General features: G+C 46.3%; 48 protein-coding genes and 1 pseudogene (1 of these 49 only partly in view). 25 read left to right on the top strand and 24 right to left on the bottom strand.

From position 1 onward, the window contains the following. Positions 1 to 11: 11 nt before the first annotated feature. Positions 12 to 605 carry a DUF1134 domain-containing protein gene (locus tag BBC0178_RS08315; protein WP_077972221.1) on the bottom strand — a complete coding sequence of 198 codons (594 nt, stop codon included), beginning with the start codon at positions 603 to 605 and terminating at the stop codon, positions 12 to 14. A gap of 264 nt (positions 606 to 869) precedes the next feature. Between BBC0178_RS08315 and chpT the strand changes: the two genes are divergently transcribed. Further along, a complete protein-coding gene (chpT, locus tag BBC0178_RS08310; RefSeq protein WP_077972219.1) occupies positions 870 to 1499 on the top strand; it encodes a histidine phosphotransferase ChpT in 630 nt (209 codons plus the stop codon). A gap of 470 nt (positions 1500 to 1969) precedes the next feature. Here the strand turns inward: chpT and ctrA are convergent, their stop codons facing one another. Then, the gene (gene ctrA, locus BBC0178_RS08305) at positions 1970 to 2671 is read right to left on the bottom strand and encodes a response regulator transcription factor CtrA (RefSeq protein ID WP_077972217.1); all 702 of its coding nucleotides are present in this window, start codon (positions 2669 to 2671) and stop codon (positions 1970 to 1972) included. 586 nt (positions 2672 to 3257) lie between these two features. On the opposite strand from ctrA, the gene BBC0178_RS08300 reads away from it, so the two are divergent. Continuing rightward, positions 3258 to 3644 carry a flagellar export protein FliJ gene (locus BBC0178_RS08300; protein ID WP_077972215.1) on the top strand — a complete coding sequence of 129 codons (387 nt, stop codon included), beginning with the start codon at positions 3258 to 3260 and terminating at the stop codon, positions 3642 to 3644. A gap of 926 nt (positions 3645 to 4570) precedes the next feature. Here the strand turns inward: BBC0178_RS08300 and sciP are convergent. Further along, positions 4571 to 4846, bottom strand: coding sequence for a CtrA inhibitor SciP (gene sciP / locus BBC0178_RS08295; RefSeq protein WP_075868936.1), 276 nt, complete (start codon positions 4844 to 4846; stop codon positions 4571 to 4573). Between the two features lie 342 nt (positions 4847 to 5188). Here sciP and mnmA point away from each other — a divergent pair, with 342 nt between their 5' ends. Together mnmA and BBC0178_RS08285 are read left to right on the top strand one after the other, a co-directional pair. Further along, entirely contained in the window at positions 5189 to 6385 is a 1197-nt protein-coding gene (gene mnmA, locus BBC0178_RS08290) for a tRNA 2-thiouridine(34) synthase MnmA (RefSeq protein WP_078039803.1), read from the top strand. 161 nt (positions 6386 to 6546) lie between these two features. Further along, positions 6547 to 6984, top strand: coding sequence for a hypothetical protein (locus tag BBC0178_RS08285; RefSeq protein ID WP_078039802.1), 438 nt, complete (start codon positions 6547 to 6549; stop codon positions 6982 to 6984). Here BBC0178_RS08285 and BBC0178_RS08280 read toward each other — a convergent pair. The 4 genes and pseudogenes from BBC0178_RS08280 to choX all read right to left on the bottom strand — a co-directional run. Further along, positions 6981 to 7796, bottom strand: a complete 816-nt coding sequence (locus BBC0178_RS08280; RefSeq protein ID WP_078039801.1) for a TrmH family RNA methyltransferase — start codon at positions 7794 to 7796, stop codon at positions 6981 to 6983. The two genes, BBC0178_RS08285 and BBC0178_RS08280, sit on opposite strands and share 4 nt — an antisense overlap. Before the next feature lie 12 nt (positions 7797 to 7808). Next, positions 7809 to 8849 (bottom strand): quaternary amine ABC transporter ATP-binding protein, encoded by a 1041-nt coding sequence (locus tag BBC0178_RS08275; RefSeq protein WP_077972208.1) that lies wholly within the window; start codon positions 8847 to 8849, stop codon positions 7809 to 7811. Continuing rightward, a complete protein-coding gene (gene choW, locus BBC0178_RS12030; RefSeq protein ID WP_225868370.1) occupies positions 8849 to 9700 on the bottom strand; it encodes a choline ABC transporter permease subunit in 852 nt (283 codons plus the stop codon). The genes BBC0178_RS08275 and choW overlap by 1 nt, the downstream gene beginning before the upstream one ends. Before the next feature lie 9 nt (positions 9701 to 9709). Next, a pseudogene (gene choX, locus BBC0178_RS12025) lies at positions 9710 to 10606 on the bottom strand (choline ABC transporter substrate-binding protein); the annotation flags it as partial. 157 nt (positions 10607 to 10763) lie between these two features. Here choX and BBC0178_RS08265 point away from each other — a divergent pair. From BBC0178_RS08265 to leuA, 5 genes are all read left to right on the top strand, one after another. Further along, positions 10764 to 11825 carry a small ribosomal subunit Rsm22 family protein gene (locus BBC0178_RS08265; protein ID WP_078039800.1) on the top strand — a complete coding sequence of 354 codons (1062 nt, stop codon included), beginning with the start codon at positions 10764 to 10766 and terminating at the stop codon, positions 11823 to 11825. 917 nt (positions 11826 to 12742) lie between these two features. Further along, positions 12743 to 14923: an anthranilate synthase gene (locus BBC0178_RS08260; RefSeq protein ID WP_078039799.1), complete on the top strand. Its 2181-nt coding sequence runs from the start codon at positions 12743 to 12745 to the stop codon at positions 14921 to 14923. Beyond that, entirely contained in the window at positions 14923 to 15831 is a 909-nt protein-coding gene (locus tag BBC0178_RS08255) for a cation diffusion facilitator family transporter (RefSeq protein ID WP_418214918.1), read from the top strand. Before BBC0178_RS08260 ends, BBC0178_RS08255 begins: the two co-directional genes overlap by 1 nt. An 8-nt stretch (positions 15832 to 15839) precedes the next feature. Then, entirely contained in the window at positions 15840 to 16415 is a 576-nt protein-coding gene (locus tag BBC0178_RS08250) for an NUDIX domain-containing protein (RefSeq protein ID WP_078039798.1), read from the top strand. A 374-nt stretch (positions 16416 to 16789) separates the two neighbouring features. Then, a complete protein-coding gene (gene leuA / locus BBC0178_RS08245) occupies positions 16790 to 18487 on the top strand; it encodes a 2-isopropylmalate synthase (RefSeq protein WP_078039797.1) in 1698 nt (565 codons plus the stop codon). Between the two features lie 704 nt (positions 18488 to 19191). Here the strand turns inward: leuA and BBC0178_RS08240 are convergent. After that, positions 19192 to 20097, bottom strand: coding sequence for a metallophosphoesterase family protein (locus BBC0178_RS08240; protein ID WP_078039796.1), 906 nt, complete (start codon positions 20095 to 20097; stop codon positions 19192 to 19194). A gap of 1748 nt (positions 20098 to 21845) precedes the next feature. After that, a complete protein-coding gene (locus tag BBC0178_RS08225) occupies positions 21846 to 22565 on the bottom strand; it encodes an OmpW/AlkL family protein (RefSeq protein WP_149867454.1) in 720 nt (239 codons plus the stop codon). 671 nt (positions 22566 to 23236) lie between these two features. On the opposite strand from BBC0178_RS08225, the gene BBC0178_RS08215 reads away from it, so the two are divergent. Beyond that, on the top strand, positions 23237 to 23755 hold the full coding sequence (locus BBC0178_RS08215) for a GNAT family N-acetyltransferase (protein ID WP_418214917.1): 519 nt from the start codon (positions 23237 to 23239) through the stop codon (positions 23753 to 23755). A 1087-nt stretch (positions 23756 to 24842) separates the two neighbouring features. On the opposite strand, the gene BBC0178_RS08205 is transcribed toward BBC0178_RS08215, so the two are convergent. Genes BBC0178_RS08205 through BBC0178_RS08190 form a run of 4 tightly spaced genes read right to left on the bottom strand, consistent with a single transcriptional unit; the run spans position 24843 to position 31821 of the window. Then, a complete protein-coding gene (locus tag BBC0178_RS08205; protein ID WP_078039789.1) occupies positions 24843 to 26969 on the bottom strand; it encodes a hypothetical protein in 2127 nt (708 codons plus the stop codon). Next, the gene (locus BBC0178_RS08200; protein WP_078039788.1) at positions 26966 to 29800 is read right to left on the bottom strand and encodes a DUF4159 domain-containing protein; all 2835 of its coding nucleotides are present in this window, start codon (positions 29798 to 29800) and stop codon (positions 26966 to 26968) included. The genes BBC0178_RS08205 and BBC0178_RS08200 overlap by 4 nt, the downstream gene beginning before the upstream one ends. 3 nt (positions 29801 to 29803) lie before the next feature. Then, positions 29804 to 30709 (bottom strand): DUF58 domain-containing protein, encoded by a 906-nt coding sequence (locus BBC0178_RS08195; RefSeq protein WP_078039787.1) that lies wholly within the window; start codon positions 30707 to 30709, stop codon positions 29804 to 29806. A 29-nt stretch (positions 30710 to 30738) separates the two neighbouring features. Beyond that, positions 30739 to 31821, bottom strand: coding sequence for an AAA family ATPase (locus BBC0178_RS08190; RefSeq protein WP_078039786.1), 1083 nt, complete (start codon positions 31819 to 31821; stop codon positions 30739 to 30741). Positions 31822 to 31994: 173 nt separating this feature from the next. Between BBC0178_RS08190 and BBC0178_RS08185 the strand changes: the two genes are divergently transcribed. Both BBC0178_RS08185 and BBC0178_RS08180 read left to right on the top strand, forming a co-directional pair. Further along, positions 31995 to 32630: a CoA pyrophosphatase gene (locus BBC0178_RS08185; RefSeq protein WP_188317717.1), complete on the top strand. Its 636-nt coding sequence runs from the start codon at positions 31995 to 31997 to the stop codon at positions 32628 to 32630. After that, positions 32627 to 33880, top strand: a complete 1254-nt coding sequence (locus tag BBC0178_RS08180; protein ID WP_225868300.1) for a CCA tRNA nucleotidyltransferase — start codon at positions 32627 to 32629, stop codon at positions 33878 to 33880. Before BBC0178_RS08185 ends, BBC0178_RS08180 begins: the two co-directional genes overlap by 4 nt. 223 nt (positions 33881 to 34103) lie before the next feature. Here BBC0178_RS08180 and hemF read toward each other — a convergent pair whose 3' ends face one another. Then, positions 34104 to 35018, bottom strand: a complete 915-nt coding sequence (hemF, locus tag BBC0178_RS08175) for an oxygen-dependent coproporphyrinogen oxidase (protein WP_078039783.1) — start codon at positions 35016 to 35018, stop codon at positions 34104 to 34106. Between the two features lie 108 nt (positions 35019 to 35126). Next, on the bottom strand, positions 35127 to 35582 hold the full coding sequence (locus tag BBC0178_RS08170) for a tRNA (cytidine(34)-2'-O)-methyltransferase (RefSeq protein ID WP_077973598.1): 456 nt from the start codon (positions 35580 to 35582) through the stop codon (positions 35127 to 35129). Between the two features lie 626 nt (positions 35583 to 36208). Between BBC0178_RS08170 and BBC0178_RS08160 the strand changes: the two genes are divergently transcribed. The 7 genes from BBC0178_RS08160 to BBC0178_RS08130 all read left to right on the top strand — a co-directional run bounded on the left by BBC0178_RS08160 (position 36209) and on the right by BBC0178_RS08130 (position 42980). Beyond that, positions 36209 to 38047 carry an ABC transporter ATP-binding protein gene (locus BBC0178_RS08160; RefSeq protein ID WP_078039781.1) on the top strand — a complete coding sequence of 613 codons (1839 nt, stop codon included), beginning with the start codon at positions 36209 to 36211 and terminating at the stop codon, positions 38045 to 38047. Further along, on the top strand, positions 38044 to 38271 hold the full coding sequence (locus BBC0178_RS08155; protein WP_078039780.1) for a hypothetical protein: 228 nt from the start codon (positions 38044 to 38046) through the stop codon (positions 38269 to 38271). The genes BBC0178_RS08160 and BBC0178_RS08155 overlap by 4 nt, the downstream gene beginning before the upstream one ends. Before the next feature lie 380 nt (positions 38272 to 38651). Further along, positions 38652 to 39203: a ubiquinol-cytochrome c reductase iron-sulfur subunit gene (gene petA / locus BBC0178_RS08150; protein WP_078039779.1), complete on the top strand. Its 552-nt coding sequence runs from the start codon at positions 38652 to 38654 to the stop codon at positions 39201 to 39203. 5 nt (positions 39204 to 39208) lie between these two features. Beyond that, positions 39209 to 40483 (top strand): cytochrome b, encoded by a 1275-nt coding sequence (locus BBC0178_RS08145; RefSeq protein ID WP_078040424.1) that lies wholly within the window; start codon positions 39209 to 39211, stop codon positions 40481 to 40483. After that, positions 40477 to 41319, top strand: coding sequence for a cytochrome c1 (locus BBC0178_RS08140; RefSeq protein WP_078040421.1), 843 nt, complete (start codon positions 40477 to 40479; stop codon positions 41317 to 41319). Before BBC0178_RS08145 ends, BBC0178_RS08140 begins: the two co-directional genes overlap by 7 nt. Before the next feature lie 6 nt (positions 41320 to 41325). Further along, complete coding sequence (locus BBC0178_RS08135; RefSeq protein ID WP_075868915.1) at positions 41326 to 41874, top strand: adenine phosphoribosyltransferase; 549 nt, start codon at positions 41326 to 41328, stop codon at positions 41872 to 41874. A 665-nt stretch (positions 41875 to 42539) separates the two neighbouring features. Next, a complete protein-coding gene (locus BBC0178_RS08130; RefSeq protein WP_075868913.1) occupies positions 42540 to 42980 on the top strand; it encodes a PRC-barrel domain-containing protein in 441 nt (146 codons plus the stop codon). Positions 42981 to 43211: 231 nt separating this feature from the next. Here BBC0178_RS08130 and ychF read toward each other — a convergent pair whose 3' ends face one another. Then, positions 43212 to 44315 carry a redox-regulated ATPase YchF gene (gene ychF / locus BBC0178_RS08125; RefSeq protein WP_077972165.1) on the bottom strand — a complete coding sequence of 368 codons (1104 nt, stop codon included), beginning with the start codon at positions 44313 to 44315 and terminating at the stop codon, positions 43212 to 43214. Positions 44316 to 44534: 219 nt separating this feature from the next. On the opposite strand from ychF, the gene BBC0178_RS08120 reads away from it, so the two are divergent. Further along, entirely contained in the window at positions 44535 to 45203 is a 669-nt protein-coding gene (locus BBC0178_RS08120; protein ID WP_077972163.1) for a L,D-transpeptidase, read from the top strand. Positions 45204 to 46063: 860 nt separating this feature from the next. Here BBC0178_RS08120 and pth read toward each other — a convergent pair. After that, positions 46064 to 46777, bottom strand: coding sequence for an aminoacyl-tRNA hydrolase (gene pth / locus BBC0178_RS08115; protein WP_078039778.1), 714 nt, complete (start codon positions 46775 to 46777; stop codon positions 46064 to 46066). 60 nt (positions 46778 to 46837) lie between these two features. Further along, positions 46838 to 47497, bottom strand: coding sequence for a 50S ribosomal protein L25/general stress protein Ctc (locus BBC0178_RS08110; RefSeq protein ID WP_078039777.1), 660 nt, complete (start codon positions 47495 to 47497; stop codon positions 46838 to 46840). A gap of 304 nt (positions 47498 to 47801) precedes the next feature. Between BBC0178_RS08110 and BBC0178_RS08105 the strand changes: the two genes are divergently transcribed. Then, the gene (locus BBC0178_RS08105; protein WP_078039776.1) at positions 47802 to 49331 is read left to right on the top strand and encodes a helicase HerA domain-containing protein; all 1530 of its coding nucleotides are present in this window, start codon (positions 47802 to 47804) and stop codon (positions 49329 to 49331) included. Between the two features lie 188 nt (positions 49332 to 49519). On the opposite strand, the gene BBC0178_RS08100 is transcribed toward BBC0178_RS08105, so the two are convergent. The 4 genes from BBC0178_RS08100 to lgt form a co-directional block, all read right to left on the bottom strand. Next, entirely contained in the window at positions 49520 to 50452 is a 933-nt protein-coding gene (locus BBC0178_RS08100; RefSeq protein ID WP_077972152.1) for a ribose-phosphate pyrophosphokinase, read from the bottom strand. A 735-nt stretch (positions 50453 to 51187) separates the two neighbouring features. Continuing rightward, positions 51188 to 51970 carry a peptidoglycan editing factor PgeF gene (gene pgeF / locus BBC0178_RS08090; RefSeq protein ID WP_078040418.1) on the bottom strand — a complete coding sequence of 261 codons (783 nt, stop codon included), beginning with the start codon at positions 51968 to 51970 and terminating at the stop codon, positions 51188 to 51190. A gap of 53 nt (positions 51971 to 52023) precedes the next feature. Next, positions 52024 to 53127 carry a class I SAM-dependent methyltransferase gene (locus BBC0178_RS08085; RefSeq protein WP_078039774.1) on the bottom strand — a complete coding sequence of 368 codons (1104 nt, stop codon included), beginning with the start codon at positions 53125 to 53127 and terminating at the stop codon, positions 52024 to 52026. Then, positions 53120 to 54010, bottom strand: coding sequence for a prolipoprotein diacylglyceryl transferase (gene lgt / locus BBC0178_RS08080; RefSeq protein ID WP_078039773.1), 891 nt, complete (start codon positions 54008 to 54010; stop codon positions 53120 to 53122). The genes BBC0178_RS08085 and lgt overlap by 8 nt, the downstream gene beginning before the upstream one ends. A 366-nt stretch (positions 54011 to 54376) precedes the next feature. Between lgt and BBC0178_RS08075 the strand changes: the two genes are divergently transcribed. From BBC0178_RS08075 to BBC0178_RS11860, 4 genes are all read left to right on the top strand, one after another. Continuing rightward, positions 54377 to 54676 (top strand): accessory factor UbiK family protein, encoded by a 300-nt coding sequence (locus BBC0178_RS08075; RefSeq protein WP_078039772.1) that lies wholly within the window; start codon positions 54377 to 54379, stop codon positions 54674 to 54676. Positions 54677 to 55025: 349 nt separating this feature from the next. Then, on the top strand, positions 55026 to 55526 hold the full coding sequence (locus tag BBC0178_RS08070) for a type III secretion system chaperone family protein (RefSeq protein WP_077972145.1): 501 nt from the start codon (positions 55026 to 55028) through the stop codon (positions 55524 to 55526). A 92-nt stretch (positions 55527 to 55618) separates the two neighbouring features. Beyond that, positions 55619 to 55957 carry a tRNA-binding protein gene (locus BBC0178_RS08065; protein ID WP_077972142.1) on the top strand — a complete coding sequence of 113 codons (339 nt, stop codon included), beginning with the start codon at positions 55619 to 55621 and terminating at the stop codon, positions 55955 to 55957. Between the two features lie 150 nt (positions 55958 to 56107). Continuing rightward, on the top strand, positions 56108 to 56254 hold the full coding sequence (locus BBC0178_RS11860; RefSeq protein ID WP_188317716.1) for a hypothetical protein: 147 nt from the start codon (positions 56108 to 56110) through the stop codon (positions 56252 to 56254). A 347-nt stretch (positions 56255 to 56601) separates the two neighbouring features. Here the strand turns inward: BBC0178_RS11860 and BBC0178_RS08060 are convergent, their stop codons facing one another. Continuing rightward, positions 56602 to 56799, bottom strand: a complete 198-nt coding sequence (locus BBC0178_RS08060) for a DUF3008 family protein (RefSeq protein ID WP_077972141.1) — start codon at positions 56797 to 56799, stop codon at positions 56602 to 56604. Between the two features lie 117 nt (positions 56800 to 56916). Beyond that, on the bottom strand, positions 56917 to 57671 hold the 3' portion of the coding sequence (locus tag BBC0178_RS08055) for an ATP-binding protein (protein WP_078039771.1). It continues 586 nt past the right edge of the window; the window shows 755 of its 1341 coding nt (coding positions 587–1341); the start codon falls outside the window, past its right edge; it ends in the stop codon at positions 56917 to 56919.

The raw sequence follows: 57671 nt of genomic DNA, 5'->3' as shown, positions 1-57671 counted from the left end.
CGGACAAAAGTTTAAAACGGATTCCAGGTGGCAGCCGGTGTCAATTTCAGATAACCGATATTGACCCCCAAACGTGCGCCAACACCGGTTCTGACCGGTACCAAAAGGATGTTTCCTTTCTTAAGCACATGAAAGCCTACGCCTGCAACAAAATAAGCTGATCCCGAGATACCTGCATAGCGTCCCCAAAGATTATTGACGTTATCAAGCTCGTAAACCAGAATCATCAACCGCGACCCTTGACCACCAATATCCCAGCCGACTGTCGGGCCTTGCCAGAAAACCTTATGGTCACCGGCGTTTTTTGTGTAAAGCGTTCCCTCTCCATAGGTAAGGCCGCCGATAATGGCGCCGGAGCCTTCTTCACCCAGAATATAGCCATTCGGCAAACCGTATTTTGCAAATACTTTTTCAATTCCGGTTGCCATGCTACCTGCCGCATCACCAAAAAAACGGTGGCCGGAATCAATAATTTCCTGTGCCGAATAGCGCCCGTTTTGCTGCTGGGTTTGAGCCTGCGCCGGTATCAATCCGATATTTGTAAATAAAGCCAACGCAAAGAGAAGAACGACTTTACGCCACTGAATTTGGATGGAACGGAACATATTGTTTCACCTCTTCTGGTCACTCAATGGTTTGAATCTTGACGTAAGCAAAGATCCGGTTTCTTCTGATTCTAGCGGGCAAAGTTGTTTAAATTCTTAAAAACCATAAAAACACTGAAAAGAACCGGAAGATTTGGCCAAAAAGGCATGTTTTAAGAAATTTTGTGTGTTTTCCGGACAATCAAAAACGAAAAATTGTGCATGGAATCTTAAGGGTTTTGATTTATGGAACGGTCAAAAGAGTATTCTGGAGTTCCAATTATTATGCCACTAGCCGTTACATTAAGCCCTGCCGATCTTGCCGCATTGTTATGCAGCCGCATTTGTCATGATCTTATTTCGCCGGTCGGGGCAATCAATAATGGGATTGAACTTTATGACGAAGCCGATGCACAGGAAGACGCGATTGAACTTATCCGCATGTCGGCGGTCAATGCATCGTCCAAATTGCAATTTGCCCGTATTGCTTTCGGAGCCGCCGGTTCGGCAGGAAGCGAAATTGACAGTGGCGATGCCGAGACAGTGGCAAAAAATTACATGGAAAATGAAAAAGGCAATCTTGACTGGAAAGCGCCACGCCTGCTTTTGCCGAAGAACGAAGTCAAGCTTTTGCTCAATCTCGTTCTGATTGCAAATCTTTCCATTCCGCGCGGTGGTGATATTGTTGTCGAGATTGGCGAGAACAGCGGAAAACGCCTTTTCCAGTTGAAGGTAAGTGGAAAAATGTTGCGTGTGCCGCCAAAATTCCTCGAATTATATAATGGGCAGGTACCGGAAGAACCAATTGATGCCCATAGTGTCCAGTTCTATTACGCTCTGTTATTGTCGCAAATGTCGAATATGCAGATCAAAGTTCAGGTACAGCCAGAAATTATTACCATTATAGCAGGCTGAGCCGACCAAATTTCTGACCGGAAAATCAGTCCGGTCAAAGAAGCTGGAACTCGGCGATAAACCACACATAAAATACCGGTATTGACCGAAAAAGCGGTTATTGCCGGTTTTTAGTTGGAAAAAGCCGTCTGATCTTAAAAAAAATTTTGCCGCTTATAAAAATGGAGCAGAGATAAAAATAGAAGAGACGAAAATTTATCCGGTTAAAATTGCTTTTTAAGGTCGGAACAGTTTTTAAAGCTCAGGGGGCGAGCCGGAACCGGTTTTTAAAAATCGGGACGGCAATTTTCTTAAAGCACAAATAAAAAGACTGAAAATTCTGGCAAAAAGACAGAAATTACCGCCCAAAAAATGCCGCCTAAAAAATTGGTGCCAAAAAAATTACTGGCAAAAAAATGCCGGAACTTTTCCCGAATGGAAAAAACTCCGGCATGATGATTCAATTTTGAAGAGATGAAAGTGTTGAAAAATCAAGCAGTTTCGCGCATCGGTTCTTCATTTGGTTCACGCAGCACATAACCGCGTCCCCAAACCGTTTCGATATAATTGACACCGCCTGAAACGGCATCCAGCTTTTTGCGCAATTTGCAAATGAAAACGTCGATAATTTTGAGTTCCGGTTCGTCCATGCCGCCATAGAGGTGGTTCAAGAACATTTCCTTGGTTAAAGTGGTTCCTTTACGCAATGAAAGAAGTTCGAGCATCTGGTATTCTTTGCCGGTCAGATGAACCGGATGGCCGCCGATTTCAACTGTTTTGGCATCAAGATTGACAACCAGATCTCCGGTTGCAATTACCGATTGGGCGTGACCCTTCGAGCGGCGAACAATAGCATGAATACGAGCGACCAGTTCGTCTTTATGAAATGGCTTTGTCATATAATCGTCGGCACCGAAGCCCAAACCGCGTACCTTGTCTTCAATACCACCCATACCGGAAAGGATAAGGATTGGTGTTTTCACTTTGGAAAGGCGCAATGTGCGCAAAACCTCGTAACCGGACATATCCGGCAAATTAAGGTCCAACAATATGATGTCGTAATCATAAAGTTTTCCAAGATCTACACCTTCCTCTCCAAGGTCTGTCGTGTAGACATTGAAACTTTCCGATTTGAGCATAAGCTCGATGCTTGTCGCTGTCGCGTGGTCATCTTCAATCAATAATACGCGCATATCCTATATCCCCTTTCCACTAGCCGAATCAGGCGTTATCAGAGTCCGTACAAATTTCTGCACCGACTATTGTGCAGTTAATTTAAAAAACACCATAAAATCATGGCATTAACTCAAACACGATTTTTTACTTCGGCAGCGTCAGAACAATTCGTTGCCTTCATTAACCAATTTGCACCAAAATGGTTAACAAAATATGATTCTTGTTGGCAAGAAGTTAATAAAATTTTCTGAAAAAAACGTTGTAGTCCGTTGATTCATGGATATAAAAGCTAAAGATTTATGCTTAATTTTTACTTTAAGAAATCGCTCTAACTGACTCTTTCGATTCACTCTTTTCGAATTCGAAAAAAGGTCTTTTGTTTACCGAGCTTTAAGGGACTTCCGCTATAGTGCTCAAAGACCGTAAACAAATGGTTAAGAAAGCTTGTTATTGCAGCTCCATACGGGTTTTAAGGAGCATGAGCTTCCATGGAGTTTTCCATGGTCTCTTTGTGGGACATGAAGGGATAACCGGTTTTCGGTCGTGTGTATGAGTATAAAGGCGTGAATATTGTTTGTTCACGGTAGTCAGGGAGTACTGCGTATGAAACCGCGTGAAAGTGTGGTTCGGTTGAAAATGTTTCAGGTGCGCGAAAAACGCCGCCAGATTTCTCAACTCGATATGATGATGAGTGAATTCGACCGTATGGCAAGCGAACTGGAAACGCAAATTGCCAATGAAGAACGCAAATCGGGCATCACCGATGTCAACCATTTTGCCTATCCCACCTTTGCACGTGCCGCCCGTCAACGACGTGAAAATCTCATCAATTCCATTCGTGATTTGCAAATCCAGAAGGCTTCCGGTGAAATGAAGCTGCATGAGCTAGAGGCGGAACTTGAACGCGCTCAAGCTTTGGAAGAACGTGATGGCAAATCTCTTCCCAGTGAAGACGTGGTGTTTGTCCAAAGCCGATCAATGATCGGTTGAGGTCTTCCCCTCAAAAAGCAGAATTTGGCAAAACCGAATCTGGCAAAGCGGAATCCGGCAAGACGGAAGTTTTTAAAGCGGACTCCGGCTTTTTGTCATTAAAATAGTCAAACGCCATCGGGACAGTGCTTGCGGTCTCGAAAGGCGTTCTCATCACATAAAAGCTCAAAACTCCGTTTATGAAAACAATAGACGCCAAGAGTGCCGGTTGAAGCCCTCGGTGTCAATATAGGCTGAGTCGATATAGGCTGACACTGTGAATACACGCTATACGCTGATCAAGCCGATAGACACGCATAAACGGGAAAAGATAGCGCATTGTCGACTATTCTTGTTTCAGGCCAATCACCGTTTTATCCCACCGTTCAACCTTGGATTGGTGTATTGATTGAACTGTGCATCGGCGTGTATTTGCGTGCGCAGAATTGTGTTTCCCGAAGCTTCACTTGACGCGTGGTTTTGCGTGTCTCTCGCCATTTATTTTTATCGTTCGCCCGTTTGTCTTTTTGATCAACAAAAAGCCGGAAGGATTATTTTCCCGTTATAAATATCAAGAAAACGAAAATACGGAATTGTTGGTGAGTTGCTGCCTGACAAAGCGCGGAAAACAACCGCAATGAAGAAAAATTCTGCCAAACCGGAGCGGCGCAAGCAAGTGATGGCAAGCGATAGCGATGGCGAGTGATGGCAAATGATGGTGAGGGCGCGTTAATTTATTTGCCAACATGACGGATAAACAGAGTGAACCGATCGGCGTGGAAGATTCGTTTTGCGGCTTGTCCTTTTCAATAAGAGGTGGGCTGTCCGGTTTCAGGAAACATGTCGCCCGACAATTCATGAATTTGCCGGAATATAAAACAACCGTTTCCTGAAATTCAAGAAACGGTTGTTTTATTTACGCTTGAAGGCAAAATGGGTCATGCTTATCAATGGCGGTATTGCTGGATACGTGTTGTACGTAAACCGGCAAGACCATGTTCATCAATCGAGCATTGCCAGGATAAAAATTCTTCCACCGTCAATGTATAACGTTGGCAGGCTTCATCCAGACTGAGCAGTCCACCTCTGACAGCGGCTACTACTTCGGCTTTGCGACGGATAACCCAGCGCCGTGTGTTGCTTGGCGGCAGGTCGGTGATCGTAAGTGGACTCCCATCTGGGCCAATAACGTATTTTACTCGTGTTCTTACTAACTCGGTCATTGTACTCTCTACTCTTATTCAAGGACCTGAAGCGACAATAACCGCCGAGCTTTAAAAAAGAGCTAAACCGCCGGAAAGGAAAATTTAACAAATACACAGGCGCAAAATTGTGTTCGTTTGTAAAATGATATAAAAATCAGAATGTTAGACAAAATTTACTGCAATCAAACAAACTTGAACAAAAAACGCTACTTTATTTTTTTTGTTTTTTTATAAACTGGGGTAGTGCATTTTTGAAAAAATGCTCGATTTATAATCTCTTTTTCGAGACGACGGTTGTGTTGTGTCGTTAAAAACACGATATAGTTTAACGAACCGTCCAATGAGTTAGAAGGTGAGTTTATGTCTCTCAACAGTCTTGATCTTCCAAAACGTCCCGAGGATACACGTGTGGTTGTTGCCATGTCGGGTGGTGTCGATTCGTCCGTTGTTGCGGGATTGTTGAAAAAAGAAGGCTATGATGTTGTCGGCGTCACTCTTCAACTTTATGATCATGGTGCTGCGACCCACCGTGTCGGCTCCTGCTGTGCCGGTCAGGATATCGAGGATGCGCGGCGTGTTTCGGAAACTTTGGGTATTCCCCATTATGTGCTGGATTATGAAGCCCGCTTCCGTGAAGCGGTCATCAATCCTTTTGCCGATAGCTATGCCCATGGCGAAACGCCAATTCCCTGTGTTGCCTGCAACCAGACAGTGAAATTTGCCGATCTTCTTGTGACGGCAAAAAATCTCGGTGCTGATGCTCTGGCAACGGGCCACTATATAAGAAGTCGCCCTAATGGTGCACACCGTGCATTATATCGGCCGGTCGACGCCAATCGTGACCAGAGCTATTTCCTTTTTGCCACAACGCAGGAACAGATTGACTATTTGCGTTTTCCTTTGGGCGATCTGGCAAAACCCCATGTTCGCGAAATTGCTGCCGAAATGGGACTTTCTGTTGCTTCCAAGCATGACAGTCAGGATATTTGTTTTGTGCCCCAGGGGCGCTATTCGGATGTGATTGCCAAATTGCGTCCCGAAGCTGCAAATCCGGGAGAAATTGTCCATATTGACGGGCGCATTCTTGGTCGCCATGCGGGTATTGTCAATTATACCATTGGTCAACGTCGCGGCATTGGCATTGCAACCGGCGAAGCGCTTTATGTCGTCTATCTTGATGCAGAAAATTCCCGTGTCATTGTTGGGCCGAGAGAAGCTCTTGAAACGCGCAAACTGTTTTTGCGTGATACCAATTGGCTTGGCGATGAAAATCTTGATGAATTCCCCGAAGAGGGAATTGAAGTTGCCGCCAAAGTGCGCTCCACACGCCCGCCAAGACCCGCTATACTCAAATATGAGGACGGCGCTCTGACGGTTGAACTATTGGAAGGTGAAACCGGCGTTGCTCCGGGGCAGGCTTGCGTTCTTTATGATAATGAAAGCAATGATGCCCGTGTTCTGGGCGGCGGTTTCATTACCCGTTCGGAGCGGGACGCCCGTGCCGAAGCGATGCTTAAAAATTTGCTCGATCAATCGCGTGAAAATACGGCTGCCTGATAGCTCAAGGCACTTCAAAGTAAAAGACATAAAACCGACAGGCCAAACCCCTTTGCCTGCGGGAACATTTTTTCATGTCTACAGGCTAAGCTTTTTTGCATTTGTCAATGCGAGCCTCAGGGGCATTTTTCGAAGCGAGCCTCTTGGATATTCGATAATGATTGGCTTTTTGGGCAATGTTTGCGAAAGCACAGCCCGCTCTTTCGGAAGAAAGCTGTGTCCGAGAAAGTTTTGTTAGCGGCGTTCACGGAAAAACTTGTGGCTGCGTTCGAACTGTTGTGCTTGAGGAAAGTCCTGTCGGCTTTGTTCAGGTTAGCCTGTCTGGCTTGTGTTCAAGAGAAAGCTTTGCAGGCTGTGTTAGGCAAAAACCTTATTGGCTGAGTCTGAAAAAGTGCTTGAAGAGAGCCTTGGCTGTCTCTCCGGATTTTGCCCGGGTGTCTTTCGGGTTATCGGGTGTTTTTCGGGTTATCGAGTGTTTTTCTGGTTATTTTTGTGGGCAAATTTGTTGTCCAATAAAGGCGAAAGCTGCTTTTTATCTTTTGATGAAGAACAATTGCGTTTCAGGCGTAGAAAAACAATATTTTGCTGATTGTTTTTAATTCAGTTTGTCGAAATCGGCAAAATGTTCAAGTGCCAGTCCAGTTGCTGTGGCAACGTTCAGGCTATCGAAATCATAGGCAATGGGAATGCGCAAGGTTTCTGTATCTTTCAGCACAAAATTCGGCAGGCCTTCACCTTCTGTACCGAAAACAAGAGCTGTTCTTTTTGCAACTTCTGCATCTTTCAAATAGTTCGAAGCAGCTGGAGAAAGCGAATAGATACGGAAATTGGCCTTTTCAAGAGCTGCAAGGATAGTCTTGATATCTTCGCCCTGCGTATAGGGTACTTTTAGTGCCGCACCCACCGAGACGCGAATGGCTTTGCGGTAGAGCGGATCGCAACAGGTTTTATCGATGATGATGCCGTCGGCTGCAAATGCCGCAGCATTCCGGAAGATCGAGCCCATATTATCATGGTTGGAAATGCCGCATAAAACCGGAACCAGTGCTTTTTCCGGTAACCCCGCCAGAAATTCATCAAGTGTCGGGGTGCTTACACGTTCTCCAATGCCGAGAATGCCGCGATGCACGTTGAAGCCTGCAATATCGTCCATGATTTTTTGTGGAACACAATAGATCGGGCAGGTGGGTTTTGTTGCATCCAAGACCGGCATTAATCCCAGAAGCTTGGCTGCTGCAACAAGCAGTGACTGTGCTTCAAAGCGTTTGGAGCGCAAAAGAACAGACAAAACAACTTTGCCTTCGGCAATAAAATGATGTTCACGACCGACAAGATCCCGCTCCTTGATATCCCGATAGGGAGCAAGACGAGGATCATCAACATCGCTTATTGTCGTAATATCCAAACTCATAAAACACACCTATCACCGTTTCTGGTGTTCTGCCAGATGATGGATGATGTCTTCTTCGGTAATTACGCCGATGACACGTCCGTCTTCAGCCACACCGATTGCTCCATTTTTCCGGTCACAAACACTGATGAGATCAGGTAAACTCGTATCAGGTTTTGCCATGGCTGCAACTGAAATATCACCATTTTGGAAATTATAGGGGCGCATGACCTGTCGGGCTGTTAAAAAGCTCAACGGATTAATGTGGCGTACAAAATTGGCGACATGTTCATTGGCGGGCGTTAGCACGATTTCTTGTGCTGTTCCGCATTGTAAGATTCGCCCGTCTTCCATAATGGCGATGCGGTTGCCCATTTTGATGGCTTCATCAAGATCGTGGCTCACAAAGATCAATGTTTTATTGAGCCGCTTTTGGAGTTCCAGAAGCTCGTCCTGTAAATGGTTGCGTATAAGCGGGTCCAGGGCTGAAAACGGCTCGTCCATTAATAGCACCGGTGCGCCGGTTGCAAAAGCACGGGCAAGGCCGATTCTTTGTTGCATACCGCCGGAAAGCTCGGTCACCATGCGGTTTGCCCATTCATTCAACCCGACGAGATCAAGCTGTTCGGCAATAATGGCCTGACGTTGCTTCTTTGGCACCCCCGCCACTTCAAGGCCGAAGCCGATATTATCGGCAACGGTGCGCCATGGAAAAAGGCCGAATTGTTGGAATACCATAGAAACAAGGCGCGTCCGGACATAACGCAGTTCATCACTCGACGCGGTGGTGACATTAATTTCTTTTCCCGCATCACCAACATAAATATTGCCTTCAACAGGCTTTATCAAACGGTTGATGGTGCGCAGCAAAGTCGATTTTCCCGAACCGGAGAGCCCCATCAAAACCAGCGTTTCACCTTCGGCAATGTCGAGTGAACATTCATGGACACCAAGCACGGTATTGGTTAAATCTTTTATTTCTGCCCGTGAAGCACCCTGATCTGCAAGATCAAGCGCCTGCTTGCGGCGATTGCCGAAAACCACACTCACATGATCGATAATCACTCTGGCCATTAGCGTACCTTTCCCGGACGGAACAAGCGGTCAAGGACAATGGCCACCACCACAATCACGCAGCCCGCTTCAAAGCCCATGGCAGCATCATGTTGCTGGAGGGCACGGTAAACTTTGACACCCAGCCCATTACCGCCAACAGTTGCGGCAATCACCACCATGGAAAGCGAAAGCATAATGGTTTGTGTCATTCCGGCGCGTATTTCCGGCATTGCATGGGGAAATTCGATTTTCCATAAAATTTGACGACGGTTTGAACCGAATGCTTTGCCTGCCTCGATCAAGGCTTTCGGCGTCGAGACAATACCCTGCTGGGTGAGCCTTATGGGTGCAGGGAGCACGAAGATAATTGTTGCGATCAATCCCGGTACCATGCCGATGCGAAAAAATATGATAGCCGGTATCAGATAGACAAAGGTTGGCAATGTCTGCATAAGGTCGAGAATGGGCTGTATCACACGATAGACTTTGGGTCGATGGGCGCAGGCTATGCCAACGGGAACACCTATTCCCATACAAAGAATGCATGACCAGAAGAGCAGGGTTATGGTTTCCATGGTATCAACCCAGTAGCCCTGATTGATGACGAACAGGAACCCCAGTCCGGTAAGCAGCACGACCCGCCAGTTTCTCTGTATGGCAAAGGCAAGGACACATAAAAAAGCAATCAACAATAAAGGATTTGGCCACAATAACAGTGCCAATGTGGCTTTCAACAAGCTTCCCAGTCCGACACGAAGGGCTGTAAAAAAGAGCCCGCCATGCTCTTTCAAAAATTCGACAACGATATTTGCTGTTTCCCCGACCGGAATTTTATAGGCAAAATGTGTTTCGTTGGCTGGTGATTTCAATGCCTTCTCGACGGCGCGATTAGCATTGCTTCCGTCAAAAGCGGTAACGCCGGAGAGCCAGATTTTTACTTTTTCCGGATTGTCGACGAGAAAGGAACGGGCGGCCTGTTCGGGAGCCTCTCCGCTATTGAGGATTTTATCCATCAAGCGGTTTTCCATATCGACATCAAAGGTGAGATTGCCAAGAAAATGCGCGACATTCGGGCAGTCGGAACGATAATTCCGGCGGATATTCGTGCCCACTTTGGCATTGCCGAAATTTTCCCCGAAAAATTTGTCGCCCCCTGATAGATAGGCCATTTTGAAGCGCATATTCATCGGGTGCGGTTCCCAGCCTAAAAAAACGATAGGCCGTTGTTCCTGAATGCGCGCCTCGACTTCGGCGAGCATCGCCTGTTCGGATGTTTCAACAATGTGAAAATCGGAAAGTCCGAAGGTGGAATCACCAAGTAAAGAAAGAATGAGCCGGTTACCGTCATTGCCGGGTTCGACCCCGTAAATGGCATAGCCGAGTTCGGGGCCAAAGCGTTTTATATCCTGAAAAGTTTTCAAGCCTTTGTTATAGACAAATTGCGGCACAGCCAATGTGTATTTGGCGCCTTCAAGATTGTAACGAAGAAGTTCTACACTGCCGTCATCCCGATAAGGTTTGAAATCGGGTGTCATGGACGGGTTCCAATAGCCGAGAAATACGTCGAGATCGCCGTTTGCAAGCGAAGCATAGGTAACCGGAACCGATAAAATCCTTGTTTCGGTGTTATAGCCCAGTGCTTTCAGGAGTGTCGTGGCAATCGCTGTTGTCGCGGAAATATCGGTCCAACCGGTATCGGCAAAGCGCACCATTTTGCACGTTTGCGGATCGCTCGAAGGCGCGGCTGCATATCCTGCGTCTACAATCAGAAACAAGCTTACGAAAAATACAGCTATCTGTTTTAAAATGCCTGACAAAGTTTCGGGCTACTCCATGATTACGCATCATCCAGCTTAAGGATGGGGTTAGACTATTTCAACAAAGAATGAAATAAGGTTCACAAGAAAAGCCTTTTATTTACGGAATCCTATCATGCAACTTCCTGCCAATTTGAGAAGCGCACTCGACGAGCTTTTCGAACAGACAAATCCGTCCGAACTCGAAAAAGCGTCAAACCGGCTCACCCGACGCTATCGCGATGAAGTGCTGGACGGGAAAATGCATATAAGCGATAAAAATGCGGCTCTCGGCTATATTGCAGCGCGCTTTCCGGCAACCTATGGCGCGGTTTATTCCGCACTTGATGAAGTGGCTGATATATGCCCTTCCTTTTTGCCGTCTAGCCAGCTTGATGTCGGAGCGGGGCCGGGGACCGCCGTTTTTGCCGCAAGCCGAATTTTTCCTTCTCTTGAAAAGGCAATGCTTGTCGAGCAAAGCAATGACATTATCGCTATTGGCAAAGAACTGTTTTCCCGTTTGATTACCGAAAAAGACTCCGATATTTTCGCAGTTAAAGCCGGCGAATTGCCCCGCGAAACTTCTTCTGCAACCGGTTTTCAATACGCCTTTTCAACCAATTGGCAAAAAGCCGATATTTCCACGCTTTCCGGTGAAAAATTGCCGAAAGCCGATCTTGTCACGGCAAGTTACGTACTCGACGAGCTTCAAGAAAAAACACAGGATTTTCTTGTCGACAGACTTTGGGAAAAAACTGTTGGTGTGCTTTTGCTGGTCGAACCCGGAACGCCCGCCGGTTTTAAAAGGCTGATGCGTCAGCGCCAAAGATTACTCGAACAATCTGCCCATATCCTCGCTCCCTGTCCGCATGAATTGACCTGTCCGGTTCAATCTCCCGACTGGTGCCATTTCTCTGTCAGGGTTGAACGTTCGCGCATGCACAAGCTAGCCAAACAGGCAGTTGTTCCCTTTGAAGACGAGAAGTATTGTTATCTTGCCGTGTCAGAAAAAAAGCCGGATGTGCAATATTGTCGCATCCTTTCGCGTCCACAACGTTCAAGCGGAAGAATAAATATTTCGCTTTGCTTGCCAAATGGCGAAAAAAACACTGAAATCTCAACGAAAAAGAACAAGAAATTATATAGCCTGATGAGGCGCGTGGAATGGGGATCCAGAGTTGAAAAAATAAAACCTTAGGTTGTGAAAACTTATTGACTATTTTAGCCTCTCCTCTATATTTGAAATCACCGCACTAAAGAACCCACGTTCTGGTTGTGTTGGTTACAGGTGTTTAGGTCCCCCGCTATTTCCTACGCCTGTGTCCCCCCTTTCTTAAGAGGGGGAGAAAAGTCCGGGTTCCCAATGCCCGGACTTTTCTTTTTTTGTAAATAGACTTTGCACTTTATTGTTTTGACCGCTATGTATTTATCCAATCTATATTTGCTAAAAAGCCTCGTTTTTTTGTGAAGAAATATTTCAAGAGCGGTTTTTCTTCTTCATTTTCCGAAAACGCCAGCCGGACGATTTTGTTAAAAAGGCCCGCTTTGCCGCGCTCTCAACGATAAGTCCTCTCGCCGGTCGGTGCGGCAAACAAAGTGGTTTTATTGGTGTAAAATCCGGTTTGATATGTCGATTGACGGGCGAAAAAAGCCGGATTTTCAGGAAAAAGCATTTCCGTCAGCACAGAAGAAAAGGCTGAGACGTTTAGCCAAAAAAATGATTGTTCAAAAGGCGGGTGAATAAACCCGATAGTGTCGGACAAACAATGGCAGCGCGAGGCAAATTTTAATGATTTCATTATCGGGATGCGTTTTCATTATCGGGAAGAGCGCTACCGGTCAAAAATTAGCTCATCCTCTATTCTTGACAAAAAGAGATTAAAGCTCATCTCTTTTTCATTATTGCTGTTTTCTGTTGCTATAGAATATCGGACAGGTTAAAAGGACTCTTATGAACAATAAACGTACATTCATGATCTGGTGGTGGGGTTGCTTCTAGCGGCCTCAGCTTGTTTGTGCGTAAAATTCAGGACAAGGTCGCGACGGAAAACCGGGCGGCCTTTTTTATATACTCCGTTCCGGTGGTGACCTTCAAAACAGGACGGAGTTTCAAATATGGAAAAGAATATGGCTGGTGAAAAAGCTTTTGAATACCGCACGAAAGGGAACATAAAAGTTAGCCGTTCTTGCGAGGATATTGCCTATGAGAGTGCAATCGACAAAATGGTTGATGCACTTGATAGCCACCGTGGGGCAATTTTTTCATCGAATTATGAATATCCGGGGCGCTATACACGCTGGGATTCCGGCATTATCGACCCGCCAATTGCCATTACTTCGCGCGGGCGCCACATGAAAATCGAGGCGCTCAACGAGCGCGGTCAAATCATCCTTGATATGATCGAGCCACGCCTTGAAATTCTCGACGCGGTGGAAGCAACAGAGCGCACCTCCAACAAATTGGCAATTACGGTCAAAAAACCGGGTCGTGTCTTCAGCGAGGAAGAACGCTCCCGTATGCCATCGGTTTTTAGCCTGTTGCGGGCTATTTGCGATATTTTCCATTCGACAGAAGACCAGAGTCTTGGCCTTTACGGCGCTTTCGGCTATGACCTTGCGTTCCAGTTCGAGCCCATCGAGTTTAAAATCAAACGTCCTGACGACCAGCGGGATATGGTGCTTTATTTGCCGGATTCCATTCTCATTGTCGACCATTATTCGGCGCGCGCATGGATAGAGAATTACGAATTTTCTCGAAGAGAAAAAACAACCATAGGTTTAGTTCGTTCTACCGAAGAAAAGCCGTTTAAAGCCGCCAAAGCCGTTCCGCAAAAAGGCGATCATGAAAAGGGCGAATATGCTTCTCTGGTGAGGGAAGCCAAGGAAAGTTTCAAGCGCGGCGACCTCTTCGAGGTGGTGCCGGGGCAAACTTTCTATGAAGCTTGCCCGGCAAGTCCTTCGGCAATCAGCAGAAGATTGAAACTTACCAATCCGTCTCCCTATTCTTTCTTTATAAATCTCGGAGAACAGGAATATCTCGTTGGCGCTTCGCCTGAAATGTATGTTCGGGTGACCGGAAGGCGGGTTGAAACCTGCCCGATTTCCGGAACAATCAAACGCGGGCAGGATGCTATTGCCGATTCCGAGCAGATATTGGCTTTGCTCAATTCCAAAAAGGATGAGTCGGAATTGACCATGTGTTCGGATGTTGACCGTAATGACAAAAGTCGCGTTTGCGAACCGGGTTCGGTGAGGGTCATCGGGCGGCGGCAAATTGAAATGTATTCGCGCCTTATTCACACAGTTGATCATATTGAGGGACGCTTGCGGAATGGCCTTGATGCGTTCGATGCTTTTTTGTCTCATGCATGGGCAGTGACTGTGACCGGTGCACCGAAATTGTGGGCTATGCGTTTTATCGAAAATCATGAAAGAAGTGCGCGTGCATGGTATGCCGGCGCTATCGGCATGATTTTCTTTAATGGCGACATGAATACGGGGCTCACTCTTCGCACAGTGCGCATTAAGGATGGTGTGGCATCGGTGAGGGCGGGCGCAACATTGCTTTATGATTCCAATCCGGAAGATGAAGAAAAAGAGACAGAGCTCAAAGCGTCTGCCATGATTGCCGCCATTCGTGACAGTGCCAAACCTTTGCCAAAGGCCGTAAGGCAGGAGAAAGAAAAACCCGGAACGGGAGTTAATATCCTGCTTGTCGACCATGAAGATTCATTTGTGCACACGCTTGCCAATTATTTCCGCGAGACGGGCGCCAAGGTAACAACGGTGAGAAGTCCGGTTGATGAGAAAGTGTTTGAAACGGTCAATCCCGATCTTGTTGTTTTGTCACCGGGGCCGGGAACACCGAAAGATTTCAACTGTGAAGACACAATCAATAAAGCAAGGGCGCGTAAAATTCCGATTTTCGGCGTTTGTCTGGGGCTTCAAGCACTGACAGAAGCTTTCGGCGGCAGCCTTCGGGTGCTTGATCAGCCGATGCATGGCAAACCGTCGCGCATTCATATTACCGGCAAAACCCTGCTGTTTAAGGATTTGCCGAAAGAAATAACGGTTGGCCGCTATCATTCGATTTTTGCCGACCCGAGCCGCTTGCCTTCCGAATTTAACGTGACAGCAGAAACCGCAGATGGTGTTATTATGGCAATCGAACATAAAAGCCAGCCGATTGCCGCTGTTCAGTTCCATCCCGAATCAATTATGAGCCTCGGTGGAAATGTCGGAATGGCAATCATTGAAAATGTTGTTTCAAGACTAATTAAGAAGGCATGGCAATGATAGATGCGAATTCAAGGCTGAAACAATTGGCAATATGGTCTATCCCTGTTGCCATTGTTGTTTTTGCGCTCAAATATTTCGCTTATTATATCACCGGCTCGGTGGCTCTTTATTCCGATGCGCTGGAGTCGATTGTCAATGTCATTGCGGCAATTGCTGCTTATGTTGCCATCCTTATCAGCATGAAACCGGCCGATAACGATCACCCGTTCGGCCACACCAAGGCAGAATATTTTTCGGCAATTCTTGAAGGGGCAATGATTTTTGTTGCCGCCATCATGATCTTGCATGAATCATGGCCTTTGCTTACCTCGACCCATTTGCCTGAACAACCGGGCTATGGGCTCGCAATCAACCTCATTGCCAGTGTCATTAATGCAATTTGGGCTTTGGTTTTAATAAAACAGGGCAGGATTTCCCATTCTCCGGCATTGAAAGCCGATGGCATGCATTTGATGACCGACGTTTTTACCTCTTTTGGTGTGCTGGCCGGTCTTCTTGCCGCAATTTTCAGCGGTTGGGCCATTCTTGACCCTGTGCTTGCCATTATTGTGGCCTTGAACATTCTCTGGCAAGGCTGGAAGGTTATCAATAATTCGGTACAGGGCTTGATGGATGTCGGTGTCGAGCTTGAAGAGACAATGCGCATCAGGGATATTATTTCAAGCCATGCAGCCGGTGCTATTGAAGCGCATGATTTGCGCACACGTGTGGCCGGTCAAGTAACCTTTATCGAATTCCATCTGGTGGTTCCTTCCAAAATGACGGTAGGAGATGCCCATGATATATGCAACAGAATAGAAGATGCTCTGAAACAAGAAATCGAAAAGGCACGTATTGTCATTCATATCGAACCGGAAGAGGAAGCAAAACTGCCAAAGGGAACCACTGCCGTTCCCATTGCATGAGGAGCATTATGTTAAAAATCAGAAATTTGAAAGAAACTGTATTATCCGACCATTGGACAAAACTGACAGCCGTTTCCTATGAGCAGCAAGATGCTGCAGGCGAATGGAGAACAGTAAAGCGTGAAACCTACCATAATCGCAATGGTGCTGCCGTTTTGCCTTATGACGAGGAAAGAAAAACAGTGCTTTTTGTCAAGCAGTTTCGTGCACCTGTCTATCTTGCATCCGGTTCCATGTATGTGCTGGAAGCTTGTGCCGGCCACATAGAAAAAGACGAATCGGCCGATGAAACCATGCTGCGTGAGGCAAAAGAGGAATTAGGCTACCAGATACACAATCTCGAACTTGTTTTCAAAGGCTTTACAACCCCGGGATTTTCAACCGAGCAGCTTTGGCTTTACCTTGCCCGCTATCGCCCGCAAGACCACCGTTTTTCAGGCGGAGGGCTCGCCAATGAAGGAGAAAATCTCGATATTGTTGAAATGAGTGTTGAAGAGGCAATCAAGCTTAACGACAAAGGACAAATCAATGACATGAAGACAGCTCTGTTGATTAACGAGCTCAGTCACCGATTGAAATTGTGAACCGTGCCTATTGAATTGCAAGACTTGAATTTTAGGTCTCAATCACGAAAAGCATGGCCTTGAGTGGCAAGAAGCGCAATTTTGAACACGAACCGGTGAAGCTTTGATAAAACGGGTTGCACTTGAAAAAAAGCTATGTCATATTTTCGCTCATGAAAAATTATGGCGCACAAAAATTGTTGGATTTTGACCGCATCAGCGATGCGGGCTTTTGTGCTTTGCCTTCAAATTTGCTTCTTCTCGGGCTTATGAGCGACTGCCGGGGCCGGTGAGGGGCGCCCGGCGGTCGTAATCTGCCGGCGTAAATGCTCCTCTTCAACAATCTTCATTTTAAAATATCAACCGGTAACCGGTGTTTCAGACGAGCATAAACTATGAGTATTTCCCCGAATTTTTCACAAAAAGGCATGCCGACAGCATCGCAAAAATATCAACCTTACCCGCAAGTGACATTGAAAGACCGTACATGGCCTGACAAACGCATCGAAAAAGCGCCAATCTGGTGTTCTGTCGATCTGCGCGATGGCAATCAGGCTTTGATCGACCCTATGGGACAAGACCGTAAAGAACGCATGTTCCGCCTGCTTTTGGAAATGGGCTTTCCGGAAATCGAAATCGGTTTTCCATCGGCTTCGCAAACCGATTTCGACTTCGCGCGCTGGTGTATCGAACATGGCAATGTTCCTGAAAATGTGAGCTTGCAGGTTCTGGTGCAATGCCGTCCGGAATTGATTACCCGTACATTCGAGGCGCTGGAAGGAGCCAACCACCCGATTGTGCATTTTTACAATTCAACGAGTGAATTGCAGCGTCGGGTTGTATTCGGAAAAGATGTTCAAGGCGTTAAAAAAATTGCGACCGATGCTGCAAAAATGGTCATGGATATGGCTGCCAAAGCCGGTAAACATTATCGTTTCGAGTATTCACCGGAAAGTTTTACCGGTACCGAGCTTGAAGTTGCGCTGGAAATTTCGAATGCCGTCATCGAAATTGTCAATCCGACGCCCGACAATAAAATGATTTTGAATTTGCCTTCCACGGTTGAAATGTCGACTCCCAATATCTATGCCGACGAAATCGAATGGATGGGGAGAAATATTGACCGGCGTGACAGTGTTCTGATTTCTTTGCACCCGCATAATGACCGTGGTTGCGGCATTGCAGCCACCGAATTGGGCCTGCTCGCCGGTGCCGACCGCGTGGAGGGCACACTGTTTGGAAATGGCGAACGCACCGGCAATGTGGACGTTGTCGCTCTGGCGTTGAATATGTTTACCCAAGGGGTTGACCCGAAACTTGATTGCTCGAATATCGAGAAAATCAAGGAAGTCTATGAATATTGTAACCAGCTCAGAATTCCGGAGCGCCACCCTTATGTTGGTGAATTGGTTTATACTGCTTTTTCGGGTTCGCATCAGGATGCGATCAATAAGGGCATGAAGGCAATGAAAAAGTCCAACAAGACTTTGTGGGAAGTGCCTTATCTGCCGATTGACCCGCAAGATGTTGGCAGAAGCTATGAAGCCATTATCCGCATCAATTCGCAATCGGGCAAAGGTGGCATTGCCTATATTCTGCAATCCGATTACGGTCTGAACCTGCCGCGCGCTTTGCAAATCGAATTTCGCGATGTTATCCAGCATATTACCGATGAAGAAGGCAAAGAATTGCCGTCGAAGCGGATTTATGACGAATTCGTCAAGACTTATGTCAAACAGGATAAAGGCCGTTTCGGCTTTGTCGACTATAAAACCAAAGCAGATCCGAAGGAAAAAGGTCGCATTGATGTGACCGCAACAATTACCGATCATGGAAAAGAAAAAACCATCAAGGGAAGCGGTACCGGTCTGGTGGACGGCTTTATCAATGCTTTTTCCAAATATCTTGATAAAAAGCTTTCGGTTGTTGACTATTCGGAACATTCTTTGCAACGCGGTTCGGATGCAAAAGCCATTTGTTATATGGAAATAGCCTATCCGGAAGGCAAAATATTCGGCGTTGCTATTGATGAAAACATTACAACAGCCTCGCTCGATGCTATCGTTTCGGCGGTTAACCGGTTGAAACTTTAATGTTTTTCGGGCGGCAACAAGGGCATATTGTCTTGATCTTGCCGCCCGTTAAGTTCTCGAACCCAGCTAAATTCTCGAAAATCGTGATAACGCGAGAATAGTAACCGTCCTTTGACAAATTGCCAGAAGAAGCAGGAAACATTTTCGTCAGTAGGCCATTCCAGAACGCTTATGTATCTCACCACTTCATAACGGTTAAGCTGTCTCATTACTCCAAAAAACTTCTGTAGCCTTCAACACGCCAAATTACTTATCGCCCTTCACTATCTCAAAACGGCTTTTGGGGCCTCTGAAAAGAGGGGGCAAACCACGCGTTTTTAATTTTTCACGAAAATCAGAACTTAAAAAAAGCAAAAATAAAGAAAAACCGTTCGGGCGCAATCGCGCCTCACCTGAGTAACAAAACAATCGCCACGAAAGTCGGGAAAAACAGAGGAATCCTGTTAATCACGCGAAATATCTATTAATGCGCCCCGGCAATTGATAGACATGAATGCCCAGTGATCAACATCATCAAGGCCAAGGCTTTGCTTTTGTTCGCATATGCCCCCCGTCACAACGGGAAGGTCCGGAGTAAAACTCCCATTCCTGCCGCGTTATCCTTATTTTTAATGCTATGCGTATTTTAAATGCCGGAATTATTTTAAATTGGCTGTTTAAGGTGGTTACAGCAAAGTTGCTTTCAGCTCTTTAGCTCAAATGCACTAAAAAAGCGGGACTTTTTCGGTGCAGTGGATTTCGTTCTCTTTATTGACGATAGTATAGCGTTCAAGACCGCAATGCCAGCTTTCACAATCTCCATCGATTGTAAACCAGTTGTAATTGGCAGGAGGCTTTTTGCCGCCAAAGGCTTGTGAAGCAGAAGCAACACCAACAACCGGAACGTCACGTTCTTTCCCTTCAATATGTTCAAGAGAGGGAACATGGGTATGTCCATGGAGAATAAGTTCGGCACCATATTGTTTAATGACGCGCTGGAAACGCTCAATGCCCCATAATTTTTTATGCCAATAAGTTGCATTTTTATAGGGCGGGTGGTGAATCATCACCATTCTGAAAAGATTGCGTTCTTTTGCTTCACGTAAAAGATCAGCCAGATGATAGGCCTGAGCGCTATCAAAACGTCCGGTTGCGAAAAAAGGCGGTGTGGCAATGGCTGAAGAAACCGCGATAATAGCCACCTGATCACGAACACGCATATAGGGAAAAACGGCACTCCATGCATGGGCTTCTTCGCTGGTAATCCACGGGCGAAAGGTTTTGCAAGCTTTTCTGAAAGCACCCCCCACATAGGCATCGTGATTGCCGAAGGTCAGCGAAATATCGCTTGCAGGGCCTTGCGCCACAAGCCAGTCTTTTGCAGCAGCAAATTCTTTCGGCAAAGAGAGATTGACGAGATCGCCGGAAATAACGAGGTGGTCAGCCTGTTTTTGTTTGATACTTTCCATCAAAGCATCAAGTGTTTGCCGTCCCATTTCACCGGTACGGTTTTTCTTCCAGTTAATATAACCGGTTAAACGCTTTCCTATGAGCTCGAAAAAACGAGGGGCAGGAAGCGGCGACAAATGAATGTCGGATATATGAGCCAAGTGAAACATTCCACTGAACATAGCGAGACAATAAAAATAGGCAACAAAAAAACAACAACGGTCCGGAAAGAAAAGATTATAAAGACAAAGATGGCAAATAAACGTGGGGAATAGCTTGTAAAGCTATAAATAGCAGCAAAAAGAGACAATTATTGATCTGAAATCCTTGAAAGATAAAAAATATCAAACTGCAACGGGAGTTGCTTTTTTAAAAACAACCGGTTTTTGAACATATCGGGCGGCAATAAAAATGGGGAAACCAGTTTCAATGCGATTGATGAAACCTTAAAGCCCTGAACTTTTTTAAGCTCTCGACTTTCTGTGTTCGAAACCATAAGCGCTTTTCCGGAAAGCTAAGCGAGCCAGTCCCATTGCCTTTCAAAAGAGGAGAACAAACGAAATTGAACCGGATTTTATTTTTGAAACAACCGGTTTTTGAACTTAACGGCGGCAGTGGGAATGGGGAAACTTTCAACACTTTTGAAAGAGCCTCGAAGGTTTTGTAAACAATTATATCAATTTTCATAATCATGTCGAAAAACCGGCATGGCGAAAGACATCCGGTTTTGCAGACAAAAAATTTTATCGAAAATAGACTTGTTTTATAAAGGCTGTGGCCGGTTCAGGTTTTGGTCACTGAATTTTTTGGCGAAAGACGGTTCATTTTATCGTCGTGTTTAATGGCGCGGCGATTTAACTCCACGTCAATAGATATTCACTGTTAAAATGGATACCGTCCTTCAAAAGATTAAAAATGCCCTTTAGGCTTTGATAATGCATTGCAATATTGTGCGTTTTCATTTGAATTTTTGAACCGGAGCATGATCAACTTCCTTGAAGGCCAAATTGATGCGATAACCGGAAAGATGAGGTTAAAATACATTTGTGTAAATAAATGCATTATTGATTTGGCAGAAGAGATGAGAATGAACGACGATAATAGGATATGCTAGCGAAAGAGCAAGCCTGATAAAAAGCAACGTATAAAAAAGCCAGCCTATTAAAAAAGTCTGCTTATAAAAAAATCCAGCTCATTAAAAACCAGCCAATAAAAAGCAGTATCAACAAAATTCATCAGCTTGTTGATGAATGGACAAACTTGTTTCCCGGAAAAACGCATAAATTATTTGGGGAAGAGCATGACATCGGCAATAGAGCGAACAGTTCTATTAAATAACCGGCATTTTTTAAAAAATAACGCATTCAGGAAATAGCCGGTTGCACATTTTTTACGGAAAAATTGAATTCTTTCCCAAGAAAAATGTACTTATTCTATTTAACCGGAAGCGTAATTGCTGTGTCTTCAGGGGGAGGGCAATTAAGCGGAGATTGTTTGTTGACGGAGGAAATAGTTTTCAGTGAAAGCTGTTCTAAACGCCCTCCATGAAATATCAGCCATTCTGATTTTCCGATTTGAGGAAAACAGATAATGAGATTTTTAACGAGAAATTTTATCGAACAAAGTGAAGCTTGCCAAAGCTTGCAAATAAAACGTCTCCCTTTGGCAAAGCAGCTTTTTTGTAACGTTTAAGAGAAAAGTTAGTCGGAAATTGTCGCCGATTTCGCAGAAGAGAACGATTTCTCCACGGAGGTCGATTTCGCCACTGAGGTTGATTGTTCCACAGCGATCGGTTTCGTCACAGAGGTCGATTTTTCGGAAAGCGTGATCAAAAATAAAGCAGGCACAAAAAAAGGACGCTCAATAGCGTCCTTTTTTGTGAAAAGTAAACCAAGCCCCCTCAATTTACTTTATCAAGCCCCCGCCTTTGTTAGAAGCGATAGGTTACACCAGCGCCGATCAGCCAAGGATCAAGCTTTGCTTTACCGCTGATGTGTTCATCCATTTTCAAAGCACCGGCTGTAGCCGCATTCAACTTGCCGTCGAAATCCGGACGGAGGTAAAGTTTCTTGACATCAAAGTTGAAGCCCCAGTGTTGGTCAAGCATGTAGTCGAAACCAACTTGGAGAGCGCCGCCCCATGTGTTGTCGATGTCGAGGTCTTTCAAACCAACGCCGGCTGAATTGTGGTCAGCATCTTCGTTGTAGAAGATTGTGTAGTTAACACCACCACCGATATATGGCTTGAATGCGCCGAAATTGGTGAAGTGGTATTGAAGAGTAAGGGTCGGAGGCAAAATCCATGTTTTACCAAGCTTGCCAGCACCTGCTGCGTGCAATGTACCCTGACCGTCAATTGACGAATAGGTTGTACCCAAAATCAATTCGGCAGCGATGTTGTTGGTGAAGTAGTAGGTGATATCGAGTTCAGGAATGACTGTGCTCGAGAAGTCAAGGTCAGAACCATGGATCTGGTTAACATGGCCTTTGTCACGCGGTACAACGCCGAGAGCGCGAACGCGGATCTGCCAAGGGCTCTGGGCTTCCTGAACAACAGGCTTTGCACTCTGAACATCGGCAGCCGAAGCTGAACCTGAGAAGCTGAGTGCTGCTGCGATGGCAACGATACTGCTACCGATCAATTTCTTCATATCTATGTCTCCTAAAAAGCGGTGCATGTTTCACAACTGTAATTTGTATTTGTTCAAACCTATTTAAGCGGAAATATCCATTGATTTGAATCAAACAATCGCCTTTTTGCCCCTTTATCGCCTTGTTTGAGGTGCAACTGTATCATAATTGCAACAAAAATTCGGGGCTGTGGAAAAATATCAATGAATCCAACCAGAAATATTAACTCATCTTTAACTAAGATCGAATCATTTCGCGGCAATTTTGTTATTGTTACAATCAAATATCTCGATTTATTCCTGATAAAATTGCCGGTTGGAATTTTCTATAAGCGACAAAACTGTCAATCTGAAATATAGATGCTGATAAATGTGATTGATTTCATGTTTTTTTCTCGCTAACTATTTCAATGTTGAAAAGGGATCGAAGATTATTTCGAACTTTTTTGACAATGGCCAGAGGCTCGAAAGCTCGGGTCAAGAGAAGCGCCATTCACAGCCATTCATAAGAATGCCCATCGGAAAAGTAGACAAACATGTGTTATGCAAATCAACGACGATGAACTGCCGGAGTTTTGGTATTTTTAACCGTTGATTTTGTTTGTCTTATTTTTCTTTCGGGTCATCTCATGGAAAAAAATTCTGCTGCAAAAGAATTGTTGTCTCATTCTGACGACGCAAAAGCTCCTGAATTGTCGAAAAGCGATGTCACCATAATGGCAGAGACATCGGAACATGAAAAATTCATCGAAGAGTTGAACAGAGAGGCTTTTGGTCCCGCCCGTTTTACGCGTGCCGCTCATCTTATTCGCGAAAAAGGCGGCCACGACAAAAGTCTTTCTTTTGTTCTTTTATTGGGTGGCGATCTTGTCGGTACAGTCCGCATGACGCCGATTGTCGTGGGCAATGCCAATGGCTATCTCCTCGGGCCGATTGTTGTATCGCCCAAGACAAAAAGTCTTGGACTTGGAAGCTTGTTAATGCGGCACGCAATAGAGCAGGCTAAAGAAAAGCATGTTCCCTTCATTCTCCTCGTCGGAGATGAACCTTATTATCGCCGTTTCGGATTTTTTAAAGTAGCTTACGGGAAAATAATAATGCCGGCGCCGGTTAATCCGGAACGGCTCTTGGCATTGGAACTGTCCGAGGGAGCAATGGACGAAGCGACAGGTCTTGTTCTCAACAAAAACCAGTCCAAAAGGCAAGCTTGATTTTATGTTTGAAAAATCGGGGTGGAATGGTTCGGCACCCCGTTGTTTTTTGCTTGAATATTTTCAGTGGGAACGAAGCCGATTACAGTGAGCTTATCCAAACAGTGAGCTTGTCAAACAAGGATATACGATTTCTCGTAGTCCTGCTGTTCGGCCAACCTTATGACAACACTTGCGAAAAAGCCCGAAGCGGTTACCAAAAAATCGCGAGCGTGAGACACGCGTTCTATGCCGGTTCGAAAGCAGGAAACATAAAACTGGGAAATACGGGAAGCTTTTTGATCAATAGTTGCCGTTCGAACGGGTGTTCCAAGCAATGAAAGGTTTAAAACATAGAAAGAATTGGTAAAAAGAAAGAATTGGTAAAAACCGGCCTTATGGCGCCAAGATCATTGCTGCTTTCATTCATTTTGCGTGAGATAAAGAAAGGCAGGTACTAAAAAACTGGTTCCAACCGAATTTCGTATGTCGGCTTTTTATATGCCTATCGTATTTCTTTATGGTTGAAGAGAGGCGGGCTGGTACCGGAATTTCAATCCTTTTATATTGGAAAGGCACTTTATATCGGACAAATTATGATTGCCGATATGATTGAATGCACCAATGCAGGTTTGAAGACAATTTTTAATGAATGCCTTTGAAGTGCTGTTGTCAAAATTCTATCACTAGGGACTTCTGTCGAGTTTTTGCCTCCGGCGCAGCAAAGCGTCTGAAACAAGCAAAGAAAAAATACAGTTTAAAAATTTCTTTTATACGGGGGCGAGTGCGCCATTAGGAGCTATCGGGACCTATTGTGGTCTATTGGCGAGGAACATTCTGGTCGCTCTGTTTTCCTGTTATAAGGCCGGACTTTTTCTTCGGAACACCTTTGCCGTGATTTTGCGGTTTTCAAATTTTATCAAGAAACTGCAATCGTTTTCACTTTACCGGATTGGGCAGAGTTACAGAAAATCGGTATCGTAAACAAATTGATCGAACAATCAGGCAATATTTATAAACAATACGATTGATATTTATCAATCGTCGAGCAAGCTCATGATGTTTAAAAACTTATCATAAGGCAAGTCACGGAAGGTCGTTTTTTAATTTAACGACCTTCTCTATACCAAAGGCTCGCGAGTAGAAAGAGTGAAACGACAAGGGCCAGAACACCATTGAAAAGAGGAAGGGCAAATGTGTTGACCAGTCTTGTTTCAGTAGCTTCGTTAAGGACAATGTGGTTCCGGTTTTTAACGGCATCACTGTTTTGCCCTTTTTGAACGTCGATTGAGGGAAGTTCGATTTTATCACCCTGCTTTTGATGCAAGCGGATAATTGCTCCGCCTGTTTTATTGGCAAGCGGGCGAAGTTTTTCATCTGTCGAAATCAATTCGGCATATTCGGGCGAATTGATGGGGCCGATATGTGTGAGAGCTTCCTTATCCCCGTTCGTTACTTTAAAAAGGCCGATTTCGTCGGTATCGAGACTCACTTCAAAGACACCCGGTTCTTGTTTTTGCAAAGTGACATCGCTTGTTTTCCCTGACGGAAAATGAACAGTGGCAATGTCGGGTTGATCAGCCATGGTCTGGCGGCGAATGGTAAGACGATTACCTTCACCGGAGGCTGTCAACGCTTCTTCTTCAAGCTCCGGTTCTTTCATGAGCCAATGGGCCATGCGGCGATAGAGAGCCGCATAGGGGCCACCACCTTCAAAACCGCGCGCCCATAGCCAGCCTTCGTCAGAAAGCAACATACCAACGCGGCCTTTATCCATATGGGATAACAACATAAGTGGGCGGTTATCAGCGCCATTCATGACGACAGTGCTATTCGAGGTATCCTGAACGGCTATCTGACGGAGCCATTTTCCCCAATTTCCCTCTACCGTTTCCCGCTTTGTATTTTCTTCATCTTTTTCCGTCACATGGGTCAACCCACGGGTCACAGGGTGGCGCATTCCGGCTTTGGTAATTGACGGAGTGAACGGTTTTTCAATGACCTCGCCACTTGGCAAAGCCGGTAAAACACTTATGAGCGGTGTTTCAGCAAGTGTATTTTCACCAGCAAATTCAGGCCCCGTTGCCATCAATAATGCACCACCATTCTTCACATATTGCGCTACATAGTCGTAATAGATCAATGGCAATACATTATAGTGCTGATAGCGATCGAAAATGACGAGATCAAAGTCGTTAATCTTGTTGACGAAAAGATCGGTCGTCGGAAAGACAATCAGTGAAAGCTGGCTGAGCGGTGTATTGTCGGCTTTCTCGGGAGGGCGAAGAATTGTAAAGTGGACAAGGTCGATACCGGGATCGCTTTTCAAAAGGTCACGCCACGTCCGTTCCCCGTTGTGCGGTTCGCCTGAAACAAGGAGAACGCGCAAATTTTCACGTATACCCTCGATAATGGTGACGGCAGTGTTATTGACCGTGGTCAACTCCCCATCAAGAGGAGAGGTTGTCACTTCGATAATGTTTTTGCCCGCATGGGGAAGAGTGATTTCCGTTTCGATTTCCCGATTTGTCTCTTCGCTCTCATGATAGACAACATTACCGTTGACCTTGAGCTCGACAAGCGCTTTATCGGCAGAAGCGGGTACTTTGCCTTTGTCAGCTATTTCAAACCTTATTTTAAAAGGCTTGTTGGTAATTCCGAAACGTGGCGGATCAACAAATTTTATTTGACGGTCATATTCGTCTGGTTCACCGGTCAGCAATGTATTGACCGGTTTTTCGCCGGCTGTATTGGAAGAGGCCAGATCGACATCATGAACCTGACCGTCTGTCACCAGAATTGTGCCTGCATAACGGGCAGGCGGAACATCGGAAATGGCTTCATTCAAAGGAGTGAATAATTTTGTTTCGCTGCCATTATTCGAATTGGATATAGCTTCTGCATTGATGAAACGGGGTTCGAATTCGGGATGTTTGGAAAGCTCGGTTTTTAATGCGGCTATCGCATCCTGACTGTCTTTTGAACGGGTGCCGAAATTCTGGCTCTGGCTTTTGTCTAAAACAATACCGACAACGCTTTTTAGCGGCTCTGTTTGTTCCTCGATCATAACAGGGTTGAGAAGGGCAAGTGACAGGGCTGCCAAAGCACAAGCCCGTAAAGCCGCACCTCTTTTACGCAGAATAAGTGCGGCAGCAACCAACAAAAATGCAAGGCCGATTAAAGTAAGACTGATTGGCCATGAAAGAAGAGGTTCGAATGCAAGAGACTGCTTCATCGTGATTTCTCCTGCCCCAAACGTTCGAGAAGTGCCGGTACATGGACCTGATCGGCTTTGTAATTTCCGGTAAGAACATACATAACAATATTGAGACCACCACGAAAAGCCCAGACCCGTTGCATATCGTCATCGGGAACAAGGGGATATTTCCATGAGCCTTTGCCATCATGTGCCCAGGCACCGGCAAAGTCGTTGGCGGTGATAAGAATAGAGCTTACGCCATCGCCTGCATGGATCGGGCGCTTGTCATTGCCGCCCAGAGCCGATGATAAAATCCACAAGGGCGAGCCTCTGTAACGGCCGGGAAAATCGGGCATAATGTAAAATGATCGTGCAATCACATGGTCAGGCGGCACCTCTTCGAGTGCAGGAATATTGAGGCCGGAGAGAATATCGCGCAAGCGCTGGTTATTCGCCGTGGTTTTACCATTCAAATCCATGCCCGTTTCAATCTGGTCATGGGTGTCGAAAAGAACCGTCCCGCCTTCATTCATATAAGCGTTGATTTTGTCAATCGCAGCTTTGGAAGGCATGGGCGATTTTGCGTCGATCGGCCAATAGATCAAAGGATAAAAGGCAAGCTCATCTTGCTCAAGATCAAGTCCGGCGACTGGACCGGGGTCGATTGTGGTGCGGGTCAGCAAAAATTGGCTCAAGGCTTCAAGCCCGTTTTTGCTCGTATCGTCAATATCATCAAGGCCGGTTATTACATAAGCCAAACGGGTTTTCCCCGCCGATTGCACCATAGCAGCGTCATTAGCCGAAAGTTTTTCGGCAAAAGTAGGGTTTGGTGTGCCCATTTGCCCGAGGATGAAGGCACCGGTAAAACATAAGCCCAACATTAAAAATGAGGTTTTCCGGAAAAACCGCTTTTGACTGGCGAATAATCCGCCGGAATAAAGCGTGATAAATGTATCAAGTGCAAAAAGCATGATGGCAAATGCCAGAAAAAGCCCGCCCAGATGCTTTTCAACATCGCCCGAATAGTCCATGAGATGAACTTTACCGGAAAAAATTTCGCTATTCAAAGGTAAAAAACTGTCTTCTTTATCAAGGAGATTAACCGCATAAAGATTATTTTTCTGGCCATAAAATCCGGGTGGATGATTAAACGAAGGAAGAGCTTCGGTTTTGTCATTCAAGCTGAGTGGTGCAACTGTCGAAGGAGCAGGAACGAGAGAGCCATCACTATCGATAACCTGCCATGGTTCGCGAACAATATTTTCCTTGCCCTTGGAGAGGAATTGTACATTTTGTGCGAGCTCTCCTGTTTGAACCAGTTTTTGCATCATCTCGACAAAAAAACCGGAAAGCGGCAAGGTTGACCATGTCGGACCGGCCGAGGTGTGGATGAAGACCAACATGCCTTTACCACGTGCCCGCGCAGTGACAAGCGGTGTGCCATCAGCAAGACTTAACCATGTATGATCAAAAAGTTCGGGGCTCGGCTCGGCAAGAATTTGCCGTGAAACAGTGACATCTTCCGGATAGGCAAGATCGGAAAAAATGCCTGTTTTCGGTAAAGGCGCAAGTTTTTGCGGTGTTGCCCAAGACATGACGCCGCCTAATTGACGTTCTCCATGACGCAATTTAACCGGTAGAAGTATGTCTTCATTATCGTTACTGGCAAGATTGGGGCCGGCAAAGCGGATAAGCGTACCACCCTGTTCGACAAAATGGTTGAGTTGTTGCTGTGAAACCTCGGGCATATTGACGACATCATCCAGAATGATCGTCGAAGGATGACCGAAGTTTATCAATGTTTTGATTGCCTGTTCGAATGATTGACCTTTTGTGGTTAAAACATCGGCCCGGCCATAAAGGGCCTTTTCAATATAATAGAAGGGGGAAAGCAGGGGTTCAGCCAATTCGCGCGCAGAAGGCGAAACCAACCCCACCCGATAAATATGATTTCTTGCATCGGAAAGATATGTGGCTGCAACGTCATGTTGACCGTTTACTTTGACAGCCGCTATATCATTCTTCATTTCAACGGGTAAATTGAAAGCGGATACGGTAGACGTTTCCCCGTCTTCGAAACGTGTTTCGGTTTCCGCAATCATCCGTCCCTCACCGTCATAGGCTCCCAGAGACAGAATTTTTTCACCGTCTCCTTTGGCACGGATAAGATCAACGGCAAGTGCACCATTATCGTTTTTGGTTGAAGTGATGCCAACAAGATCGGATATATCGCGATCATAAACCAGAATATCGCGATCGGCGAGGTTCATGAGCGGGCTGAAGGCTTCATCATCTTCGACCATTTGCAAGCCGTCGGACAGATAGACAATATCGGCTTTTTCGCCTTTCAGCGCAGCCGCCAGTTTATTGATGACAGAACGGCGATGCGTGGGCAAAGAAAGCGGGCGCATTGTATGAAGGAGCTTTTCTGCCTCGTTACTGTTTAATGCACGGATGTCCTGATTGTCATTGTCGGCTGTTGCCGCAATATAGATTGTTTTCTTTGCCTTTTCTGCCTGATTGACGAGATCAAGCGCAATATCAACCCGCTTATCCCAGTCATGAACCGAAGCCCAGCCGTTATCAATGACAAGAGCAAGGGGGGCATTGCCTGACAACACGGTTGTGGCAGGCCGCCAAATTGGGTCAGCCAAAGCGAAAATGACCAGTGCGACCATAAGAAGGCGCAAAAGCAGCAACCACCATGGTGTCCGGTTCGGCGTTTCCTCATGATTGGCAATTTTCAACAAAAGCCGCAAAGGCGGAAAAATTTCACGTGTCGGAGCAGGTGGCGTGACATGCAAAAGCCACCAGATAGCCGGTAGCGCAATCAGAAAAAACAGGAGAAAAGGTGCAGCAAACCCCATAACTCATCCTCTCCTGTAGCCCGACGCCTGACCGACCATCGCGGCAAGTGCCAGTATAACTGTACTCATTTTCTTGTCTGTCGGAGCGATATGGTAGCTTGAACCGGAAATTTTGGCAAAATCCGTAAGGCTTTGACGGCGTGCTTGATAAAGGCGCAGATAAGCATCGTGAAATGTTTCGGAGCGTCCGGCAAGATAATGTTGACGGGTTTCCGGATCAAAAAATTCCACCCGTCCATGATAGGGAAAACGTTCCTCTGCAGGGTCACAAATTTCAACAAAATGTTGAGTAACATTGGCGCTTGTCAGGGACGCAAATTTTTTGCGGATTTCTTCCGGATCATCAAGAAAATCACTCAATATAATCATATGGGAATGGTGATTTATATCCAGAAAATGACCATATTCATAAGGCTCTTTAAGAGCTGCAAAATTCAAAGCCATTTCTTCGGCGGCATTGCGTGAACTTGTTGGTGCCATAAGCCCCGGTACAGCAACACGCTCTCCCGAACGGGCAAACAAGTCACAAAGTGTGAGCGCCATGAGCATGGCATAGCTATCTTTGGCAATAGGGGAAAACCGCGATTGATAGTGCATGGATGCCGATTGGTCGGGGAGTATCCAGACAGTCTGGGCCGCAGCCCATTCACGATCACGAAGATAGATATGGTCATCACGAGCAGAGCGGCGCCAATCAATACGCGAAACCGGCTCGCCTTCCACATAGGGACGGAATTGCCAGAAATTGTCGCCGGTTCCGCGTTTGCGACGGCCGTGAAAACCACTGACAAGTGTATTGGCAATATGCCGCGCTTCGATGAGAAGGTCAGGCAATTTGGCCGACTGGATGCGTGCTTTCGCCGCAAGGTCATTCGGTGTTTCTGCAACTATGTCACGAGCAATCGCCATTATCTGTTTTCGCCGTCTCTCTTTTCCGGTTAGTCAATCTTGTCGACAAGATTGTTGATGACTTCAAAAATCGTAATCCCGTCTGCGCGGGCTGTGAAGTTTAATGCCATGCGGTGCTGTAAAACGGGAATTGCCAAAGCTTTGACATCATCGACCGAGGGTGCAAGCCGCCCCTGATAGAGAGCACGTGCTCTTGTACATAAGGAAAGCGCTTGCGAAGCACGCGGTCCCGGCCCCCAGGCAATATGTTTTTTGGCATGCTCGTTGTCGGCATCGGGACGGGCAGAGCGAACCAGTTTTAAAATGGCATTGACGACTTTTTCGGAAATCGGCATTTGCCGCACCATTTCCTGAATGGCATTGAGTTTTTCCCCGTCGAGAACCGGTTTTATGGTTTCTTCCTTATTTCCTGTTGTCTCAATAATAATACGCCGTTCGGTGTCAACATCCGGATAATCGACATTGATTTGCATGAGAAAGCGGTCAAGCTGGGCTTCCGGAAGCGGGTAGGTTCCTTCCTGTTCAAGCGGGTTCTGGGTTGCAAGCACATGAAAGGGGCTCGGCAAATCATATTCTTCGCCGGCAACAGTGACATGGTATTCCTGCATCGCCTGCAAAAGCGCCGATTGGGTTCTGGGCGAGGCACGGTTGATTTCGTCAGCCATCAGAAGCTGGGTAAAAACCGGCCCTTTGATGTAGCGGAAAGCGCGCTTGCCGTTTTTGTCGGTATCCATAACTTCGGAACCGATAATATCGGACGGCATCAAATCGGGGGTGAACTGGATGCGTTTTTGGTCAAGTCCGAGAACTGTTCCCAATGTTTCGACAAGGCGGGTTTTGGCAAGTCCCGGAACGCCGACAAGCAGTGCATGCCCACCGGAGAGAATGGTGATAATGCTGTTTTCAACCACATTGCTTTGGCCGAAGACAATCTTGTCAATTGTGGTGCGCAAAGTGTCGAACGTTTTTTTGATTGTGTCAAAATCGGCAATAATTGCGTTAGGGTCATTTTTGGCTGCTTTTTCGGGAGCCGATTTACTGGGCGACTTGCGGGTGGATGCGCCGGTTGTTGTTTTTTTGGGCTCGGATGGTTTTTTAGAAGCGCTTCGCATGGCTTTTCCCCAGAACTTTTCTCTTGCATAACCGTTTGGAATTGACGGTGATAAAATTTGTCACCACCTTCATCTCTGAACAATGACTATTTCAAGGCTTGTAACAGAAAAATAACAGAAATGAAGCGTGTAAAGAGTTTCGAGCAACAATTTGCCAAGAAGGTTCTAAAAAATTGAATGCAAAAAATGCCCCTTTACTTATCGACGATGTTATAAAAAAATTTGGCGAGCCAATAAATTTTTCGAAAAATTGTCAAGATTCGCAAGGTTCTTCTTCGCCCCTTTTCAAATCAAGACAAAAAAAAGACCGTCCTTCATGGCAGCGCTCGGCAGTGCTTGTCGGAATTATTGAAGTGTCCGGGTTCCCCAATCTCGTTTTAACGAAGCGAACGGAAAAACTTCATAAACATTCCGGACAGATTGCTTTTCCGGGCGGAAAAAGGGAAGCGCATGACAAAAGTGATGAGGAAACAGCAGTTCGGGAAGCTTATGAGGAAATAGGACTGAAACCGGATGATTTCACCAAATTGGGAGAGCTGCAATTCCACTATACCGCGACAGGTTTCGAGATTCGACCGGTGGTCGGCCTTATTCATGAAGGCGTAGAATTTACCAAAAACGATAACGAGGTTGATGAAATATTTACCGTTCCGCTATCTTTTGTGCTTGATCCCAAAAATTATGTAATCATTTCAAAGCCGTTTGGCACGGAAAAACTGAGCTTTTATGCAATTTCCTATAAGAATTATTATATATGGGGGGCAACGGCGGCTATGATTCGTTCGCTCGCAGAAAGGTTATCCCGGTGACTACGCTTAATATCGCTAAAAAAGCCTTGTGGCTTCACGATGAGGGGCTGCAACAATTGCTTCATTGTCTTTCGGAAAATGGCGAGGAAGCGCGTGTGGTCGGCGGTGCTGTGCGCAACCAGCTTTTAGGATATCCGGTGAACGATATTGATATTGCAACAACCTGTTTGCCGGACGAAATCATCAAACGGACAAGCGAAAAAGGTTTTAAAGCGGTGCCAACCGGCTATGAACACGGCACAATCACGGTGGTGGTCAAGGGCCACTCCTATGAGGTGACGGCACTTCGAGCCGATATCGAACCGGACGGGCGTCGCGCAAAAGTGGTCTTCGGCCGCGATTGGAAAACCGATGCTCAAAGGCGCGATTTCACAATCAATGCCATTTATGCCGATGCCGAGGGAAAAATTTATGATGATGTCAACGGTCTTGACGATATCGAAACCGAGACATTGCGTTTTATCGGTACAGCCGAGGAGCGTATTCGCGAGGATTACTTGCGCATTTTAAGATTTTTTCGTCTTTATGCGTGGGTTGGCAAAGGGCGTCCGGATGCGGAGGCTCTTAAAGCCTGTGTTCGCCTTAAAGACGGACTTTTGCAATTATCGGCCGAGCGGGTATGGTCGGAAGTTAAAAAAATGCTTTCCGCTCCCGACCCGACGCGGGCGCTTTTGTGGATGCGGCAAGCCGGAATTTTAGGAATTATCCTGCCGGAAACTGAAAAATGGGGGATTGATGCATTCCGTCCGCTTGTTGAAACCGAACATGTTTTGAGGCTTCCGGCCGACCCGTTATTGCGGCTTTTTTCCATTGTTCCGCGTGATGAAGTGCGGTTGAAAAAAATGGCCGAGCGCTTGCGCTTTTCCAAGTTGGAAAAAACGCGGTTGATGGATTTCGCCCGTATGTTCCCGATCAGATATGATTGTTCCGATATCGAAATCAAAAAGCTTGTCTACCATCACGGCAAACAGGCCATTCTCGACGAATTGACATTGGCACTTTCGAAAGCACGGGCCCATGCTTTGAGCAATGACAATGCGCTTGTTGAAGCAAGCCATTATACGCGGCTCAGAAAATTGGCCGAGCATTATGAGGTTCCGGTTTTTCCCTTGACCGGAAAGGACCTTTTTCCACTCGGCATTACCGAGGGGCCCGCAATCGGTCACAAACTTAAAGCGCTGGAAAAACTCTGGGTAGAAAGCGGCTTTTTATTGGACCGGAATGCGCTCCTTGATATGGCAATGGCGTAACCGGCTATTGCGCCCTTGCCACCTGCCTGCTTTCATGCGTAACAGATGACAAGCCGTTTCAAGCTTGTCATTTTCTTAAAACCTTGGCGCCATTCCGGTTTTTATCTTTTAAAACTGTAAAAGCTGTTTTCAGGGCTTTCGCCAAATTAAATGGCTAAAGCCATTTCGGTTTTTGTTTGGTTAAATGGCTAAAGCCATTTAGTGTTTTGATTTAGTTAAATGGCTAAAGCCATTTAACTGTCGGCGGAAGAGAAGAGAGAATGCTCTCGATATTTCCACCGGTTTTGAGCCCGAAAATAGTGCCTCTGTCGTAAATAAGGTTGAATTCGACATAGCGGCCACGCTGGACAAGCTGGGCATTCCTTTGTTTTTCTGTCCATGGCTTATTGAAGTTTTCACGCACAATCGAAGGGTAAACAATGTCGAAAGCGCGCCCGACATCCTGCGTAAAGCTGAAATCGGCTTCCCAACCGCCAGCTTCCTTGCTGCTATGGAGCCAGTCGTAAAATATGCCGCCGACACCACGCGGTTCCTTGCGGTGTTTCAAATAAAAATAGTCGTCGCACCATCTCTTGAATTTCGGATAATCGGCAACAGTCGGGTGGCGTTCGCAGACATATTGGAACGCCTTATGAAAAGTTTGAGTATCAACATCCGACTGGGTGCGCCGTTCGGCAAGCATCGGTGTCAAATCCGCACCGCCGCCAAACCATTGGCGGGTTGTAACGATCATGCGGGTGTTGAAATGGACGGTCGGCACATGCGGGCTTTGCGGATGCACAATAAGCGAAATGCCACTTGCCCAGAAGCGCGGATCATCTTCTGCTCCGGGAATTTCTTGTCTGAATTCCGGTGAAAACTCACCATAAATAGTCGATGTCTGGACAGCCGCTTTTTCAAAAACCCGTCCCTTCATGACCGACATAACACCGCCGCCATTCATGCCACCGGGTTTTTCCCACGGGGTTCTGACAAATGAACCGGCAGAAAAATTGGAAAATTGCCCCGTCAGTTCCCGTTCCAGTTTTTCAAGTGAATTACAAATTCTATCCCGTAATGATTGGAACCACTCTTCAGCCCGCTTTTTCTTGTCTTCGAGATCGGAAGGCATGTCATCGGGAATGTCTCTATTCGTCATAATCCGTCTTAAATCTGTCAAATCGTTTAGAATAACTCTAGAAAAGAGATAAGGGTTGAAAACAGCTTTGTCCACTCATTATTAGTTAGCCGACTAATTGAATGAACTCTATTTGTTGATCTGGCGTAGCGCTTCGCTAACGCCGATGGCGACACTGACCGCAAGGTTGAGAGAACGCGCAATTTTGACCATGGGGATGGTCACTTCAGCGTCGACAGCTTGATGGACATAATCGGGAGCACCTGCTGATTCCCGCCCGAACAAAAGCACATCATTGTCTTCAAAAGAAAAGCCGGTATAGGGCGCATCTGTTTTGGTGGTAAACAGGATAAGGCGGCGCTTTTCAGCCTTCTGTTCGGCCAGAAAATGTTGCCAATCAATGTGCCGCTTCAATGTTGCAATTTCGAGATAATCCATGCCCGCGCGTTTCAAATGGCGGTCGGAAAGGTCAAAACCTGCCGGTTCGATAATGTCGACAGGCACACCGAAACAGGCGCCCAAACGCAAAATTGTACCGGTATTTCCGGCAATATCAGGCTGAAAAAGTGCAATACGAACTGTCATGCGTGTTGAATAGGCTTTTGACCCCGCCATTGTAAAGAGGAGGGGGAGCCATCAAACACATGAAATTCACAATTCTTGGCAAACGTGTTTTTCTCTTCCGGAACGTACTTTTTTGGCAAACATGCTTTTCTGTTCAAATTTTCTATTCGGGCAACTGAAACACGTAAAGTTTGCCGCCGGCTTTTTTGATTTGTCTAACTTTATAACGTCTGTCTTTATAAAAATTACGTTTTCTCCCTGTTTCATTATCTTAGCGTGCGTTTGATATCATGAAAGCCCTGTTTGTTGCGGGAAACGTCTTGTAAGCGGGCATTTTTGACCTATCTTCAAGGAGGCGCAAAAACCGTTTTATTGTCGTCATCAAATCCTTTCGCGGAATTTTCCTGTCAATTAAATTCGGGAGAAGTCGGGAGCAAAAAAGTTTCCCGCTTTGAAAAAACCGCCGGTTTGTGACAAAAAGACATATAACACTTGAAGCCATGAAACACTTCGCCAATCGGGTCGTTCCAAGGGGCCGGATCGTTCGAAGAGTTGTGTGTTCGGGTTTTGTGTTCGGGCAGGGGTCGAACACCATTTTGAGACAGCTAAAATAAAGCAGAAATAAAGCAGAAACAAGGAGCTCGACCATGTTTGGATGGTTTGAACGAAGACTGAACGCTTTTCCCGAAAAAGAGCTGAAACGCCCACCGCAAAATCTGTTGGGTTTCTGCCTTTATTATACGGAAGGCGTTTGGCCGTGGTTGATCTTCATGGCAATTTTTACCGCTCTGATTGCGGTGACAGAAGTTTCGCTTTTCGGGTTTCTGGGCAGTATTGTCGATTGGCTCAATGCCAATTCACGGGCAACATTTTTTGAAACGCAAGGCGTAAAACTTGCACTCATCGGTGTGCTTGTCGTTCTCATCCTGCCATTTTTTGTCACCATGCACAGTATGGTCATGCATCAGACATTGCTTGGCAATTATCCGATGCGGATACGCTGGCTTGTGCACCGTTATCTCCTTGGCCAATCCATGAGCTTTTTCCAGAACGAGTTTTCCGGACGCATATCGGCAAAGGTCATGCAAACGGCCTTGTCGGTGCGCGAAACGGTGATGAAGCTTTTTGATGTTTTAAATTATGTGATTGTCTATTTCCTTGGCACACTGGTGATTGCCGCCTCATCCGACTGGCGGTTGATGGTACCGTTTCTCTTGTGGATTATCAGCTATATCGGGCTACTTAAATATTTTATCCCGAAATTGCGCGATGCTTCCGAAGCGCAGGCTGACGCGCGTTCGCTCATGACCGGACGGGTTGTTGATTCTTATACCAATATTGCAACCGTCAAACTCTTTTCCCACCACGCAAGGGAGGAAAGCTTTGCCCGCGAAGGGTTCGAGCATTTTCAGGGCACGGTTTACAAACAGATGCGGCTCATCTCGAAATTTTCGATCAGCGTTTATGTGTCGAACTGTATTTTATTGTTTGTTGTGGGCGCGCTCGGCATCTGGCTATGGCAAAGGGACGCCATCCTTGTCGGCGCTGTTGCGGTCAGCATCGGCCTTGTCTTGCGGCTTAATGGCATGGCGCAATGGATTATGTGGGAAATGGCCGCACTTTTTGAAAATATCGGCATTGTCGAAGATGGAATGCATTCCATTGCACAGGACAGAATCGTCGAAGACAAGAAAGATGCCAAAAAACTTGTCGTCAAAAAAGGCGATATCCGGTTTGAAAATGTCGGCTTCCACTATGGCAAGGGCAAGGGAATCTTGAAAGATTTCAACCTTCATATCGAGCCGGGGCAAAAGGTCGGCGTTGTGGGGCGCTCGGGCGCCGGTAAATCGACCCTTGTCAATCTTCTCTTGCGTTTTCACGATGTCGAAGAGGGCGCTATTCTGATTGACGGGCAAAATATCGCCGATGTCACACAGGAAAGCTTGCGCGCGGCAATCGGCGTGGTGACACAGGATACCTCGCTTTTACACCGTTCGCTCAAAGACAACATTCTCTATGGCCGCCCTGATGCCAGCAATCGTGAACTGCTTGAAGCGGTGAAGGATGCCGAAGCTGCCGATTTTATCGACAGTCTGCGGGACCAGAATGGCAAAACCGGATATGATGCCTTTGTCGGCGAACGGGGCGCGCGCCTTTCCGGTGGCCAGCGCCAGCGCATTGCCATTTCGCGTGTCATGCTCAAAGATGCGCCGATCCTTATTCTCGATGAGGCAACCTCGGCACTCGATTCGGAAGTTGAAGCTGCTATTCAGGAAAATCTCGCCCGCCTGATGGAAGGAAAAACTGTTCTTGCTATTGCCCACCGCTTGTCGACAATTGCGGAGATGGACCGCCTCATCGTTATGGATAAGGGAAAAATTGTCGAAGATGGCACACATGAAGAATTGCTTTCGAAGCACGGCATCTATGCCCATTTGTGGAACCGGCAGGTTGGCGGCCATCTCGATCTTGATGAAGAGGCTTGAATAATGAGATCGGTTTTCTGAAAAGAGTTGAAATCACGCTGAAAATAGCCATTCGCAATAAACCTAGCTTTTCGTTGCGGGTGGCAAGAGTGGAGGCATTGTTTTCTGCCCGTAGGTTCATCAATGAAGCTCTCTCCAACCCGTTTGAAGTTTATGCTTTTAATGTCTTTTTCTCTTATGGAATTTTCGGCATGAGCTTATCCGCATGGGCTTTTTGGGGGTAAGCTTACTCCACCTTAAAAAACCGGCTCTAACAAAACCTTTTCATTGCCGGAAATAGTGAAGAGAGCTGCAAAAGCAATGAAAAACAAGAAAGCCGAAACATGCTGCTTGTGTTTAATGCGTGCTCCATATTTTAAAAAACCGTATTTTGAAAAACTTGTCAGTGTTTTTATGGGTGACAAACAACAAGCTGCCGTTATTTGAAACAAATGAAGAAAAGTTCCTCATAATCGTGCAGCAATTGGCCGTGAAAGTTGCAAAAACAGTCGCGTTGCGGTTATCATCATTTTTAAAGCGTGGACAAATTGGTGCTGTGTGTTAAACAACATACGTTTGACCAACAGGCACCAACCTTTTTCCGACAGGTTAAAAACCTTTTACAATGAGCAGCGAAAAGACACGACGCGATTTTCTTTTTCTTGCAACCGGCGTTGCCGGTGCGCTCGGCGTCGGTTCGGTAGCCTGGCCGTTTATCGACCAATTGCGCCCTGATCAAAAGGTTCTGGCAAGCGCAACAATAGAAGTTGATATTTCCGGCATTGAAGAGGGAATGTCGGTTACCGTCAAATGGCGCGGGCAACCGGTGGTCATTCGCCACCGTACCGAAAAAGAAATTGCCGATGCCCGAAATGTCGACTTGGAAAAGCTCAAGGATAAGGATGCGGGAAATCCCAATCTTGAGGGACACCAACCTGCCACCGATCTTGCCCGCTCGGCTGGCAAGGGGCGCGAACAATGGCTTGTTCTCATCAATATCTGCACACATCTTGGTTGTGTGCCGCTCGGGCAGTCGGGTGCTTTTGGCGGCTGGTTCTGTCCCTGTCATGGTTCGGTTTATGATACGGCCGGAAGGGTGCGTTCCGGCCCTGCCAATCGCAATCTTGAAATACCGCCTTACCGTTTTTTGTCTGACAGCCTGTTGCAGATCGGATAGATATGATGACAAAACCTTCATCCTATAATCCGAAATATGCTCTGACACGCTGGCTTGACGCACGGCTTCCGATTTTGCGTTTTCTCTATAATCTTGGTGTATCGTTTCCGGTGCCGAGAAATCTCAATTATTTCTATACCTTCGGCGGCATCCTCACACTCATGCTGGTATCGCAAGTTCTAACCGGCATTGTCATGTCGATGCATTATATAGCGGATGTGACATTGGCTTTCGATGCGCGCGAACGGTTTATGCGCGACGGCCAGTTCGGTTGGCTCTTCGAGCCATGGCATGCTGTCGGCTCGTCATTCTTTTTCATTGCAGCCTATATCCATCTTGCCCGTGGTCTTTATTATGGTTCACACAAGCGACCGCGCGAACTCATCTGGATAATCGGTGTGCTGATCTATCTGGTGATGATGGCAACCGCGTTTTTAGGCTACACACTTGTCTGGGGCATGATGTCGACATCTGCGGCTTCGGTCATTTCCGGCCTTTTTAAGGCTATTCCGGTTATCGGCCCCTGGCTTCATGAAACATTATTGGGCGGTTTCAATGTCGACCAGCCGACACTCAACCGCTTTTATTCTTTGCATTATCTTTTTCCTTTCATTCTGGTTTTCCTTGTCGGTCTGCATATATGGGCTGTCCACCATGTCGGGCAGAACAACCCGACAGGTGTGGAAGTGCAGTCTCCGTCGGAAACGGTACCTTTCACACCCTATGCGACGATCAAAGATATTTTCGCAATCAGCGTATTTCTGATTTTCTTTGCGTGGTTTTTGTTTTTCATGCCCGATTATATGGGCCACCCCGATAATTATATCGCCGGTGACACCATGACCACCTCACCGCATATTGTGCCGGAATGGTATTTTCTACCCTTCTACGCTATGCTGCGCGCAATTACATTCGATTTCGGGCCGATCAGCTCGACATTCGGCGGTGTGCTGATATTGATGGCGGCGGTGTTGATCTGGTTATTCGTGCCATGGCTTGACCGCTCGAAAGTGCGTTCTGCGCGCTATCGTCCGGCATTCAAACTGTTTTATTGGCTGTTTATTGTCGATGTGGTGGCTCTTGGTACCTTGGGGGCAGCACCCATTACAGAAAGTAGCGTATTCTGGTCGCAAATTGCCACACTTTATTATTTTGTATTTTTCCTTGTCATCATGCCGTTCTTGCCGAAGTTTGAAAAAACTTTGCCTGTTCCTTCTTCCATTAGCGAAGATCTCGAAAAAAAAGAAGCAAAGGCTAGAAGGGCGTGGCGGCTATGGTAAGAATACTCACTCTCCTTTGGCTTGGTGTTTTAGCCGTTGTCCTTGCGCCTCTTGCTGTTTTTGCCGAAGAGGGCGGTGAGGCGCATTACCCGTTGAAGCTTCCTGAAAAACAGAGCTGGAGCTTTTCCGGCCCCTTTGGCACTTATGATCTTCAGCAATTGCAGCGCGGTCTCAAGGTTTATAAAGAGGTTTGCTCGACCTGCCATTCCTTGAAATATGTTTCTTTTCGTGACCTCAAGGCACTTGGCTATAGCGAGGAACAAATAAAAGCTTTTGCCAAAACCTATGACATTCAGGACGGGCCGAACAGCGAAGGGGAAATGTTTGTTCGCAAAGGCTTGCCGACCGATTATTTTCCTTCACCATTTCCAAATGTCGAGGCGGCAAAATTTGCCAATAACGGTGCCAATCCGGGCGACCTGTCGCTCATGGCAAAAGCCCGCGCAGTGTCTTTGCCGTTTCCGGCCCTCATTACCGATATTTTTACCAATTATAACGAAGCAGGGCCGGATTATATTACGGCACTTCTTACCGGTTATAGCGACCCGCCGGAGGGAGCAGAAGTTGCGGAAAATAATTGGTATAACCCTTATTTCAATTCGGGAAATGCGCTTGCCATGCCGCCCCCTTTAAGTGATGGCATGGTGGCGTATAATGATGGTACAGAAGAAACAACTGAAAATTACGCCCGTGACGTATCGGCCTTTTTGATGTGGACTGCCGATCCGCATATGGAAACACGCAAGAAGACCGGTTTTCGTGTCATCTTGTTCTTGATAGTTTTTGCCGGCCTTACCTATGCCGTGAAAAGACGCATATGGAATGAATTGGATTGAAAATTGATGACAAATGAAACTCTTGAAGAAACATTGAAAAAAGCGATCCGCACGATTTCGGACTATCCGAAACCGGGAGTAAAGTTCCGCGATATTACCACTTTGATGGGCAATGCCGGTGCTTTCCGGCGCACTATTGACGCGCTGGTTTACCCCTATATAGGGCTTAAAGTCGATAAAATTGCCGGTGTGGAAGCACGCGGTTTCATTCTGGGCGGGGCTGTTGCCCACCAGCTTTCGGCAGGCTTTGTACCAATCAGGAAAAAAGGCAAATTACCTTATGATACGGTGCGCATTGCCTATAGCCTTGAATATGGCATTGATGAAATGGAAATGCACCGAGATGCGGTGAAACCCGGCGAACGCGTGGTACTGGTGGATGATCTTATCGCCACCGGTGGAACAGCCATTGCCGCAGCCGAGCTGTTGCACCAGATTGATGCGGAAATCGTTGCAGCCTGTTTTGTCATCAATCTGCCCGACCATGGTGGCGCCGACAAGCTTCGCCAATTGGGGGTCGATGTCCATACACTCGTTTCTTATGAAGGCGATTGAAGCTTGAATCCTTGAATAGGTGGTTCGCTTTTAAAATGTAGCAGCGCGTTTAAAAGTAACCAAAGATGTTTTCAACGAAAGCTGTTTTTTGCTTCAATCTTTTCAGGCAAATTGTTGTTGATAGAGCAGGCGTTTTTTTAACGCCTGAGTGCTCTTGATTTTCTTTCTTTCAAGCCGGTTTTGAATTTCTATTCGTGGGTGGCTAACTGCCGGTCACCAAGAGAACAATCAAATCCAATAGAGCAATCAAATAATGCCGGTTTTTCATTCCCTCCGCACATTCGATGTGTTTTTGGCTTCGCTTTGAAGCTCTTTTGCAATGTTTACCGGTAGGATTTAAAAAAATCAAACGGTGAGAGAACCGGACGTTCCAAGCCGAACGACCTTTTACAGATATAACGTTCAGAAACTAAAACATTTGAGGAGTTTGTTTTTTAAACACAAATTATCCAAAGATACGGAAAAATAAATCAAGAAAAAGACTAAAACTTCATTTGAGTAGAACGTTATTAAAAATTCATCAAATATACTTGAATATACAATGAAATACTCATTAAAAGAATTATTATCATGAAAAATAAATCGAAAAATTAAATAAAATTTGGAACCATTCGAAATTTTATACGTTTTGCCTAAGTAATTAACATTATTATGAGGCGTATTAAATGAAAAGACTGGCACTTATCACTGTTTTGGCAGCAACACTCGCTGGAACTGCATTTGCACAATCTCCAAAAATTACAATCGAAGCACCGAAAGAACCGGCTTCGGAAGTCAAGCTGCCGAATGGTGATGTCGTTGTTCGTTATGTCACACCGACCGAAACAGATTTTATTGCTTCGAGCTTGATTGATACAAAAGTATTGAACAAGCAGGATCAGGCAATCGGCCAGATCAAGGACATTATCATTCGCCAGAATAATGTAGCGGGCATTGTTGTGGGCGTCGGCGGTTTTCTTGGTGTTGGCGAGCGTTATGTGGTTGTTGATCCGACAAGCATTTACATGCGCCACGAGAACGGAGCATGGAAGGTTGTCGTGAACGTTACCAAAGAGAGCCTGATGGCCGCTCCCGAATTCAAATATGAAGAGCATAAGAAGCTCTGATTACAAATAACAGTTCGATAGGCGAGAACGCTATCTTCATCGAAAGGTTATTTTTCTATCGAAAGCCTATCGGTTTTCTATAGAATCTATTTGAAAAAAGCCGTCCGGAATTTTTCCGGACGGCTTTTATATTATCAGTTTTCGAGATCCTCACGAAAATATTAAAACCGGTTTGTTTATCAAAAAACGGCCGGAAAATGAGCAAAACCGGTGCGATAGGTTGTAAGGAGATCAGGAATTATGCTTGAAAAGCATGACATCGCCATCTTCAACAACATAATCCTTGCCTTCGTCGCGCGCTTTGCCCGCTTCTTTTGCCGCAACTTCACCACCAAGATCAACATAATCCTGATAGGCAATTGTTTGGGCGCGGATAAAACCGCGTTCGAAATCGGAATGGATAACGCCTGCCGCCTGCGGGGCTTTGGTGCCGCGCTTGATGGTCCATGCGCGGGTTTCTTTGGGGCCGCAGGTAAAATAGGTAATGAGGTCAAGAAGATGATAGCCGGCGCGAATTAACCGGTCGAGCCCCGGTTCATGAAGCCCCAGCTCTTCAAGATATTCTTTGGCTTCCGCTTCCGGCAATTGCGCAACTTCTGCCTCGATTTCAGCCGAAATAATAACACTTTCAGCACCTTGTTCGGCAGCCATTTTCTCGACAGCTTTTGAAAAATCATTGCCGCTTGCCGCATCGCTTTCGGCAACATTGCAAACATAAAGCACAGGCTTCGAGGTCAACAAATTAAAGGAATCAAGAATTTGCCTGTCATCGGCGGAAATATCTTTGATAAGGAGGCGTACCGGTTTGCCATTTTGTAAAAGCTTCAAAGCTTCTTCCATCATGGGAAGAACAGTCAAAGCTTCCTTGTCTTTGCCGGTTGCGCGTTTTCTCATTTGCACAATGCGCCGCTCGAGACTTTCAAGATCGGACAGCATCAATTCTGTTTCAACGGTTGCTGCATCCGACACCGGATCAATCCGGCCTTCGACATGGGTGATATCGTCATCAATAAAACAACGCAGCACATGGACAATGGCATCGACTTCGCGAATATTGGCCAAAAACTGGTTTCCCAATCCTTCGCCTTTCGAAGCGCCACGAACAAGACCGGCAATATCGACAAAGCTGATGCGTGTGGGAATAATTTCTTTCGAACCGGCAATGGCAGCAAGCTTTTTTAACCGCGGATCAGGGACAGCAACTTCACCGGTATTCGGTTCGATTGTACAAAAAGGATAATTGGCAGCCTGAGCCGCAGCCGTTTTTGTCAAAGCGTTAAAGAGTGTGGATTTGCCCACATTGGGTAATCCGACAATACCACATTTAAAACCCATGGAAATTCTCTCAATCCTAATCCGGTAAGCTTGTCAATATGACTGGTTCTATAGCACGTTTTTTAACAGAAACCAGTTAAAGAGCCAATTTTGATGCGAAAAAGATACAGTTGTTCCGATTTTTATCTTCATTCTCGTTTTTGCCAAAAACTTGCCTATTTTAACGATTGGCTAAGCTTTCAGTGTTAGCAACAATCCGATATTTTGTATGGAGTTATCATGAGGCACCTGTCTCGGCGTACATTCATCATTGCCGCACCTTTGGCGCTCGCCGCCTGCGTAAGCAATCAACCACAAGTAGAACAGTCATGGCCGGTTCCGGCCGATATCAAAGCGCTTTATGGTCCGGTGATGAACGAACCTTATCCGCTTCCGGCTGTCGATATGAGCAAGATCAACCCGAAATACTGGCGTCAGGAAGTGGCGTTCAACGGTCCTTATCACCCCGGTACTCTGGTTGTCGACACGCAAGCACGTTTTCTCTATCTCGTTCAGGAAAACGGTCGCGCGCTACGCTACGGCGTTGGCGTCGGCAAAGCCGGTCTGGCGCTTGAAGGGGAAGCTATCGTACAATATAAACGCATGTGGCCGATCTGGCATCCGACACAGGATATGATGGAGCGCGAACCCGACCGTTACGGTCATCTCGGCGATGGTATGCCGGCAGGACCGGATAATCCGCTGGGTGCACGCGCACTTTACCTTTTCAAGGATGGGCGAGACACATTGTTCCGGATTCATGGCTCCCATGAAGAATGGTCAATCGGCAAGGCGGTGTCGAGCGGGTGCATACGCTTGCTCAATCAGGACATTATCGACCTTTACGGCCGTGTTCCCGAAGGAACCCATGTTATTGTTCTACAACATAACGAGCAGGGGCTTTCCTGATCATCTCAAATAAAAGATAACCCGTCGGCTGATATAAAAGTTTTTCTTGTCTGAAACGGGTTTGATTTTGATAATCAAAACTGGCGTCGCTATCCCGTTGCGGCTTTATTAAGCTCGTTCACGATAGCTCCTAAACGCCGATAGGGCGCGGTTTCAGATAGGCCAAGAGTTTGAAAAGCAATGCTTCGGGGTTTTTCTGATAATAGCTGGAACGCGTTATTTGCCAGAAAGCCCGCGTTTTAAAATTGGGGTATAGCGATTTATCAGGGTCGTTAAGTTATATCACTTTCGCCTCTTATCAACTTGGTTACAGGCGTTTTGCGGTGATATTGTGAAGGCACTGTTCAAAAATTTGTTTTTTGCGGCTTATTATTTTTGTAACCTATTATTTTCTGCGAATTAAACAAAGGGGATTGTCTATTGCCTTGGTTAGCTCGCTTTTTGCCTCTTTTCTTAAAAATGGCAGAAAAAGTAAATTCCAGCGGGCTTTCATGTCCAATTTCCGGCTTCTGTCATGTCAAAGCGTCAGTCGGTGATTGATGAATCATCGTTACTGCCAACATAACTCGCCCTATCAAAATAGAAATTGGAACGGGTAAAGCCCCGACAAGTCAAGACCCGACAATTTAAGGATTTTGAAAGTCAAAAACCTGGCGCAATACATTATTCTATTTTCCGCCAAGTTAAGAAAAATTCCATTGTCAGCGTTGGTAGGTGAAGATTACCGTGAGGCCGGATATAATCTTTTCGTGTTTGCGGGCTATCCGCTTCGACCGTGTCACGGGGCTCACTTTTTGACTAAAGCCAAGCCGCACATTTTATCGCGTGTATTCGCTTTCAGATGAGTGAAGCGAATTGGTTTAGTCGTTATTTTTGAACAGTTTTTTCAACATGTCGGCCATAGGGCCGGTGGCAGGAAGTTCTTTTGGTTGGGCGGGGCGAGCCTGTCTGATGTGGCTTTGTTTTTTGGGCTTGTCGCCACTGTTTTTGTGTTCGCTCTCGGCGTCTTTCTCATGTGCCAGTGAAATGCGGTTCATGAACAGGCTGTCTTTGCCATTAATAAGCAAACCGAGATTGTCGGCCAATGATTGGAGAAGAGGGTCAAGCCATTCATGATCGGCTTTGGAGAAATTGCCGAGCACATGGTTTGTTACTTGTTCCTTCGATTGCGGATGGCCGATGCCGATACGGATGCGGCGATAATTGTTTCCACAATGGGCGTCAATGGATTTGATGCCGTTATGCCCGCCGCTCGAGCCGCCGGTTTTGACCCGCAATTTTCCGGGGACAAGATCAAGCTCGTCATGAATGACAATGATGTTTTCCGGTTGCAGCTTGTAAAAGCGCATCGCTTCGCCAACAGCCTGACCGGAAAGATTCATATAGGTTTGAGGTTTAAGAAGAAGGACTTTTTCGCCTTCTATCGTTCCGCTGGAAATAAGTGCGTTAAACTTTTTATTCCACGATGAGAACTTGTATTTGCGATTGATCTCATCAACCGCCATGAAACCGATATTGTGGCGGTTATCCTGATATTCAAAACCGGGATTGCCGAGACCGGCAATGAGCAACATGGGATAAACCTCACTTGGAAAGAAAAGGCGCAAAAATTTTTCCCGCCTTTTTTAAAAAAATTATTCAGCTTTTTCTTCAGTTGTCTCAGCAGGTGTTTCTTCTGTTGCTGCTGTGGCTTCATCGGTTGCCGGTGTTTCATCTTCAACAGGCAATGCAACAGGAGCTGCAATGGTTGCAATGGTGAAATCGCGGTCTTTGATGAGCGGCGTAACGCCTTCCGGCAATTTGATGTCGGAAATGTGGACGGAATCACCAACTTCCAAACCGGTAAGATCAACCTTGATAGCTTCCGGAATATGGTGAGCCGGAACAGCAAGTTCGACTTCGTGGCGAACAATGTTCAAAACGCCACCGGTCTTGATACCAGGAGCTTCTTCTTCATTGAGGAAGTGGACAGGAACATTGACGTGAACAACTGATTTCTCCGTAACACGCAAGAAATCGACATGCATCGGGAAGTCACGTACCGGATCAAGCTGGAAATCGGTCGGCAAAACTTCAATCTTCTCGTTGCCAACTTCAATCGAGGCAATAGTTGTGAAGAATGCACCACCGTGAATCTTGTAAAAAATGTCCTTATAGGGGAGGGCAATGGAAAGTGCCGGCTTTTTGTCGCCGTAAATAACTGCTGGAACAAGACCGTTGCGGCGAAGGTGACGAGAGGACCCCTTACCAACCCGTTCGCGTGCTTCGGCCTTGAGTGTGTAAACTTTGCTCATGGCTTAAGTCCTTTTCAAAAAAACTGGAGATCCATGCGGGGAACGTTCAACAGCTCCGGACATGAATATGGAATAAGGGCAAAGACTGTCCCCGTTCCATTCCACGCTGCCTCCAAGGGTGTCGACGTGGATTGGGGTGCTATAATAGAAAGATTGCGAGCTTGCAAGAGTTGTGGGAAAAAATGACGTTTTTTTCATCTTTTGACAAGGAAATGCTAAAAGGAATCATGGAAAAAGAATCAACCATATTTTTGTTTCAATATTCTCGGAGCCTTTTCACGGTTCGGCAATTGATGGCTTGGCAATGACGGTCGACATCAATCTTGGAACTATTTTTGAACGTGGCGCCTTGACCGGCTCGAAAGTGGCGAGCCTTGATCTTGAAGAATTATTGGCAACGCGTTTGCTGGTGCAAGGCAATTCCGGTTCGGGAAAATCGCATTTGTTACGCAGGCTGCTTGAACAAAGCGCCCATTGGGTGCAGCAATGTGTGATTGATCCGGAAGGGGATTTTGTTACGCTTGCCGACAAATTCGGCCATGTGGTTGTCGAAGCACAACGCACCGAAGTCGAATTGACACGTATTGCCGCGCGTGTGCGCCAACATCGCGTTTCTGCTATTTTGAACCTTGAAGGGCTTGATACCGAACAACAAATGCGTGCCGCAGCCGCCTTTCTGGGCGGGCTTTTTGATGCCGAGCGCGATTATTGGTATCCGCTTCTGGTGGTGGTGGACGAAGCACAATTATTTGCTCCCGCTGCCGCAGGCGATGTTTCCGACGAAGCGCGCAAGCTTTCGCTTGGAGCCATGACCAATCTCATGTGTCGGGGTAGAAAACGTGGACTTGCCGGTGTTATTGCCACCCAGCGTCTTGCGAAACTAGCAAAAAATGTCGCAGCCGAAGCTTCGAACTTCTTAATGGGGCGGACATTTCTTGATATTGATATGGCGCGTGCTGCCGACCTTTTAGGCATGGAGCGCCGTCAGGCAGAAATGTTCCGCGATCTTGAACGCGGGCATTTTGTAGCGCTCGGTCCGGCTTTGTCGCGCCGCCCGCTTCACGTGGTCATTGGCCCCGTGGAAACAGCTGCCCGTTCGACAAGCCCCAAACTTCTTCCCTTGCCGCAAGCGCCAGTCGATGCGGAAGACCTGATCTTCACACCATCGCCTGAAGAAATGATTATGCCGATAAGGCGCGCCGCACCTCCGCCACCCCCCAAACCCACCAATGAAATATTGGAAGAGCTGGTGCGCCAGAAGCAGGAAGAACCGCAAGAAGCTCAAAGCCTCTTTCCTGAAATTGACGAACAGGAACGCGAAGCCGAACTTGATGCGGTATTACGCGAAATTGTTGATGATAAAGATGCTTCTTTCCGTTCGGTTGCAGTGCTTTATCAGGATTTTCTGGTGCGCTGCCGCATTCACCGTGTTCCGGGAGAACTGCTTGATCTTGCCCAGTTCAGGCGCAAACTTGCACTAGCACAAGCCGCTATTGACGAGGAAACAGCTTCAAGCGAAACGTGGCAAAAAGCTTTAGCGCTTTCCGAAACTTTGACTGATGATATTCAAGGTGTGTTTTTGAATGTCGCGGAAGCTGCCGTGAGTGGCAAACCATGCCCTTCCGATGCAACGCTTGCCCGCCTTTATGGCACGCATTCTATGAGTCGCGCACGTCACCTTCTAACCTATTTCGAAGAACGCGGGCTTCTGGTGGTAAGAACCGATTTCGGCGGTAAACGCATTGCCGCTTTTCCCGATCTGGGATTGGAAACACTGCCCGGTGACCCCGATGCACCGGACGATTTTCAGAACAAAAGGGATGCAGCCGAATAAAAGCGCATTTGCCCAAAAAGTGACGAAAGATCTACGTTCACATGGAAAGATCGAGTTTCATAAAAAACTTATGACCGACAAAACATCCGGTTCAGCAGCAGCTCCGGTTCGATAAGAGCTTCGATTACATAATAAAAGACCGCAGAAACAAAATCTCTGCGGCCTTCTTTCGTTAACAAATGAAACTTTTAATCAAACAGACTTGAAACCGATTGTTCGGCTGCCGTGCGTGAAATAGCCTCGCCGATAAGGTCGGAAATTGGCAAAACGCGGATATTGGGAGCCTGTTCTACAGCCGGTGTCGGCATGATGGAATTGGTGATAACAAGCTCTTTCAGCTTGGAACCGGCGATGCGGGCAATAGCGCCGCCAGAAAGAACACCATGGGTAATATAGGCGGTTACACTCTTCGCACCTTTTTTCAAAAGGGCTTCGGCAGCGTTGCAAAGTGTTCCACCGGAATCGACAATGTCATCAAGCAAAAGACAATCTTTGCCCGAAACATCGCCAATCACATTCATAACTTCCGATTCACCGGGGCGTTCACGGCGTTTATCGACGATGGCAAGCAGGCAATCAAGCCGTTTTGCAAGTGAGCGGGCGCGAACAACACCGCCGACATCCGGTGAAACCACCATGACATTTTTGAGCGAATAGTTGTTTTTGACATCGCGTGCAATGACCGGAACCGCATAAAGATTATCGGTCGGAATATCGAAAAAGCCTTGAATTTGGCCTGCATGAAGGTCAAGTGTCAAAACGCGGTTTGCGCCGGCTTCAGTCAATAGATTGGCAACAAGTTTGGCCGAAATCGGTGTTCTGGGGCCGGGTTTGCGGTCTTGTCTTGCATAACCGAAATAAGGAATAACAGCAGTAATGCGGCGTGCAGAAGCGCGACGAACCGCATCAATCATAATGAGCAGTTCCATTAAATGGTCATTGGCGGGATAGGATGTCGACTGGATAAGGAAAACATCCTCACCGCGAACATTTTCATGGAGTTCGACAAAAATTTCCTGATCGGCAAAGCGTCTTACCGTTGCTTTACCCATAGGAATGTTGAGATATTTTGTTACGTCTTCGGCAAGGCGTGGGTTGGAATTGCCGCAGAAAAGTTTCATGGCTTGGTCCCTGGCTCTAAAGAAAACAGACTTTCTGGGAGCGGTTTTAACTTTTTGTTATCAGATTGCAAGAGTTCATATTGTCACTCGGTCCATTTTTATTTGAATGTTTTGTTTTTGCACCGGTAAAAAAATAATATTCCGAAAAAAAGCGGAGTTTCAGTGCATAACTGTCAGATTATTGACCAACTGCAAATTCCGCAGGTTTTGCTTCATTCTTTCAAACCGGCTTTTTTATGCGCCGTGTTTTAATGAGCGCTTTTTTTAATGCACTGTGTGTTAATGCACGCCATTGCGTTTGATTGATGAGAAAAGTGTGTTTCTCTTTGCAAAAAACACAAGACTTTACGAAAACCGGTACCGGTTTTTCTTCACTCAATGTGATTCCCGCTTGTTTGTGGTTTTATCGCGGGCGCAGTTTGTCTGTCTTATCAGGTTCAAAAATGAAACTCCGCTTCAAGGTTTAATGTGAAAGGGAACTTTCCTTATCATTTCGCGATCAAGCTTGTTCACGGAATTGGTCACAAGCCGGTTTCAACATTCGTCTGAAATTGAAACCGGCAAAACAACATTAAAGAAACAGCATGAAAGAATGATGTATTTGCCTTGCAATACTCGAAACTTTTTCAAAGCTATCGACAAGGCGACAGGAAAAATTATTGCATATCTGTTGGCACTGACAAAAGCAAAATCAGTTGGAGTTAACAAAAATCCTTGTTAGAACATCGAACATATTCACGAAATGGTAATAACAGAAATCTGCCGTCCATAATCGGGTTCGTTCAAATGTGTCTTGCGACGATAGGAAAAAAAACGTTTTTCATCAGCATAGGTACAAAGCTTCAGGCAATCGCCATGGACACCGGCCTCATCAAGGCGGGCTAACACAAAATCCCAAAGGTTGAAGAAGAAATGTTCGAAGCGTTCTGACGGAACAAAGAATTTTTTGTATGAGGCACAACTATTGACGAAAGTTTCGTAAAATTCTTTGCCAACCTCGTAATGTTCGGGGCCAATTGACGGTCCCAATGTTGCAACAATATCTTCCCGTTTTGCGCCCAGTGTTTCCATCGCTGCAACAGTATTTTCGACAACACCTGCCAAAGCACCTCGCCAACCGGCATGGGCAGCGCCAATAACACGGGATTTCGGGTCGGCAAAAAGAACAGGTCCGCAATCGGCTGTCAAAATACCCAAAGCGAGTCCCTTTTTATTGGTAACCAAAGCATCGGCACGGGGGCGTTCACCTTTTATCGGTTCATTGATGATCAATGCATGGGGAGAGTGGATTTGATAAAGATTAATGAGGTTTTCCGGTTTTATCCCCATATAGGCGGCAACAATAGCGCGATTTTTTTCGACATTTTCTTTGTCGTCATTGGAGCCGCGACCAAGGTTCAAGCTTTCATAAATCCCGTGAGACACGCCGCCTTGACGGGTAAAAAAAGCATGGTTTATGCCTGCTTTTTCCAAAACTTTAAGGGAAGGTGAAAAAACCGGCGATGGCAATTGTGACATGTGAATGACCGTTATATCTGGTTGTCTTATCGTGGCGTTTTCAAAACGGCTTGTCAATTATGGGATGTATTGCCGGCAGTAAACAACCGGTGAAGGCCGGTTTTTTTGTCACTCAGACAAAGCACTTTAAAAAGCGTTCCCATTTCGTTTGGTGCGGCCAATCTTTCCACTACTGAGCGTATTTTTTCCTGAACAGCGGTACCTTTGTTTGCGCCCAATTGACCGGCTCGTTCAATGAGCCCCATGCCGGTTAGAAATGCGCCTTGTGTGATGACACCTGATAAAATCCCTTGGCGTTCAGCAATGACTTCAAGTGAAGAAAAGTCGACATGGCTTGTCAGATCATCTTTTCCGGGATTTGCAAAAATATTGCTGAATGCGTGACGGGAAATTGCCTGCAATGTGTCACCATAGGGAAGGCCGGTGCTGCCGTAATCGATAAAAAGTGCCGAGCCGTGATGGCGGGAGAGATGTTTTAAAACCTGTTCCACAAATTGCAGCCTTGCGGGCGAAAGTTCCAGAACCGAGCCTTCGGGCAAATCCTGATATTTCTTTGGCAAGCCTTTTTGATCAAGCACATTGTTGCCGACAGCAAATCCGAGCTGATCATTGTCATCTGTTCCAATAAGCCGTTCGTGCCATTGACCGTCAATTTTGATGAACTGGTCAATCGGCAAAGCATCAAGAAATTCGTTTGCAACGAGAATAAGCGGGGCGGCGGGGAGTTTATCGACATCCTTGAGCCAATAGATTTTATCGCGATAAGCAGAAAGTGCCTGTTTCTGTTGTTGAATAAGCTTGTCCGAGGTTTCGACCATCACAACATTTGCCGCTTGAAAACATTCGGCCGAGAGCTTTTTGATTGTGCGTAACAAATCCTGCATCAATGTGCCGCGTCCCGGTCCCAACTCGCAAAGGCTGAAAGAAGAGGGTTTATTCAACATGTTGAAAGTTTCAATCACCCAGATGCCGATAAGCTCGCCAAACATCTGGCTTATTTCCGGTGCGGTAATGAAATCACCTTCTTTGCCGAAGGGAGTAGCATGTTTGTAATAGCCGTTTTGTTCGTCGCTCAAGGCCAATGTCATGAAGGTGCTCACCCGCATTGGTCCCTGAAGCGCGATCAATTCGCAAATTTTGGTTTTAAGATCACCCATTGCTTTTTATCGAATGAAGTCCGGTTTTGTTTTCCGGAGAGTGTTTGAAAGCCCGCCAAATAGCGTAAAGGCCGAAGAGCACCATGGGAAGCGACAAGGCCATACCATAGGTGAAACCGGTACCGGAAAAAACATGACTGAACCATTCGGGATCTTCACCGGGGACACGGAATATTTCCGAAATCATGCGGGCAATGCCATAACCGAAAATGAAGGTGCCTGAAACAATTCCGGGTTTCCGCAAGGCTTTGAATGCAAAAACCAGAATGGCAAGCACGATGAACAATATGAGGCCTTCCATTAGCGCTTCGTAAAGCTGGCTCGGGTGGCGGGGAAGATAATCGGGATCGCGCGGAAAACAGACTGCCCATTGAACATTTGTCACATTGCCCCATAATTCCTGATTGATAAAATTACAAATGCGCACCACACCGAGACCAACAGGCACGCCGGCAGCAATGGTGTCAAACATGGTCCAGATACCGATCTTGTGTTTTAGGGCAAACCAGATCATCGCAATAATGGTTCCGATAAGCCCGCCATGAAAGGCCATGCCACCGTCCCAGACGGCGATGATTTCGGCCGGATGGCTGAAATAATAGTGCGGGTCCCAAAATAAAACTTGCCCGAGCCGCCCGCCGACAACAACACCGATAGCCGCCCAGACTACAAAATCACCCAATAATTGCGGGATCATCGGAGGAGTGTCGTTATACCAGAGTGATTTTTTCCGGAGAAGAAATCCGCCATACCACCAGGCGAACAAAATACCGATGACATAGCCGAGCCCGTACCAATGCAGTGCAACCGGTCCGATTTGAACAATGATCGGGTTCAAAAAATCGGGAAAAGCAATGGCAGGGCAAGGGGGAAGATCATTCATGGCAAACTACTATATCCTGAAATTTTAGAAGGGAAGATGACCGAGGAACCTGTTCCGGTCAAGTCTCAATTCCGATTATGAAAGTGTATCAGCTTTGCTGAAAATTTTAAACTATCGGACTTTTTTCCGGCCTTGGGGCGCGCCTTCAGGTTAGAAAGCTGTTGAAGTTTCTGTGCTGTTCGCAAAAAATGAGGAAGCTTATAGAGCGTTTTCACGTTGTAAAAAGAGCTTGATCTAATCGCATTTTTTTCTCTTGAGGTGGTGCTACCAGAAAACGGCTATCCTCATTTTAAAAAAATGTTCTATATGTTAGCTTGAGTTAATTTTCTAATGGGCTTCGAAACAGTTTTGAAAAGGATAGGCTAAATGAGTAATGGACCCAATCGCGTTCTTGATGATCTTGCAAAAATGATGACCGATGCAGCTGGTGCTGCACAAGGTGTACGCCAGGAAGCCGAAACAGCTTTTCGTGCCCAGTTGGAACGTGTCCTTAATAAATTCGATTTTGTTCATCGTGACGAGTTCGAGGTTGTCAAAGAAATGGCAGCCAAAGCACGTCAAGAAGTCGAAGAATTGAAAAAACGTCTTGATAACGAAGAAAATAAAACCGCTTCGAAGGCAAAAACAGCTTCGTCTTCACCAAAAGAGAACGAAAAGAAAAAATAATCCCCAGTTTTTCTTGGCTGTGAATAAGTCAGAAAAATGCTTAATCCAGAGTCTCTTAGGACAGGTCGGAACTTTATTCCCGACCTGTTTTTTTATTCTTGAACAGCTTTTTGAATCAGGGGGACTAGCACTCTCAATTTAGATCAATACACTGAAAACTAAAGATGATTCGCGAACAGATCGAAATCGGGGGTTATGATTAGTTCGCGATTTATGTACGCAAATGGGTCAGTGTTTTATGCGTTTGTAGAATTTAAAGGATCGTGCGGGCAACTGGAACACAGTGGTAACACTGTGATGGCGGCTTTTGCTGTTTTTTATGCGAAACGCATTGGAATTGAGGAATGAAATGAGGCTTGCCGTAGGCAACTTGGAACGTGATCTTCATCCTGTTGATTTGGTTGAACAGGTGGCCAATGGACATGATTGGTCGTTCGAGAGAACAGCCGAGGATGAAATTACAATCAGTGTCGAAGGACATTGGACAAATTATCATATTGCTTTTTCGTGGATAGAAAATCAGGAAGCACTGCATCTTGCATGTGCATTCGATATTGCCGTGTCAAAACAAAGACAGAAAGAACTGCGCAAATTGGTTCTGGCAATCAATGAAAAATTGCTCATGGGGCATTTCGATTTCTGGGAAGATTCTTCTTCGGTTATCTTCCGGCAGGCATTGTTGCTTTCGGGCGGTTTACATCCATCCAACGCACAAGTGGAAAACCTGCTTGTCAATGCGCTGGATGTCTGTGAAACACATTTCAGCGCGTTCCAGATGGTGGCCTGGTCTTCGCTTTCGGCTGAAAATGCGCTGCAATTTGCGCTTTTTGAAACCAAGGGAAATGCCTGATCGGATAGGTTTTTTGACTGTTGGTCAAAAAGTGCCAGCGATAAAAAAGACCGGCGATAAAAAGGGGCCGACAATAAAAAGGGGTATTTGCGGTGGCAGAAATTAATTTTGATGATTTTTTAAAAGTCGATATCCGTGTCGGAAAGATTATCGAGGCAAAAGCTTTTCCGGAAGCGCGCAAACCTGCCTATAAGCTCAAAATCGATTTCGGCAAAGAGATTGGTGTCAAACTTTCGTCAGCACAGATAACCGTGCATTATAAACTCGACGAGCTCGTCGGTCGCGAAGTTCTCTGTGTTGTCAATTTTCCGCCGCGCCAGATCGGCCCGTTCATGTCGGAAGTACTCACTCTTGGTCTGCCGGATGAAAACGGTGATGTCGTGCTTCTTGAGCCGTCAAAAGAAGTTCCCGTCGGCGGTCGTATATTCTAAAGAATATCGAAGCTCCGGCTGTCGCGGGAGAAATGACTGAACTTTGACGACGGTATTGCTCGACCGGCTGCAAGGAGCTAAAATCGATAACAAGCTTGTTCGTGTAAGGTGAATAAGCCCAGCTTTTTCATGATTGTTATCGGGCAATGAGTGGAAATATGGCTCAAACCCATTCATTGCTTTACCGCAAAAAGAGCAATCGGCGCTTTACCGGTAAAAGACGAGTTGCTCGATCTTTTCTATATCAACGCGCGAAAAATACTGGCTTTGGCAATCAGCAATAATCGTTATGCGTGAGGCAAGGCGGCTTTTGTTTTCCCCAAAAATGTTGTTCCTCTGGAAACACTGACAAACGGTGTCGCAAACCGCTTTTTGCAACGCGCCGATAAGGGATTCGTTATCGGCACGTCATTCTGAATGATAGGGGGAGGCGGCTCGTTTGACCATCAAAGATAATAAATAAGCCTGCGGAAAAACGTAGACTTGCAAGACCGGCATGAACAGCACGTTGTTCCCGTTGCGCCGATCATAACATGGGCACAAGCGGATACGATTAGAGCAGGGCAGTTAGCCTTTTGAGCTACACACGATGAAAAACAGGACGGGTGGTCCATATCAGGGGCGTAATGCCGGAATACCGCTTTTTATTTTTTTGATTTTTTGCCGATATTGTCGGGTAAATCCTTGCGCTTGGTTGAGGCAAAATCCTCAAGTTGTTCTTCTGTCATGGATTGTTCCATTTTTTTGGAAGCGCCTTGTAGCGAGCTTACCGGTCTTTTACCGCGTTTGGCTGCAAGGGCTGCTCCGGCTGCTTCCTGCTGGACTTTGGAACGTGCTGGCATGATGATTTCCTTTCTGAAAAGAAGACATGTGCAGGGTAAAAACAGCATCCGAAAGACGATCAGCCTTTCTTCGATACTGTTTCGAAACGAAATGCCTATTCCTTTTCATATCGGGCGCTAGAGCGGAATTTCAACAATGACGCGCAAGCCACCTGTCGGGCTATCATCAAGCATAATATTGCCGCCATGGCTGCGGGCAATATCCTGAGCAATCGAAAGGCCAAGGCCGGTGCCGCTCGCATCCTGATTGCGCGCCTCGTCAAGCCGGAAGAAAGGTTTGAATACTTCCTCGCGCATATTGGCGGGGATACCCGGCCCATCATCATCAATAATGATGACAAGGTCATTGTCGTCATGAACAATGGCGACATCGACATTTTTGGCATAGCGGAAACTGTTTGAAACCAGATTGCTGACAAGCCTTGAAAAGGCTTTCGGTTTCAATTGTACGAGAGGAGACCCCTCTATGTGATAAACAAAACCGCGCTCGCGTAATGCCGCATCTTTTTGAAGGGTCTTCATCAATTCGCTCAAATCGAGCTCGCCGACATTTTCGGTTCCCTCGCCACGGGCAAAGGCAAGATAGCCTTCCAACATATTCTGCATGTCGGCAATATCCTGTTCGAGAGGTGCGGTATCGAAACTTCCTTTTGCCAAAGCCAGTTGTAATTTGAAGCGGGTGAGAATCGTGCGCAAATCATGGCTTACGCCTGAAAGCATCATGGTGCGTTGTTCGATCTGCCGCTCGATTCTTTTGCGCATGCGCAAAAATGCAGTTCCGGCGCGGCGCACTTCTTCGGCACCTCTCGGCTCGAAGCCTTCCGGCAAAGGCAGGCCGCGCCCGAAACTGTCGGCTGCTGTGGCGAGCTGCT

The organism is Ditibartonella apihabitans (assembly GCF_002007485.1).
GTDB classification, from domain to species: Bacteria; Pseudomonadota; Alphaproteobacteria; order Rhizobiales; family Rhizobiaceae; genus Bartonella; species Bartonella apihabitans.
Note: the sequence above shows the minus strand (reverse complement) of the source record. Positions and strands in the feature narration are given on the sequence as shown.

Excerpts from the sequence above, each read along its gene's own strand:
- BBC0178_RS08315 (WP_077972221.1), bottom strand. The coding sequence starts at position 605 with ATGTTCCGTTCCATCCAAATTCAGTGGCGTAAAGTCGTTCTTCTCTTT.
- chpT (WP_077972219.1), top strand. The coding sequence starts at position 870 with ATGCCACTAGCCGTTACATTAAGCCCTGCCGATCTTGCCGCATTGTTA.
- ctrA (WP_077972217.1), bottom strand. The coding sequence starts at position 2,671 with ATGCGCGTATTATTGATTGAAGATGACCACGCGACAGCGACAAGCATC.
- BBC0178_RS08300 (WP_077972215.1), top strand. The coding sequence starts at position 3,258 with ATGAAACCGCGTGAAAGTGTGGTTCGGTTGAAAATGTTTCAGGTGCGC.
- sciP (WP_075868936.1), bottom strand. The coding sequence starts at position 4,846 with ATGACCGAGTTAGTAAGAACACGAGTAAAATACGTTATTGGCCCAGAT.
- mnmA (WP_078039803.1), top strand. The coding sequence starts at position 5,189 with ATGTCTCTCAACAGTCTTGATCTTCCAAAACGTCCCGAGGATACACGT.
- BBC0178_RS08280 (WP_078039801.1), bottom strand. The coding sequence starts at position 7,796 with ATGAGTTTGGATATTACGACAATAAGCGATGTTGATGATCCTCGTCTT.
- BBC0178_RS08275 (WP_077972208.1), bottom strand. The coding sequence starts at position 8,849 with ATGGCCAGAGTGATTATCGATCATGTGAGTGTGGTTTTCGGCAATCGC.
- BBC0178_RS08265 (WP_078039800.1), top strand. The coding sequence starts at position 10,764 with ATGCAACTTCCTGCCAATTTGAGAAGCGCACTCGACGAGCTTTTCGAA.
- BBC0178_RS08260 (WP_078039799.1), top strand. The coding sequence starts at position 12,743 with ATGGAAAAGAATATGGCTGGTGAAAAAGCTTTTGAATACCGCACGAAA.
- BBC0178_RS08250 (WP_078039798.1), top strand. The coding sequence starts at position 15,840 with ATGTTAAAAATCAGAAATTTGAAAGAAACTGTATTATCCGACCATTGG.
- leuA (WP_078039797.1), top strand. The coding sequence starts at position 16,790 with ATGAGTATTTCCCCGAATTTTTCACAAAAAGGCATGCCGACAGCATCG.
- BBC0178_RS08240 (WP_078039796.1), bottom strand. The coding sequence starts at position 20,097 with ATGTTCAGTGGAATGTTTCACTTGGCTCATATATCCGACATTCATTTG.
- BBC0178_RS08225 (WP_149867454.1), bottom strand. The coding sequence starts at position 22,565 with ATGAAGAAATTGATCGGTAGCAGTATCGTTGCCATCGCAGCAGCACTC.
- BBC0178_RS08205 (WP_078039789.1), bottom strand. The coding sequence starts at position 26,969 with ATGAAGCAGTCTCTTGCATTCGAACCTCTTCTTTCATGGCCAATCAGT.
- BBC0178_RS08200 (WP_078039788.1), bottom strand. The coding sequence starts at position 29,800 with ATGGGGTTTGCTGCACCTTTTCTCCTGTTTTTTCTGATTGCGCTACCG.
- BBC0178_RS08195 (WP_078039787.1), bottom strand. The coding sequence starts at position 30,709 with ATGGCGATTGCTCGTGACATAGTTGCAGAAACACCGAATGACCTTGCG.
- BBC0178_RS08190 (WP_078039786.1), bottom strand. The coding sequence starts at position 31,821 with ATGCGAAGCGCTTCTAAAAAACCATCCGAGCCCAAAAAAACAACAACC.
- hemF (WP_078039783.1), bottom strand. The coding sequence starts at position 35,018 with ATGACGAATAGAGACATTCCCGATGACATGCCTTCCGATCTCGAAGAC.
- BBC0178_RS08170 (WP_077973598.1), bottom strand. The coding sequence starts at position 35,582 with ATGACAGTTCGTATTGCACTTTTTCAGCCTGATATTGCCGGAAATACC.
- BBC0178_RS08160 (WP_078039781.1), top strand. The coding sequence starts at position 36,209 with ATGTTTGGATGGTTTGAACGAAGACTGAACGCTTTTCCCGAAAAAGAG.
- petA (WP_078039779.1), top strand. The coding sequence starts at position 38,652 with ATGAGCAGCGAAAAGACACGACGCGATTTTCTTTTTCTTGCAACCGGC.
- BBC0178_RS08145 (WP_078040424.1), top strand. The coding sequence starts at position 39,209 with ATGACAAAACCTTCATCCTATAATCCGAAATATGCTCTGACACGCTGG.
- BBC0178_RS08140 (WP_078040421.1), top strand. The coding sequence starts at position 40,477 with ATGGTAAGAATACTCACTCTCCTTTGGCTTGGTGTTTTAGCCGTTGTC.
- BBC0178_RS08135 (WP_075868915.1), top strand. The coding sequence starts at position 41,326 with ATGACAAATGAAACTCTTGAAGAAACATTGAAAAAAGCGATCCGCACG.
- BBC0178_RS08130 (WP_075868913.1), top strand. The coding sequence starts at position 42,540 with ATGAAAAGACTGGCACTTATCACTGTTTTGGCAGCAACACTCGCTGGA.
- ychF (WP_077972165.1), bottom strand. The coding sequence starts at position 44,315 with ATGGGTTTTAAATGTGGTATTGTCGGATTACCCAATGTGGGCAAATCC.
- BBC0178_RS08120 (WP_077972163.1), top strand. The coding sequence starts at position 44,535 with ATGAGGCACCTGTCTCGGCGTACATTCATCATTGCCGCACCTTTGGCG.
- pth (WP_078039778.1), bottom strand. The coding sequence starts at position 46,777 with ATGTTGCTCATTGCCGGTCTCGGCAATCCCGGTTTTGAATATCAGGAT.
- BBC0178_RS08110 (WP_078039777.1), bottom strand. The coding sequence starts at position 47,497 with ATGAGCAAAGTTTACACACTCAAGGCCGAAGCACGCGAACGGGTTGGT.
- BBC0178_RS08105 (WP_078039776.1), top strand. The coding sequence starts at position 47,802 with ATGACGGTCGACATCAATCTTGGAACTATTTTTGAACGTGGCGCCTTG.
- BBC0178_RS08100 (WP_077972152.1), bottom strand. The coding sequence starts at position 50,452 with ATGAAACTTTTCTGCGGCAATTCCAACCCACGCCTTGCCGAAGACGTA.
- pgeF (WP_078040418.1), bottom strand. The coding sequence starts at position 51,970 with ATGTCACAATTGCCATCGCCGGTTTTTTCACCTTCCCTTAAAGTTTTG.
- BBC0178_RS08085 (WP_078039774.1), bottom strand. The coding sequence starts at position 53,127 with ATGGGTGATCTTAAAACCAAAATTTGCGAATTGATCGCGCTTCAGGGA.
- lgt (WP_078039773.1), bottom strand. The coding sequence starts at position 54,010 with ATGAATGATCTTCCCCCTTGCCCTGCCATTGCTTTTCCCGATTTTTTG.
- BBC0178_RS08075 (WP_078039772.1), top strand. The coding sequence starts at position 54,377 with ATGAGTAATGGACCCAATCGCGTTCTTGATGATCTTGCAAAAATGATG.
- BBC0178_RS08070 (WP_077972145.1), top strand. The coding sequence starts at position 55,026 with ATGAGGCTTGCCGTAGGCAACTTGGAACGTGATCTTCATCCTGTTGAT.
- BBC0178_RS08060 (WP_077972141.1), bottom strand. The coding sequence starts at position 56,799 with ATGCCAGCACGTTCCAAAGTCCAGCAGGAAGCAGCCGGAGCAGCCCTT.